50 protein-coding genes, 4 tRNA genes, 3 rRNA genes, 1 pseudogene and 1 other annotated feature (2 of these 59 running past the window's edge) are annotated in these 57,671 nt (G+C 60.2%); of the genes and pseudogenes, 47 read left to right on the top strand and 11 right to left on the bottom strand.

Annotation, left to right across the window (positions count from 1 at the left end; all coding sequences use genetic code 11):
- A protein-coding gene (gene btsR / locus QY76_RS06115; protein WP_034164599.1) for a two-component system response regulator BtsR crosses the window boundary here: on the bottom strand, positions 1-684 show its 5' portion. The gene continues 33 nt to the left of window position 1, outside the view; 684 of the gene's 717 nt are visible here — the first part of the coding sequence; its start codon is at positions 682-684; its stop codon lies off the left edge, out of view.
- Between the two features lie 282 nt (positions 685-966).
- On the opposite strand from btsR, the gene QY76_RS06120 reads away from it, so the two are divergent.
- Together QY76_RS06120 and tyrA are read left to right on the top strand one after the other, a co-directional pair.
- Positions 967-2,037, top strand: coding sequence for a 3-deoxy-7-phosphoheptulonate synthase (locus tag QY76_RS06120; RefSeq protein ID WP_034164615.1), 1,071 nt, complete (start codon positions 967-969; stop codon positions 2,035-2,037).
- 6 nt (positions 2,038-2,043) lie between these two features.
- Entirely contained in the window at positions 2,044-3,165 is a 1,122-nt protein-coding gene (gene tyrA, locus QY76_RS06125; protein ID WP_034164598.1) for a bifunctional chorismate mutase/prephenate dehydrogenase, read from the top strand.
- A gap of 19 nt (positions 3,166-3,184) precedes the next feature.
- On the opposite strand, the gene pheA is transcribed toward tyrA, so the two are convergent.
- The 3 genes from pheA to bamD all read right to left on the bottom strand — a co-directional run bounded on the left by pheA (position 3,185) and on the right by bamD (position 6,054).
- Positions 3,185-4,351, bottom strand: coding sequence for a bifunctional chorismate mutase/prephenate dehydratase (gene pheA / locus QY76_RS06130; protein ID WP_045426826.1), 1,167 nt, complete (start codon positions 4,349-4,351; stop codon positions 3,185-3,187).
- A 38-nt stretch (positions 4,352-4,389) separates the two neighbouring features.
- Positions 4,390-4,513: a sequence feature (Phe leader region), on the bottom strand.
- Between the two features lie 126 nt (positions 4,514-4,639).
- Positions 4,640-4,978, bottom strand: a complete 339-nt coding sequence (raiA, locus tag QY76_RS06135; RefSeq protein ID WP_034164596.1) for a ribosome-associated translation inhibitor RaiA — start codon at positions 4,976-4,978, stop codon at positions 4,640-4,642.
- A gap of 338 nt (positions 4,979-5,316) precedes the next feature.
- Positions 5,317-6,054, bottom strand: a complete 738-nt coding sequence (gene bamD / locus QY76_RS06140) for an outer membrane protein assembly factor BamD (protein ID WP_034164595.1) — start codon at positions 6,052-6,054, stop codon at positions 5,317-5,319.
- Positions 6,055-6,187: 133 nt separating this feature from the next.
- On the opposite strand from bamD, the pseudogene rluD reads away from it, so the two are divergent.
- From rluD to QY76_RS06190, 10 genes and pseudogenes are all read left to right on the top strand, one after another.
- Positions 6,188-7,167, top strand: a pseudogene (gene rluD / locus QY76_RS06145) (23S rRNA pseudouridine(1911/1915/1917) synthase RluD).
- Positions 7,164-7,898 (top strand): peptidoglycan editing factor PgeF, encoded by a 735-nt coding sequence (gene pgeF / locus QY76_RS06150; protein ID WP_034164593.1) that lies wholly within the window; start codon positions 7,164-7,166, stop codon positions 7,896-7,898. The pseudogene rluD and the gene pgeF overlap by 4 nt, the downstream one beginning before the upstream one ends.
- A gap of 168 nt (positions 7,899-8,066) precedes the next feature.
- The gene (gene clpB, locus QY76_RS06155) at positions 8,067-10,640 is read left to right on the top strand and encodes an ATP-dependent chaperone ClpB (RefSeq protein WP_045426829.1); all 2,574 of its coding nucleotides are present in this window, start codon (positions 8,067-8,069) and stop codon (positions 10,638-10,640) included.
- 469 nt (positions 10,641-11,109) lie between these two features.
- Positions 11,110-12,653 (top strand): 16S ribosomal RNA (locus QY76_RS06160).
- Between the two features lie 84 nt (positions 12,654-12,737).
- Positions 12,738-12,813: transfer RNA gene (locus QY76_RS06165), tRNA-Glu, on the top strand.
- Between the two features lie 190 nt (positions 12,814-13,003).
- Positions 13,004-15,911 (top strand): 23S ribosomal RNA (locus QY76_RS06170).
- Positions 15,912-16,001: 90 nt separating this feature from the next.
- Positions 16,002-16,117 (top strand): 5S ribosomal RNA (gene rrf, locus QY76_RS06175).
- Together the 16S, 23S and 5S rRNA genes with 3 tRNA genes alongside form the textbook arrangement of a ribosomal RNA operon.
- Positions 16,118-16,164: 47 nt before the next feature.
- Positions 16,165-16,241 (top strand) — tRNA-Asp (locus QY76_RS06180).
- 99 nt (positions 16,242-16,340) lie between these two features.
- Positions 16,341-16,417, top strand: a tRNA-Asp gene (locus tag QY76_RS06185).
- Between the two features lie 222 nt (positions 16,418-16,639).
- Positions 16,640-17,449 (top strand): endonuclease/exonuclease/phosphatase family protein, encoded by an 810-nt coding sequence (locus QY76_RS06190; RefSeq protein WP_081854080.1) that lies wholly within the window; start codon positions 16,640-16,642, stop codon positions 17,447-17,449.
- Between the two features lie 64 nt (positions 17,450-17,513).
- Here QY76_RS06190 and mltD read toward each other — a convergent pair whose 3' ends face one another.
- Together mltD and gloB are read right to left on the bottom strand one after the other, a co-directional pair.
- Positions 17,514-18,896, bottom strand: a complete 1,383-nt coding sequence (gene mltD, locus QY76_RS06195) for a murein transglycosylase D (protein WP_034165997.1) — start codon at positions 18,894-18,896, stop codon at positions 17,514-17,516.
- 69 nt (positions 18,897-18,965) lie between these two features.
- Positions 18,966-19,721, bottom strand: coding sequence for a hydroxyacylglutathione hydrolase (gene gloB, locus QY76_RS06200; RefSeq protein ID WP_034166002.1), 756 nt, complete (start codon positions 19,719-19,721; stop codon positions 18,966-18,968).
- Between the two features lie 31 nt (positions 19,722-19,752).
- Between gloB and QY76_RS06205 the strand changes: the two genes are divergently transcribed.
- Entirely contained in the window at positions 19,753-20,475 is a 723-nt protein-coding gene (locus QY76_RS06205) for a class I SAM-dependent methyltransferase (protein WP_045425573.1), read from the top strand.
- Between the two features lie 20 nt (positions 20,476-20,495).
- Here the strand turns inward: QY76_RS06205 and rnhA are convergent, their stop codons facing one another.
- A complete protein-coding gene (rnhA, locus tag QY76_RS06210; RefSeq protein ID WP_034165999.1) occupies positions 20,496-20,960 on the bottom strand; it encodes a ribonuclease HI in 465 nt (154 codons plus the stop codon).
- A 67-nt stretch (positions 20,961-21,027) separates the two neighbouring features.
- On the opposite strand from rnhA, the gene dnaQ reads away from it, so the two are divergent.
- Together dnaQ and QY76_RS06220 are read left to right on the top strand one after the other, a co-directional pair.
- Positions 21,028-21,759, top strand: coding sequence for a DNA polymerase III subunit epsilon (dnaQ, locus tag QY76_RS06215; protein ID WP_034166000.1), 732 nt, complete (start codon positions 21,028-21,030; stop codon positions 21,757-21,759).
- A 131-nt stretch (positions 21,760-21,890) separates the two neighbouring features.
- Positions 21,891-21,967: transfer RNA gene (locus QY76_RS06220), tRNA-Asp, on the top strand.
- Positions 21,968-22,084: 117 nt separating this feature from the next.
- Here QY76_RS06220 and hmpA read toward each other — a convergent pair.
- Positions 22,085-23,272 (bottom strand): NO-inducible flavohemoprotein, encoded by a 1,188-nt coding sequence (gene hmpA / locus QY76_RS06225; protein WP_045425576.1) that lies wholly within the window; start codon positions 23,270-23,272, stop codon positions 22,085-22,087.
- Between the two features lie 340 nt (positions 23,273-23,612).
- Between hmpA and glyA the strand changes: the two genes are divergently transcribed.
- Positions 23,613-24,866, top strand: a complete 1,254-nt coding sequence (glyA, locus tag QY76_RS06230) for a serine hydroxymethyltransferase (protein WP_045425579.1) — start codon at positions 23,613-23,615, stop codon at positions 24,864-24,866.
- 41 nt (positions 24,867-24,907) lie between these two features.
- On the opposite strand, the gene QY76_RS06235 is transcribed toward glyA, so the two are convergent.
- Positions 24,908-25,933: a PRD domain-containing protein gene (locus tag QY76_RS06235; RefSeq protein ID WP_045425582.1), complete on the bottom strand. Its 1,026-nt coding sequence runs from the start codon at positions 25,931-25,933 to the stop codon at positions 24,908-24,910.
- A gap of 221 nt (positions 25,934-26,154) precedes the next feature.
- Positions 26,155-26,958 carry an inositol-1-monophosphatase gene (gene suhB / locus QY76_RS06240; protein WP_034165403.1) on the bottom strand — a complete coding sequence of 268 codons (804 nt, stop codon included), beginning with the start codon at positions 26,956-26,958 and terminating at the stop codon, positions 26,155-26,157.
- A 227-nt stretch (positions 26,959-27,185) separates the two neighbouring features.
- Between suhB and trmJ the strand changes: the two genes are divergently transcribed.
- The 29 genes from trmJ to QY76_RS06385 all read left to right on the top strand — a co-directional run bounded on the left by trmJ (position 27,186) and on the right by QY76_RS06385 (position 54,404).
- Positions 27,186-27,923 (top strand): tRNA (cytosine(32)/uridine(32)-2'-O)-methyltransferase TrmJ, encoded by a 738-nt coding sequence (gene trmJ / locus QY76_RS06245; protein ID WP_012849642.1) that lies wholly within the window; start codon positions 27,186-27,188, stop codon positions 27,921-27,923.
- A 220-nt stretch (positions 27,924-28,143) separates the two neighbouring features.
- A complete protein-coding gene (gene iscR, locus QY76_RS06250) occupies positions 28,144-28,641 on the top strand; it encodes a Fe-S cluster assembly transcriptional regulator IscR (RefSeq protein ID WP_012849640.1) in 498 nt (165 codons plus the stop codon).
- 69 nt (positions 28,642-28,710) lie between these two features.
- Positions 28,711-29,925, top strand: a complete 1,215-nt coding sequence (locus QY76_RS06255) for an IscS subfamily cysteine desulfurase (RefSeq protein WP_045425587.1) — start codon at positions 28,711-28,713, stop codon at positions 29,923-29,925.
- 32 nt (positions 29,926-29,957) lie between these two features.
- Positions 29,958-30,344, top strand: coding sequence for a Fe-S cluster assembly scaffold IscU (iscU, locus tag QY76_RS06260; protein WP_034165401.1), 387 nt, complete (start codon positions 29,958-29,960; stop codon positions 30,342-30,344).
- Between the two features lie 66 nt (positions 30,345-30,410).
- A complete protein-coding gene (iscA, locus tag QY76_RS06265) occupies positions 30,411-30,734 on the top strand; it encodes an iron-sulfur cluster assembly protein IscA (protein WP_005289574.1) in 324 nt (107 codons plus the stop codon).
- Between the two features lie 90 nt (positions 30,735-30,824).
- Positions 30,825-31,343: a co-chaperone HscB gene (hscB, locus tag QY76_RS06270; RefSeq protein WP_034165400.1), complete on the top strand. Its 519-nt coding sequence runs from the start codon at positions 30,825-30,827 to the stop codon at positions 31,341-31,343.
- 29 nt (positions 31,344-31,372) lie between these two features.
- The gene (hscA, locus tag QY76_RS06275; RefSeq protein ID WP_034165399.1) at positions 31,373-33,223 is read left to right on the top strand and encodes a Fe-S protein assembly chaperone HscA; all 1,851 of its coding nucleotides are present in this window, start codon (positions 31,373-31,375) and stop codon (positions 33,221-33,223) included.
- 2 nt (positions 33,224-33,225) lie between these two features.
- Positions 33,226-33,561, top strand: coding sequence for an ISC system 2Fe-2S type ferredoxin (fdx, locus tag QY76_RS06280; protein WP_034165398.1), 336 nt, complete (start codon positions 33,226-33,228; stop codon positions 33,559-33,561).
- Position 33,562: 1 nt separating this feature from the next.
- Positions 33,563-33,763, top strand: coding sequence for a Fe-S cluster assembly protein IscX (gene iscX, locus QY76_RS06285; protein ID WP_034165412.1), 201 nt, complete (start codon positions 33,563-33,565; stop codon positions 33,761-33,763).
- Between the two features lie 132 nt (positions 33,764-33,895).
- A complete protein-coding gene (pepB, locus tag QY76_RS06290; protein ID WP_045425601.1) occupies positions 33,896-35,197 on the top strand; it encodes an aminopeptidase PepB in 1,302 nt (433 codons plus the stop codon).
- Between the two features lie 165 nt (positions 35,198-35,362).
- The gene (locus tag QY76_RS06295; protein WP_371201611.1) at positions 35,363-36,124 is read left to right on the top strand and encodes an enhanced serine sensitivity protein SseB C-terminal domain-containing protein; all 762 of its coding nucleotides are present in this window, start codon (positions 35,363-35,365) and stop codon (positions 36,122-36,124) included.
- 311 nt (positions 36,125-36,435) lie between these two features.
- Positions 36,436-36,867, top strand: coding sequence for a nucleoside-diphosphate kinase (ndk, locus tag QY76_RS06300; protein WP_034165394.1), 432 nt, complete (start codon positions 36,436-36,438; stop codon positions 36,865-36,867).
- 250 nt (positions 36,868-37,117) lie between these two features.
- A complete protein-coding gene (locus tag QY76_RS06305) occupies positions 37,118-38,290 on the top strand; it encodes a bifunctional tRNA (adenosine(37)-C2)-methyltransferase TrmG/ribosomal RNA large subunit methyltransferase RlmN (RefSeq protein ID WP_174434929.1) in 1,173 nt (390 codons plus the stop codon).
- A gap of 81 nt (positions 38,291-38,371) precedes the next feature.
- The gene (gene pilW, locus QY76_RS06310; RefSeq protein WP_045425607.1) at positions 38,372-39,127 is read left to right on the top strand and encodes a type IV pilus biogenesis/stability protein PilW; all 756 of its coding nucleotides are present in this window, start codon (positions 38,372-38,374) and stop codon (positions 39,125-39,127) included.
- Positions 39,117-40,163: a cytoskeleton protein RodZ gene (rodZ, locus tag QY76_RS06315; RefSeq protein ID WP_071844121.1), complete on the top strand. Its 1,047-nt coding sequence runs from the start codon at positions 39,117-39,119 to the stop codon at positions 40,161-40,163. Before pilW ends, rodZ begins: the two co-directional genes overlap by 11 nt.
- 25 nt (positions 40,164-40,188) lie before the next feature.
- Positions 40,189-41,313 (top strand): flavodoxin-dependent (E)-4-hydroxy-3-methylbut-2-enyl-diphosphate synthase, encoded by a 1,125-nt coding sequence (gene ispG, locus QY76_RS06320; RefSeq protein ID WP_045425618.1) that lies wholly within the window; start codon positions 40,189-40,191, stop codon positions 41,311-41,313.
- A 106-nt stretch (positions 41,314-41,419) separates the two neighbouring features.
- Positions 41,420-42,694, top strand: coding sequence for a histidine--tRNA ligase (gene hisS / locus QY76_RS06325; RefSeq protein ID WP_034165387.1), 1,275 nt, complete (start codon positions 41,420-41,422; stop codon positions 42,692-42,694).
- A gap of 13 nt (positions 42,695-42,707) precedes the next feature.
- Entirely contained in the window at positions 42,708-43,328 is a 621-nt protein-coding gene (locus tag QY76_RS06330) for a YfgM family protein (protein WP_045425620.1), read from the top strand.
- Between the two features lie 11 nt (positions 43,329-43,339).
- Positions 43,340-44,518 (top strand): outer membrane protein assembly factor BamB, encoded by a 1,179-nt coding sequence (gene bamB, locus QY76_RS06335; protein WP_034165385.1) that lies wholly within the window; start codon positions 43,340-43,342, stop codon positions 44,516-44,518.
- 134 nt (positions 44,519-44,652) lie between these two features.
- The gene (gene der, locus QY76_RS06340) at positions 44,653-46,137 is read left to right on the top strand and encodes a ribosome biogenesis GTPase Der (protein ID WP_045425623.1); all 1,485 of its coding nucleotides are present in this window, start codon (positions 44,653-44,655) and stop codon (positions 46,135-46,137) included.
- Between the two features lie 254 nt (positions 46,138-46,391).
- Positions 46,392-47,348 carry an AEC family transporter gene (locus tag QY76_RS06345; RefSeq protein ID WP_034165383.1) on the top strand — a complete coding sequence of 319 codons (957 nt, stop codon included), beginning with the start codon at positions 46,392-46,394 and terminating at the stop codon, positions 47,346-47,348.
- Positions 47,349-47,357: 9 nt separating this feature from the next.
- Positions 47,358-47,582, top strand: coding sequence for a zinc ribbon domain-containing protein (locus tag QY76_RS06350; protein WP_034165381.1), 225 nt, complete (start codon positions 47,358-47,360; stop codon positions 47,580-47,582).
- A gap of 450 nt (positions 47,583-48,032) precedes the next feature.
- Positions 48,033-49,481 carry an ammonia-forming nitrite reductase cytochrome c552 subunit gene (nrfA, locus tag QY76_RS06355; RefSeq protein ID WP_034165380.1) on the top strand — a complete coding sequence of 483 codons (1,449 nt, stop codon included), beginning with the start codon at positions 48,033-48,035 and terminating at the stop codon, positions 49,479-49,481.
- 42 nt (positions 49,482-49,523) lie between these two features.
- Positions 49,524-50,111: a cytochrome c nitrite reductase pentaheme subunit gene (nrfB, locus tag QY76_RS06360; RefSeq protein ID WP_034165379.1), complete on the top strand. Its 588-nt coding sequence runs from the start codon at positions 49,524-49,526 to the stop codon at positions 50,109-50,111.
- Entirely contained in the window at positions 50,108-50,779 is a 672-nt protein-coding gene (locus tag QY76_RS06365; RefSeq protein ID WP_045425631.1) for a 4Fe-4S dicluster domain-containing protein, read from the top strand. Before nrfB ends, QY76_RS06365 begins: the two co-directional genes overlap by 4 nt.
- On the top strand, positions 50,776-51,717 hold the full coding sequence (gene nrfD / locus QY76_RS06370; RefSeq protein ID WP_034165377.1) for an NrfD/PsrC family molybdoenzyme membrane anchor subunit: 942 nt from the start codon (positions 50,776-50,778) through the stop codon (positions 51,715-51,717). The genes QY76_RS06365 and nrfD overlap by 4 nt, the downstream gene beginning before the upstream one ends.
- Positions 51,718-51,755: 38 nt before the next feature.
- The gene (gene nrfE / locus QY76_RS06375; protein ID WP_034165375.1) at positions 51,756-53,450 is read left to right on the top strand and encodes a heme lyase NrfEFG subunit NrfE; all 1,695 of its coding nucleotides are present in this window, start codon (positions 51,756-51,758) and stop codon (positions 53,448-53,450) included.
- 61 nt (positions 53,451-53,511) lie between these two features.
- Positions 53,512-53,829 carry a cytochrome c-type biogenesis protein CcmH gene (locus tag QY76_RS06380; protein WP_371201438.1) on the top strand — a complete coding sequence of 106 codons (318 nt, stop codon included), beginning with the start codon at positions 53,512-53,514 and terminating at the stop codon, positions 53,827-53,829.
- Positions 53,826-54,404, top strand: a complete 579-nt coding sequence (locus QY76_RS06385) for a hypothetical protein (RefSeq protein ID WP_045425634.1) — start codon at positions 53,826-53,828, stop codon at positions 54,402-54,404. Before QY76_RS06380 ends, QY76_RS06385 begins: the two co-directional genes overlap by 4 nt.
- A gap of 12 nt (positions 54,405-54,416) precedes the next feature.
- Here QY76_RS06385 and xseA read toward each other — a convergent pair whose 3' ends face one another.
- On the bottom strand, positions 54,417-55,799 hold the full coding sequence (xseA, locus tag QY76_RS06390; protein WP_045425636.1) for an exodeoxyribonuclease VII large subunit: 1,383 nt from the start codon (positions 55,797-55,799) through the stop codon (positions 54,417-54,419).
- A gap of 171 nt (positions 55,800-55,970) precedes the next feature.
- Between xseA and guaB the strand changes: the two genes are divergently transcribed.
- Together guaB and guaA are read left to right on the top strand one after the other, a co-directional pair.
- A complete protein-coding gene (gene guaB / locus QY76_RS06395) occupies positions 55,971-57,437 on the top strand; it encodes an IMP dehydrogenase (protein ID WP_034165369.1) in 1,467 nt (488 codons plus the stop codon).
- Positions 57,438-57,521: 84 nt separating this feature from the next.
- Positions 57,522-57,671 carry the beginning of a glutamine-hydrolyzing GMP synthase gene (guaA, locus tag QY76_RS06400; RefSeq protein ID WP_034165367.1) on the top strand. It continues 1,428 nt past the right edge of the window, so 150 of the gene's 1,578 nt are visible here — the first part of the coding sequence; its start codon is at positions 57,522-57,524; the stop codon falls past the right edge of the window.

Consider the following 57,671-nt stretch of genomic DNA (forward strand, 5'->3'; position numbering starts at 1 on the left):
CAGGTAGCGGCGGCTGACCGGAATGCGTCTTCCGCTGTGGGTCAATACCTCGGCGGCGCCGTTATCCAGCAGCTGGATTTCGCTCAGGCGATCGACGTTCACCATGTACTGACGATGACAGCGGACGAAGGGCGTTTTCTCCTCCAGCGTTTTGAGGGTCAGCTGGGTATAGCCGCTTTGCTGAGCGCCGACGACGTGAATTCCGCTTAATTCTGACGACAGATATTCAATCTCATCCAGCTTGAGCAAAAAGATGCGGTTGAGTCCGTGACAGGGTATATGCCGCAGCTGTGGCTCCTGCAGAGGCTGTAGATTTTGTCGCACCGCACACCCGCGCAGCAGGCGATCCAGGGTTTTTTGCAGCCTGGCGCAGTCGATTGGTTTTAGCAGATAGTCAAAGGCGTGCTGTTCAAACGCCTGGATGGCGTATTCGTCGAAGGCGGTAATGAAGACGATGTAGGGCTGGCTGTCCGGATCCAGCATGTTAACCAGCTCTAACCCGCTGATGCGTGGCATCTGGATATCGAGAAACAGTACGTCGGGGCGCAGGCGATGAATGACGGGAATCGCCTCCAGGGCGTTGGCGCAGCTGGCAACCTGCGTTATTTCAGGATAGCGCTGCAGCAGCGTAGTCAGCTCGTCACGGGCCGGCTGTTCATCGTCGACAATGATAGCGGTTAACATCTTTTCTCCCCAGAGCGAACAGGATCGGGCGGCAAGCCGCCGGCGCGTCGCGGATGGTCAGCGGGCACAGCCTAGCATGTGTCTTTAACTTCGCGGTGTAATCGACAATGAAACTGCGTGATACTTCAAATTTTGCTGCTCGGTGACGTGTAAAGATGATTGTACGATATTGTTTACATATATGGATTGAAAAGTTTACTGCGCATGTTAATGTAGCCTGAATAGAAGCACGGCGGCCGCGCCGAGATAACCACTCCCAGATAGGCAGGTACTGTAATGATGATGCAAAAAGACGCCGTGAATAACGTCCATATCAGCGATGAGCAGATTTTGATTACGCCGGAGGAGCTAAAGGCCCGCTTCCCGCTGACCGAGGTCCAGCAGGCGCACATCGCCGCCTCCCGCCGCGAGATCGCCGATATTCTGGCTGGGCGCGACTCGCGTCTGCTGGTGATCTGCGGCCCCTGCTCGATCCATGATGTCGATGCCGCCCTTGAGTATGGGCGCCGTCTGCGGGCGCTGGCGCAGAGCGTTGGCGATCGGCTCTACGTCGTCATGCGGGTCTATTTTGAGAAGCCGCGTACCACGGTGGGCTGGAAAGGGCTGATTAACGATCCCTATATGGACGGCTCTTTTGACGTTGAGGCCGGGTTGAACATCGCCCGTCGCCTGCTGCTGCAGCTGGTCGATATGGGGTTGCCGCTGGCGACCGAGGCGCTGGATCCCAACTCGCCGCAGTATCTGGGCGATCTGTTCAGCTGGTCGGCCATCGGCGCGCGAACCACCGAGTCGCAGACCCATCGCGAGATGGCCTCTGGCCTGTCGATGCCCGTCGGCTTTAAAAACGGCACCGACGGTAGCCTAGAGACCGCGATTAATGCGATGAAGGCAGCGGCGATGCCGCATCGCTTCGTCGGCATCAATCAGGCGGGGCAGGTCTGCCTGCTGCAGACGCAGGGAAACCCCGATGGTCATGTTATTCTGCGCGGAGGGCGGACGCCAAACTACAGCGCGCAGGATGTTGCGCAGTGCGAGGCTCAGATGGTACAGGCCGGTCTGCGCCCGCTGCTGATGGTTGACTGCAGCCACGGCAACTCCAACAAGGACTACCGGCGTCAGCCGCAGGTCGCGCAGTCGGTCATTGCGCAGATCGCGGGGGGGAACCGCACCATTATCGGTGTGATGCTGGAGAGCAACCTGGACGCCGGTAGTCAGAGCTCGGAGCAGCCGCGCAGCGCTATGCGCTATGGCGTGTCCGTGACGGATGGCTGCATTGACTGGACGACAACGGAAACGTTGCTGCGCGATATGCAGCGTCAACTGGCGCCGCGGCGGCGCGATCGGGAGGCATGATAGACGATGGTGGCGGAACTGAGCGCACTGCGCGATAGCATTGATGAGGTCGATAAGGCGCTGCTGGGGCTGTTAGCGCGCCGTTTACAGTTGGTCGCCCAGGTGGGGGAGGTCAAGAGCCGCTATGGCCTGCCGGTCTATGTGCCGGAACGAGAGGCGGCGATGCTGGCGTCGCGCCGGGCGGAGGCGCAGCTGCTTGGCGTCTCGCCGGATCTGATTGAGGACGTACTGCGTCGGGTGATGCGGGAGTCCTACCTCAGTGAAAATGACAAGGGATTTAAGGCGCTGAATCCGGCGCTACGCCCGGTGGTGATCGTCGGTGGCGCGGGGCAGATGGGGCGGCTGTTTGCCCGGATGCTGCGCCTATCGGGCTACTCGGTGCGCATACTGGAGACGCAGGATTGGCCGCGGGCCGAGGCGCTTTGCGCCGATGCCGGTATGGTGATGATCAGCGTACCGATCCATTTGACCGAGGCCGCGATAGCCCGCCTGCCGCCGCTGCCGGCGGATTGCCTGCTGGTCGATCTGGCGTCGGTGAAGGGGGGACCTATGCGGGCGATGCTGGCAGCGCACAGCGGGCCCGTCGTCGGGCTGCATCCCATGTTTGGCCCGGACGTCGGCAGCTTTGCTAAGCAGGTGATCGTCTACTGCGACGGTCGACAGCCGCAGGCTTATCAGTGGCTACTGGAGCAGCTGCAGGTTTGGGGCGCCCGCCTGCATCGCATCAGCGCGGTACAGCACGATCAGAATATGGCGTTTATTCAGGCGCTGCGTCACTTTGCCACCTTTGCCTATGGGCTGCATCTGGCCGAAGAGAATGTCAGCATGGAGCAGTTGCTGGCGCTCTCCTCGCCGATTTATCGTCTGGAGCTGATGATGGTAGGGCGTCTGTTTGCGCAAGATGCGCAGCTGTATGCTGACATCATTATGGCATCGCCGGATAATCTGGCGCTGATCAAGCGCTATTATCAGCGCTTTGGTGAAGCGATCAGACTGCTCGACGGGCAGAATAAAGAGGCGTTTATCGAGACGTTTCAGCGTATCGCCCGCTGGTTCGGCGACGACGCGCAGCGTTTTCAGGATGAGAGCCGGGCGCTGCTGAGCCAGGCGCACGATCGCCGCGGCTGATGCCGCGGCGGTATCAGGCCTATGCTTGCTCGCTTGGGGCGATCGGCACCACGTTTTCACTCGGGTAGCAGCCCAGGACTTTCTGCGATCGGGTGAGCGCCCGTAGGTCATGCAGCGCCCGCTGCATTGCAGGGTCATTCAGATTAGCCTGTACATCCAGATAGAACATCTCCTCCCACGGATTGCCGTTGATTGGCCGTGACTCCAGCTTGGTGATGACAATATACTGCTCGCGGAAGGCCAGCAGCGCATCGACCAGCGCCCCGGGCTGTTGGCCCGTCGCCATGATCAGCGTGGTTTTGGCAGCGATGCGGGGATTAACCTCGATCGCTTTGCGTGCCAGGACGATGAACCGGGTCATGTTCTGGGCCTGATTGGCCAGATCGTGCGCCAGCGGCTGCAGGCCATACAGATTGCCGCCGTCGGCGCTGCCCAGGGCGGCCGCTTGGGGAGAGCGCAGCGCGGCGACCTTCTCCATCGCAGCGGCGGTGCTTTCACAGTATTCAATATGCCACTGTGGGTAGCGGCTGAGGAACTGGCTGCACTGCTGAAACGGCTGGGGGTGACTGTAGACGGTGGTCAGCGCGCTGATATCGCCTTCCCCGGCGATCAGCAGGCAGTGCTTGATAGGCAGCGTCAGCTCTCCGACGATAGCGAGGCTGGTGTGCTGCAGCAGATCGTAGACGTCGTTAATGGCACCGGATGAGGTGTTTTCAATCGGCAGTACGCCATAGTCGGCTTGGCCGCTTTCGACCTGGGCGACGACGTCTTGAAAACGTGGGCAGCCGCACTCCAGCACCTGGTCAAAATGGCGCGCGGCATAGCGGCGGGCGGCCAGATGGGAATAGGAGCCTTTGGGGCCGAGAAAGGCGATGCGTGCGGTGGCGTCGGCGGCCAGGTGTGACTGCTGTAACAGCGCCTGTTGGGTCAGCACCGAGTCTTCGATAATCAGTTGAAACAGGCGAGTAATAAAATACGCGTCAAGCTGCAGCGGTTTGCCCTGCTCAATCAGGCTGTGCAGCAGGTCGCGCTCTCTGGCCCGGTCGCGAACCGGGTGATGCAGCGCCTGTTTGGTGCGGGCGACCTGTTCGGCCAGGCAGCGGCGTTCGCCCAGCAGCGCCAGCAGCTGGCTGTCGACGGCGCTAATCTGCTCGCGCAGCGTCAATAATGGATTAGGTGTGCTCATCAGGGGCCCTTAATCAGCTTGATGCAGTGGTGGCGCGCATAAAAAAAGCCTCCCGGGGGGAGGCTTTACGTCGTTCTTGCGCTGCTTTCTTAGCGCGGAGCGACGCCTCCCGGCCGCAGAGTCGGAAAAAAGCAGCGCAAGAACAGCGGGCGAGGTGACATAACGCAGCTCCACGGTGAGTCATACCCTACGTTAACCGTGATACTTTTTTCCTGTCAATGTTTTTTATTGATACAAAAAACGCGCCCATGGGGCGCGTTATCTCTAAATAAAAGGGCTCGTTTTAGGTTATTCGCTGGCAGCAGCCTGCAGATTAGCGTCTTTTACGCTGGTATGGGCGCGGCGAGCTTCGCCCTTATGCTGGACTTTGTTTAGCTGGCGCTCCAGCTTGTTCAGCAGCTCGTTGATCGCGGCATACATGTCTTCATGCTTGGCACTGGCGACCAGTTGACCATTGGGCGTGTTAATCGTGGCGTCAACCACAAACCCCTGCGGCTCCTTAGACAGAATGATATGCGGGTTAATCAGGTGCGTTTGCCATTTGTCCAGTTTGCTGAGACGGTCTTCGACATGTTCACGGATGGCAGCAGTGATTTCCATTTGTTTGCTGGTAATGCTGATAGTCATACAGATACCTCTCTGTCTTTTCCGTCTTGGTGATTTCAGCATAACGCGCCGCGGAGCAAAGTGTGAGAGGAAAATCACGGATTTTTGTCACTTTTTGCAAAGTTAAGTGGTTTTGTGATTCTGGTGAAAAGTGCTGAAAATAGCGCTTGAGTCAGCGGAAATTTATGCGCATGATGGCGAAGTTAAGGCGGAAAAATTGGCGCAGCCTAGGATGGGCCGTGGCCGAAATATCCCCCAGGCGGGGCGCGCCTCTCAGCTTCTATTCTGCGTGTCTGCGCGGATCAAACGAAAGGCAGCCGATGGGCTGCCTTTGCTATTTATCTGTCTCAGCGCTGGCGCTATGCTTTGTCGCCGTTGAACGCGATGATTTTTTGTACCTTGTCGGCTTCGCCGTTCAGGCCCATCTGACGGTAGGCGTTCTCCATCAGCGGCAGCGCGTCGCGGGTGGCCTGGGTATCCGGATAGTTGCGCAGCATCTGCTCTACGCGGTTCACCACGGCGACATAGGCCCCGCGCTTGGTGTAGAAGCGGGCGACGGCTAGTTCGTGTTTGGCAAGCCGGTTTTTCAGGAAGAGCAGACGCTTGGTGGCATCGGCCGTGTAGGGGCTGTTCGGGTAACGCTGTACCAACTGGCTGAAGTCACGGAAAGCCTGGCGGGCATGTTCGGGGTCACGGTCAGAGCGGTCGATGCCGAAGAAGCCCTGCAGCGCGCTGTCGTCCATGGCCATATCCGTCAGACCACGCATGTACAGTACGTAGGGCATGTTTTGACTGGTCGGATTGAGACGGATGAAGCGATCGATGGTAGCCTGTGCCATCGGCAGGTCAGCCGATTTATAGTAGGCGTAGATCAGATCCAGCTGCACCTGCTGAGAGTAAGGGCCAAATGGATAGCGGTTATCTAGCGCTTCCAGTTGCGTAATCGCCGCTTTAAAGTTACCGTCCTGCAGTTTTTGCTGTGCAGTGGCGTAGATTTCTGCAGGAGGATTGTCGGGCACCGCCTCTTTGGAGCTGGAGCAACCAACCAGCGCCAGGCTCAACGTGGTGGCAGCCACCAGATATTTGATACGCGTCATGACGTTTTGCTTACCCTTTTTTGTGTTGTTCCGGGTGACTCTCCGTTAAGCTCCCGGCAAAGACCAGCTACAATAGCACATTATTTTAAACGGCAACGCCGAGAAAACCCAACGTTAACGAAAGAAACTCACTATGGCACAACAAGTACAGCTCACCGCGACGGTGACGGAATCCCAGCTCGGTCAACGCTTAGATCAGACGTTGGCGGAATTGTTCCCTGATTATTCACGTTCACGCATAAAAGAGTGGATCCTGGAGGGACGCGTCAGCGTGAACGGGCTCATCATCAATAAGCCTAAAGAGAAGGTTCTGGGTGGTGAGCATATTGCCATTGATGCCCTGATTGAGGAAGAGAACCGTTGGGAGGCGCAGGATATCGCGCTGGATATCGTCTACGAGGACGAGGACATCCTGGTGATCAATAAGCCGCGCGATTTGGTGGTGCACCCCGGCGCCGGTAACCCGGACGGTACGGTACTCAACGCGCTGCTGCATTACTATCCGCCGATCGCCGACGTTCCGCGCGCCGGGATCGTGCACCGGCTGGATAAAGACACTACCGGCCTGATGGTGGTCGCTAAAACGGTACCGGCCCAGACGCGTCTGGTCGAATCGCTGCAGCTGCGTGAAATCACTCGTGAATATGAGGCTGTCGCGATTGGCACCATGACCGCGGGGGCACGGTGCGTGAGCCGATCGCGCGCCATCCGACCAAGCGAACCCACATGTCGGTGCATCCGATGGGCAAACCGGCGGTGACGCACTATCGCATTATGGAGCACTTCCGCGCCCATACGCGCCTGCGCCTGCGTCTGGAGACCGGGCGTACTCACCAGATCCGTGTGCATATGGCACACATTAACCATCCGTTGGTGGGCGATCCGCTGTACGGCGGCCGCCCGCGCCCGCCGCGCGATGCGTCGCCGGAGTTTATCTGCATCCTACGCGAGTTCGATCGCCAGGCGCTGCACGCGACCATGCTGCGCCTGTATCACCCGATCAGCGGTATTGAGATGGAGTGGCATGCGCCGATTCCAGAAGATATGCAGCGCCTGATTGCGGTAATGCAGGAGGACGCCGAAACCTTTAAGGATGAGATGGACTGGCTATGAAACCGATCGTGCCACGCTGGCCGGCGCCGCCGCGGGTCTTTGCCTATGGGACCACCCGCGACGGCGGCGTTAGTCTGCCGCCCTATGACGCGTTAAATCTGGGCGCGCACGTCGGTGACGATCCTGCGCGGGTCGCGGCCAACCGCGCGCGGCTGTGTCAGGCGCTGGATCTGCCGACGCCGCCGGTGTGGCTGGATCAGGTGCACGGTACGCGGGTGCTGACGCTGGCGGTCGGGCATACCGATGACGACGTGCGTGCCGATGCGGTCTATACCCGCACGCCGGGGCTGGTGTGCGCAGTGATGACGGCTGACTGTTTGCCCGTGCTGTTTACCTGTGATGAGGGTAACGAAGTGGCGGCGGCCCATGCCGGCTGGCGTGGGTTATGCAATGGGGTTTTAGAGCAGACCCTGAGCCGTTTTCATGCGGTGCCCGGTGCGGTGATGGCCTGGCTCGGGCCGGCCATTGGCCCCGAGGTCTTTGAGGTGGGCGCCGAGGTGCGGGCGCAGTTTATCCAGCACGATCGGGCCTGCATCAGCGCGTTCCGGCCCACTGCGGACGGTAAATACCTGGCCGATATCTACGCCCTGGCACGCCAGCGCCTGCAGACCGCGGGCGTTACCCGCATCAGCGGCGGCGAGTTTTGTACGTTGAGCGATGCATCGCGCTTTTTCTCCTATCGTCGCGCGGCGCAGACCGGTCGCATGGCCTCGCTGATCTGGTTCTCCTAACGTATTTCTCCCAAGGCCCGCGTCCGGCGGCCTTGGGACGCTGTACGCCTCACGTGCCACTCTAAATTGAACAAAAAATAATTAAATAATTGTCACAGTTTGGTTGAAAAGTGCAGTCTAGACCACACTTATTCTCCAGAAGCAATTTGCATACGTCTCGGAGGAAACATGCGTCTGGATCGCTTAACCAACAAGTTCCAGTTAGCCCTCGCTGACGCCCAGTCTTTGGCACTCGGGCGTGACAACCAATTTATTGAACCGATACATCTGATGAGCGCGATGCTCAGTCAGGATGGGGGCACGGTTCGTCCTTTGCTGGTATCTGCAGGCGTCGATATCAGCGCGTTTCAGCAGTCCCTTGAACAAGCGATTGCCCGTCTGCCGCAGGTGGAGGGGACCGGTGGCGACGTTCAGCCATCCAATGAGCTGATTCGGGTTCTCAACCTGTGTGACAAATTAGCGCAAAAGCACAGCGACACCTACATATCGTCAGAGCTGTTTATTCTGGCCGCGATGGAAGAGCGCGGCAAACTGGCCGATATGTTGAAGGCCGCCGGTGCGTCTGCGCAAAAACTCAGCGCTGCAGTTGAGCAGCTGCGCGGAGGAGAGAAAGTGGACGATCAGAATGCGGAAGATCAGCGCCAGGCGCTGAAGAAGTACACCATCGATCTGACCGAGCGTGCCGAGCAGGGCAAGCTGGATCCGGTGATCGGGCGCGACGAAGAGATCCGGCGCACCATTCAAGTACTGCAGCGCCGCACCAAAAATAACCCGGTGCTGATCGGGGAGCCCGGGGTTGGTAAAACGGCCATCGTCGAAGGGCTGGCCCAGCGCATCATCAACGGTGAGGTCCCTGAGGGACTGAAGCACAAGCGCGTGCTCTCTCTGGATATGGGGGCATTAATCGCCGGCGCGAAATTCCGCGGTGAGTTTGAAGAGCGTTTGAAAGCGGTGCTGAACGATCTGGCCAAACAGGAGGGCAGCGTCATCCTGTTTATCGATGAGCTGCACACCATGGTCGGGGCCGGTAAGGCCGACGGTGCCATGGACGCGGGGAATATGCTGAAGCCGGCGCTGGCGCGCGGCGAGCTGCACTGCGTCGGTGCGACGACCCTGGATGAGTATCGTCAGTATATTGAGAAGGATGCCGCGCTGGAGCGCCGTTTCCAGAAGGTCTATGTGGCGCAGCCGTCCGTCGAGGATACCATTGCCATTCTGCGCGGGCTGAAGGAGCGTTATGAGCTGCACCATCACGTGCAGATCACCGATCCAGCCATCGTAGCGGCCGCCACGCTGTCGCACCGCTATATCGCCGATCGCCAGCTGCCCGATAAGGCCATCGACCTGATCGACGAGGCCGCCTCCAGCATCCGTATGCAGATCGACTCCAAGCCGGAGACGCTGGATCGTTTGGAGCGGCGCATCATTCAGCTGAAGCTGGAGCAGCAGGCGCTGAAGAAAGAGTCCGACGAGGCCAGCAAGAAGCGTCTTGAGATCCTGAACACCGAGCTGGAGGAGAAAGAGCGCGACTATGCCTCGCTGGAAGAGGAGTGGAAGGCAGAAAAGGCCGCGCTGACCGGTACCCAGAATATCAAGGCCGAGATCGAACAGGCCAAGATTGCGCTGGAGCAGGCACGCCGTAGCGGTGACCTTGCGCAGATGTCTGAGATCCAGTACGGCAAATTGCCGGATCTGGAGAAGCAGCTGCAGGCTGCAACGCAGGCCGAAGGCAAGAGCATGAAGCTGCTGCGCAATAAGGTCACCGACGCCGAAATCGCCGAGGTGCTGGCGCGCTGGACCGGGATTCCGGTATCGCGGATGCTGGAAGGCGAGCGTGAAAAACTGCTGCGTATGGAAGATGAGCTGCATAAACGCGTCGTCGGCCAGAATGAGGCGGTTGAGGCCGTCTCCAACGCCATTCGCCGTAGCCGCGCCGGGCTGTCCGACCCGAACCGTCCCATCGGCTCATTTCTGTTCCTCGGCCCGACCGGGGTGGGTAAAACCGAGCTGTGTAAGGCGCTGGCGAACTTCCTGTTTGACAGTGATGACGCCATGGTGCGTATTGATATGTCCGAGTTTATGGAGAAGCACTCCGTCTCCCGCTTGGTCGGGGCCCCTCCGGGATACGTCGGCTATGAAGAGGGTGGCTATTTGACGGAGGCGGTACGCCGTCGTCCGTACTCGGTGATCCTGCTCGACGAGGTCGAGAAGGCACATCCAGATGTCTTTAACATCCTGCTACAGGTGTTGGACGATGGACGCCTGACCGATGGCCAGGGGCGCACCGTCGATTTTCGTAATACGGTGGTCATCATGACCTCTAACCTGGGCTCCGATCTGATCCAGGATCGCTTCGGTGACCTGAGCTATGGCGAAATGAAAGAGCTGGTGATGAGCGTAGTCACTCACCATTTCAGACCGGAGTTCATTAACCGTATTGATGAAACGGTAGTATTCCATCCGTTGGGTCAGGAGAATATCAAGGCGATCGCCCGTATCCAGCTGCAGCGTCTGTACCAGCGTCTGGAAGAGAAGGGCTACAGCGTCACGATGAGCGAGGCGGCGTTGGATCAGCTCTCTCAGGCTGGCTTCGACCCGGTATACGGTGCACGTCCGTTGAAGCGTGCCATCCAACAGGAGATCGAAAACCCGTTGGCACAACAGATCCTGTCCGGGAAACTGTTGCCGGGCAAACCGATTACCCTGGCGTTGGACGGCGAGCAGATCGTGGCACAGCAGTAATTCACGATAGCGCAATACGAGGGCAGCCTGATGGCTGCCCTTTCTTTTACCTTTTCTGGTGGAGAGAAGGCTGGAAAAGGTATGAAAATAACGCACTCTGTATGGAAAATGGTCGAATGATAAAAAAGTTGTAATTAGGGCTTGTCAGGCGGCGTAATCTCCCTATAATGCGCCTCCATCGACACGGCACATGTGAACAACATCACAGGATGAGCCGGGGAGAGTGAGAGTGAAACGGTAAATTAAACGTTGACTCTCACCGAGGAAAGCGTAATATACGCCACCTCGACTTGGTAAGGAGAACTTGCTAAGTCACTGCTCTTTAACAAATTATCAGACAATCTGTGTGGGCACTCGCAAGATTCGTATTAAGCATTCCTCGGAATGCCAAAATATTTAAAGTCTTGAAGAGTGACAGCAGTTAATTCATTACGAATAAACAGTTTAATTTCTTTGAGCATCAAGCTTTTAATTGAAGAGTTTGATCATGGCTCAGATTGAACGCTGGCGGCAGGCTTAACACATGCAAGTCGAGCGGTAGCAGGGAGAAAGCTTGCTTTCTCCGCTGACGAGCGGCGGACGGGTGAGTAATGTCTGGGGATCTGCCTGATGGAGGGGGATAACTACTGGAAACGGTAGCTAATACCGCATAACGTCGCAAGACCAAAGTGGGGGACCTTCGGGCCTCATGCCATCAGATGAACCCAGATGGGATTAGCTAGTAGGTGGGGTAATGGCTCACCTAGGCGACGATCCCTAGCTGGTCTGAGAGGATGACCAGCCACACTGGAACTGAGACACGGTCCAGACTCCTACGGGAGGCAGCAGTGGGGAATATTGCACAATGGGCGCAAGCCTGATGCAGCCATGCCGCGTGTATGAAGAAGGCCTTCGGGTTGTAAAGTACTTTCAGTAGGGAGGAAGGTGTGAACGTTAATAGCGCTCACAATTGACGTTACCTACAGAAGAAGCACCGGCTAACTCCGTGCCAGCAGCCGCGGTAATACGGAGGGTGCAAGCGTTAATCGGAATTACTGGGCGTAAAGCGCACGCAGGCGGTTTGTTAAGTTGGATGTGAAATCCCCGGGCTTAACCTGGGAACTGCATCCAAGACTGGCAAGCTAGAGTCTCGTAGAGGGAGGTAGAATTCCAGGTGTAGCGGTGAAATGCGTAGAGATCTGGAGGAATACCGGTGGCGAAGGCGGCCTCCTGGACGAAGACTGACGCTCAGGTGCGAAAGCGTGGGGAGCAAACAGGATTAGATACCCTGGTAGTCCACGCTGTAAACGATGTCGATTTGGAGGTTGTGCCCTTGAGGCGTGGCTTCCGAAGCTAACGCGTTAAATCGACCGCCTGGGGAGTACGGCCGCAAGGTTAAAACTCAAATGAATTGACGGGGGCCCGCACAAGCGGTGGAGCATGTGGTTTAATTCGATGCAACGCGAAGAACCTTACCTACTCTTGACATCCAGCGAATCCTGTAGAGATACAGGAGTGCCTTCGGGAACGCTGAGACAGGTGCTGCATGGCTGTCGTCAGCTCGTGTTGTGAAATGTTGGGTTAAGTCCCGCAACGAGCGCAACCCTTATCCTTTGTTGCCAGCGGTTCGGCCGGGAACTCAAAGGAGACTGCCAGTGATAAACTGGAGGAAGGTGGGGATGACGTCAAGTCATCATGGCCCTTACGAGTAGGGCTACACACGTGCTACAATGGCGTATACAAAGAGAAGCGACCTCGCGAGAGAAAGCGGACCTCATAAAGTACGTCGTAGTCCGGATTGGAGTCTGCAACTCGACTCCATGAAGTCGGAATCGCTAGTAATCGTGGATCAGAATGCCACGGTGAATACGTTCCCGGGCCTTGTACACACCGCCCGTCACACCATGGGAGTGGGTTGCAAAAGAAGTAGGTAGCTTAACCTTCGGGAGGGCGCTTACCACTTTGTGATTCATGACTGGGGTGAAGTCGTAACAAGGTAACCGTAGGGGAACCTGCGGTTGGATCACCTCCTTAACCTGAAGATACGAAATTGTGTAGTGCTCACACAGATTGTCTGATAGATGTTCGAGCAAACGCGTCTGCGAAGCCGACCCTTGTGTCCCCTTCGTCTAGAGGCCTAGGACACCGCCCTTTCACGGCGGTAACAGGGGTTCGAATCCCCTAGGGGACGCCATTTGCGGTATCGGGTGAAAGACGGTGCCAACAGTATTGCAAAACGGACTTACGAGTCATGTTTGCAATATTTTGCTCTTTAACAATCTGGAACAAGCTGAAAATTCGAAAACAATCGAATTGCTTTTAATAAGTGATTCGAGAGTCTCTCAAATGCTTACAGCACGAAGTGAAACATCTTCGGGTTGTGAGGTTAAGTGACTAAGCGTACACGGTGGATGCCTAGGCAGTCAGAGGCGATGAAGGACGTGCTAATCTGCGATAAGCGTCGGTGAGCTGATATGAAGCATTATTAGCCGGCGATGTCCGAATGGGGAAACCCAGTGCAATCCGTTGCACTATCGTTAAGTGAATACATAGCTTAACGAGGCGAACCAGGGGAACTGAAACATCTAAGTACCCTGAGGAAAAGAAATCAACCGAGATTCCCCCAGTAGCGGCGAGCGAACGGGGAAGAGCCCAGAACCTGAATCAGTTTGTGCATTAGTGGAAGCGTCTGGAAAGTCGCGCGATACAGGGTGATAGCCCCGTACACGAAGGTGCACAGCTGTGAGTTCGATGAGTAGGGCGGGACACGTGTTATCCTGTCTGAATATGGGGGGACCATCCTCCAAGGCTAAATACTCCTGACTGACCGATAGTGAACCAGTACCGTGAGGGAAAGGCGAAAAGAACCCCGGCGAGGGGAGTGAAATAGAACCTGAAACCGTGTACGTACAAGCAGTGGGAGCATCCTTCGGGGTGTGACTGCGTACCTTTTGTATAATGGGTCAGCGACTTATATTTTGTAGCAAGGTTAACCGAATAGGGGAGCCGTAGGGAAACCGAGTCTTAACTGGGCGTCTAGTTGCAAGGTATAGACCCGAAACCCGGTGATCTAGCCATGGGCAGGTTGAAGGTTGGGTAACACTAACTGGAGGACCGAACCGACTAATGTTGAAAAATTAGCGGATGACTTGTGGCTGGGGGTGAAAGGCCAATCAAACCGGGAGATAGCTGGTTCTCCCCGAAAGCTATTTAGGTAGCGCCTCGTGAACTCATCTTCGGGGGTAGAGCACTGTTTCGGCTAGGGGGTCATCCCGACTTACCAACCCGATGCAAACTACGAATACCGAAGAATGTTATCACGGGAGACACACGGCGGGTGCTAACGTCCGTCGTGAAGAGGGAAACAACCCAGACCGCCAGCTAAGGTCCCAAAGTCATGGTTAAGTGGGAAACGATGTGGGAAGGCATAGACAGCCAGGATGTTGGCTTAGAAGCAGCCATCATTTAAAGAAAGCGTAATAGCTCACTGGTCGAGTCGGCCTGCGCGGAAGATGTAACGGGGCTAAACCATGCACCGAAGCTGCGGCAGCGACGCTTAGGCGTTGTTGGGTAGGGGAGCGTTCTGTAAGCCGTTGAAGGTGGCCTGTGAGGGCTGCTGGAGGTATCAGAAGTGCGAATGCTGACATAAGTAACGATAAAGCGGGTGAAAAGCCCGCTCGCCGGAAGACCAAGGGTTCCTGTCCAACGTTAATCGGGGCAGGGTAAGTCGACCCCTAAGGCGAGGCCGAAAGGCGTAGTCGATGGGAAACAGGTTAATATTCCTGTACTTGGTGTTATTGCGAAGGGGGGACGGAGAAGGCTAGACCGGCCGGGCGACGGTTGTCCCGGTTTAAGCGTGTAGGTGTGATGACCTGGCAAATCCGGTCATCTTTAACACTGAGGCGTGATGACGAGGCACTACGGTGCTGAAGTGGTTAATGCCCTGCTTCCAGGAAAAGCCTCTAAGCTTCAGATAACACTGAATCGTACCCCAAACCGACACAGGTGGTCAGGTAGAGAATACCAAGGCGCTTGAGAGAACTCGGGTGAAGGAACTAGGCAAAATGGTGCCGTAACTTCGGGAGAAGGCACGCTGGCATGTAGGTGAAGTCCTTTGCGGATGGAGCCGAAGCCAGTCGAAGATACCAGCTGGCTGCAACTGTTTAATAAAAACACAGCACTCTGCAAACACGAAAGTGGACGTATAGGGTGTGACGCCTGCCCGGTGCTGGAAGGTTAATTGATGGGGTCAGCCGCAAGGCGAAGCTCTTGATCGAAGCCCCAGTAAACGGCGGCCGTAACTATAACGGTCCTAAGGTAGCGAAATTCCTTGTCGGGTAAGTTCCGACCTGCACGAATGGCGTAATGATGGCCAGGCTGTCTCCACCCGAGACTCAGTGAAATTGAACTCGCTGTGAAGATGCAGTGTACCCGCGGCAAGACGGAAAGACCCCGTGAACCTTTACTATAGCTTGACACTGAACATTGAACCTTGATGTGTAGGATAGGTGGGAGGCTTTGAAGTGTGGACGCCAGTCTGCATGGAGCCGACCTTGAAATACCACCCTTTAATGTTTGATGTTCTAACCTGGCCCCGTGATCCGGGGTAGGGACAGTGTCTGGTGGGTAGTTTGACTGGGGCGGTCTCCTCCCAAAGAGTAACGGAGGAGCACGAAGGTTAGCTAATCCTGGTCGGACATCAGGAGGTTAGTGCAAAGGCATAAGCTAGCTTGACTGCGAGAGTGACGGCTCGAGCAGGTGCGAAAGCAGGTCTTAGTGATCCGGTGGTTCTGAATGGAAGGGCCATCGCTCAACGGATAAAAGGTACTCCGGGGATAACAGGCTGATACCGCCCAAGAGTTCATATCGACGGCGGTGTTTGGCACCTCGATGTCGGCTCATCACATCCTGGGGCTGAAGTAGGTCCCAAGGGTATGGCTGTTCGCCATTTAAAGTGGTACGCGAGCTGGGTTTAGAACGTCGTGAGACAGTTCGGTCCCTATCTGCCGTGGGCGTTGGAAGATTGAGAGGGGCTGCTCCTAGTACGAGAGGACCGGAGTGGACGCACCGCTGGTGTTCGGGTTGTGATGCCAATTGCATTGCCCGGTAGCTACGTGCGGAAAAGATAAGCGCTGAAAGCATCTAAGCGCGAAACTTGCCTCGAGATGAATCTTCCCTTGGACCTTGAGTCCACTGAAGGAACGTTTAAGACTAAGACGTTGATAGGCTGGGTGTGTAAGCGTAGCGATACGTTGAGCTAACCAGTACTAATGATCCGTGAGACTTAACCTTACAACACCGAAGGTGTTTTAGAGAGACGAATTTAGCTTGTTCAAGATTGGAACCGATGGCCAGTGATGGCGGTTGGTAAAACAGAATTTGCCTGGCGGCGATAGCGCGGTGGTCCCACCTGACCCCATGCCGAACTCAGAAGTGAAACGCCGTAGCGCCGATGGTAGTGTGGGGTCTCCCCATGCGAGAGTAGGGAACTGCCAGGCATCAAATTTAGCAGTACCCCGGAAACGGGGGTGATACAAAATTCGGTGGAGCGGTAGTTCAGTTGGTTAGAATACCTGCCTGTCACGCAGGGGGTCGCGGGTTCGAGTCCCGTCCGTTCCGCCACTTATTCAAAAGGCCTGCTGGTTCAGTAGGCCTTTTTAGTACCCGCCGACGGAGGCCGAACTCTGTAGGTGGAGAGTGTGCCAAGAGACAAAATTCGGTGGAGCGGTAGTTCAGTTGGTTAGAATACCTGCCTGTCACGCAGGGGGTCGCGGGTTCGAGTCCCGTCCGTTCCGCCACTTATTTTAAAGGCCTGCTGGTTCAGCAGGCCTTTTTGTTTTCCCATTCCCATTTTTCGCTGGACTCTTCTACCCCGCCTGGCGTGTCCTTTCAGGCTTACACTTTGCCGATATCACCGGAGCTGGGCGCCCGGCGGTTGTAATTCACGCTGTGCATCCCTATAACAGAGGAGTAGACTCGAGGACATAGCGTGGAATGCGCACTCCCGCGTCTTTTCTACGATGTATTCTGAGCAACAGGCGGTAAACGTGCGCAAAAAGAACTTTGCCATGCGCTATACGGCGGGCATGCCGGCGACGCGTATTTTTCCCGGAGCCACCGACGCGCTGAGCCAGCCGGCGATGACCCAGGCGCTACCGACGGATGATGCCCTGCGGATCATGGTCTGGAATATTTTCAAGCAGCAGCGCGCTGATTGGCTGTCGGTGCTGAAAGAGTATGGGCGTCGTTCACAGCTGGTGCTACTGCAGGAGGCGCAAACCACCCCTGAGCTGGTGCGCTTTGCCACCAGTCACTATCTGACGGCCGATCAGGTGCCGGCCTTCTCGCTGCCCCAACATCCCTCCGGCGTGATGACCCTGGCCGCGGCACACCCGATCTACTGCTGTCCGCTGCGGGAGAAGGAGCCGCTGATCCGTCTGGCGAAATCAGCGCTGGTGACGGTATATCCGCTGTTTGACGGGCGCCTGCTGATGGTGGTGAATATTCATGCGGTCAACTTTAGCCTAGGCGTTGAGGTCTACAGCAAGCAGCTGGATCCGATAGGGGAGCAGATTGCCCTGCATAAGGGGCCGGTGATCATGGCGGGGGATTTCAATGCCTGGAGTAATCGCCGTCTGAATGCCCTGAGGCGCTTTGCCAGCGGTATGGAGCTACGTGAGGTCCACTTCACGAACGATCATCGCCGTACGGCCTTTGGGCGTCCTTTAGACTTTGTTTTTTATCGTGGTTTAGGCGTTGTGGAGGCATCGGTACTGGTGACTCAGGCCTCAGATCATAATCCGCTGCTGGTTGAGTTTCGTCCCGAGTGATGGACCTCCATACCGTGCAATAAAAAAGCGCCGAAAAGGCGCTTTTTTATTGCCGTTAGTGGCGTCAGCTGTTGCCGTCCTGCTTATCCCTCACGTACAGGGTGAGCAGATCGCCCGGCTGGATCTGACCCGGGTTGTTCACTTTGCTGTTCCAGCGCATGACATCATCGATGTCGACGCCGTGGCGGCGTGCAATACTGGAGAGTGAGTCCCCTTTCCGCACCTTATAGGTGATGGTATTGTCCGCCAGCGCAGTGCCTTTCGCGTCCGTGGCGACCTTCAGCGTCTGCCCGGCCTTCAGGGTACTGCGGCTGCCCATATTATTCATGCTCAGCAGCGTTTTCTGCGTCATGTTTAGGCGACGGGCGATGCCAGACACCGTATCGCCGCTGCGCACCCGGTAGGTTGACGCGCTGCGATTGTTCGCCAGCTCGGTATCCGGCTGGATCGCGGCAATTTCACGTTCTGCCAACGAATCCTTCAGCCGATCAACGTGAGCCTGAGGCACCATGATATAGCGCGGACCGTGACCGCTCGGCGCGGTAACGTTGCGCTTATAGCCTGGGTTGAACGACTTCAGCTTAGTCAGCGACATCCCGGCCATCTCGGCAGCCTGACTGAGCTGCATCTGCTGACCGACGTCAACGCGCGCTAGCGCCCGCTCCTGGCTCGACTTAGGCAGCTTGATACCGTAGCGCTGGTTATGCTTAATGATATCGCTCAGCGCCAGCACCTTCGGCACGTACAGCGCCGTCTCACGCGGTAGGGAGAGAGACCAATAGTCGGTCGGACGCCCTTTGCGCTTGTTGGCCTTGATCGCCTGCATGACACGCCCTTCGCCGCTGTTGAATGCAGCCAGAGTCAGCAGCCAGTCACCGTCGAACATCTTGTTCATGCGCTGCATCATATCCAGCGCAGCCGTTGTCGAGGCGGCGATATCCCGGCGTCCGTCATACCACTGGTTCTGTTTCAATCCGTAGTTACGACCCGTTTGAGGCACGATCTGCCATAGCCCTGCGGCGTTGGCCGATGATGTTGCATGCGGATTAAAAGCGCTCTCCACTATGGGTAGCAGTACCAGTTCCATCGGCATATTACGTTTCTTAATCTGCTCGACAATCCAGTACATGTACGGCTCTGCCCGTAATGTTACATCGTGGAGATAGCTCTTATTGCGTAAATACTTGTTTCGTTGCTCGCGGATCCGGGCATTGTCCGGAACCTTTATCTTCATGTCGTCACTAATGAAGCCCCATAAGTCATCCTGCGCGAGGGTATTGCTGTCGCTTAACCATCGCGCGGAGGTCGCTCGTGCGTCCGAGGGCTGTCCTGCTTCACTTCGACTGACAGAAGACAAACTCTGTGCATATTGCTCCGGCTGTGATTGGGAGGCCCCATGACAGCCAGCCAACAACACGGAGGCGAAGATAATCGCTTTAGCCTTCATGTGTGTGTCACTGGTGATTAAAAGACGAGCAATAATACGTTGCTTGGCCGCACAACACAAGAAAAAGCTTTAAAAGCTGTCTTTCATGTCGCGTAGACAGGCAAAAACTCGCCAAATCTCATTAGGTTGCGTAGGAAAACCTACATTCCTTTGCAAATCATCATCATAACAGCGTAAGAATGGATTTATTTCCCTCTCAATCCGTAGCGTTGAAGGCACCGTAGGTTGCTGTTTTGCCCGCAACGTCGCTACGTGTTGCTGATATGTTTCTATTGCCCTGTTTTGGGGTAAGACATGCCGTGCAAATTGCAGATTTGACTCGGTATATTCGTGAGCGCAGCACACCAGCGTGTTATCAGGAAGTTGCATAATGCGCTGTAGCGAGTCAAACATTTGCTGCGCACTGCCCTCAAACAGGCGGCCGCAGCCGGCGGAAAATAGCGTATCGCCGCAAAACAGGTAAGGGGCGCTGTAGTAGGCCACATGGCCCAGCGTATGTCCCGGCAGGGCCATGACCGAAATCTGGCACTCTAGCAGGGAGAACGTATCGCCGTCGGCCACGATCTGGGTACACCCCAGCCCCTGCGTTTCTGCCGGGCCGTAAACCGGCATTTCAGGGTAGGCTTGGACGAGCTCTGCAACGCCGCCAACGTGGTCATTATGATGATGCGTCAGCAGGATGGCTTTAGGGGTTATCCTATTCTCTGTCAAATAGTGTAAAACCGGCGCGGCGACGCCGGGATCGACGATCAGACATTGATGCTGCGGATTGATTAGCAGCCAGATGTAGTTATCCTGTAGGACAGGAAGACCGATAAGATCCATGATGTTATCTACTCCAAAGTCAGAGGTGACGATGAAACCGGCACTGAGCAAGCGTACGCTGAACGCGCCTTTTACCTGGCGGCAAATCCCGTGGGGAATGCACTACCGGGCCGCGCTGGAGCTGCGTTTAACGCCGTGGTGGCCCAAGCTGTTTGGCTACCATTTGCTGAAGCTGGGGGCGCTGAGCACCGATCTGGCAACGGACCGCTGTACCATATCACATCAGGTGAGTGTGGCGCCGGAGGGAGAGCATTTACAGGTGATTGCCGATCTCACGCATCTGCCGTTCGCCGCGAAGTCGGTGGATGCTTGCCTGCTGGCCCACACCTTGGGCTACTCCCGCGATCCGCACCGGGTGCTGCGCGAGGTCGATCGGGTACTGGTAGATGACGGTTGGCTTATCATCAGCGCCTTTAGTCCGCTGAGCCTGCTGGGGATGGGGAAGCTGGTGCCCGGATTGTGCCGCCGGGTGCCCTATAACAGCCGTATGTTCAGTATGGGACGCCTCATCGACTGGCTGAATCTGCTGAACTACGAGGTGCTGGCGGCGTCACGTTTTCAGGTGCTGCCCTGGCATCAGCCCTGTGTTTCTCTGCTGAGTCGCCACTTTCCGGCGATGGGGTGTCTGATGCTGATTGTGGCGCGGAAGCGCACCGTTCCGTTGACCTTGACGCCGCAGCGCGTCCTACGGGCGCATCACGAGATCCGCCGCGCGCTTGGCGGCGCGGCGAAGATCCTGCGGCGACCGGCTTAGTGGCACCGCCGGTGACGCGGCTACTCGGGATTGTAGCCGCTGTCCTCCCGGGTCGGTGCCCCGGCGGCGCTGCGTGCCAGCTCATCGCAGCGTTCGTTCTCCGGGTGGCCGGCGTGGCCTTTGACCCATATCCACTCCACCTGATGCGGGCCGATGGCCTGATCCAGCCGCTGCCACAGATCGACGTTTTTCACCGGTTTTTTATCCGCCGTTTTCCAGCCGCGTCGTTTCCAGCCGTGGATCCACTGGGTGATGCCCTGACGGACATACTGGCTATCGCTGAACAGTGTGACCTGACAGGCGCTGGTCAGCGTCTCCAGGGCGACGATGGCCGCCATCAGCTCCATGCGGTTGTTGGTGGTTAGCCGATAGCCGGCGCTGAGCGCCTTTTCATGCTGACGGTAGCGTAGAATGGCGCCATAGCCACCCGGACCCGGGTTACCCAGGCAGGAGCCATCGGTGAAAATCTCAACCTGCTTTAACATCTCTGGTAGACTACTCCCTGATCAAAACCGTGAGTCTGACATAAAGTGACACGATGAGCACAGTAAAATGACTACCCCTATCGCCCGCCAAATCGTCCTCGATACGGAAACCACCGGTATGAACCAGGTGGGTGCCCACTATGAGGGGCATCGCATCATTGAAATCGGCGCCGTTGAAGTGGTTAATCGTCGCCTGACCGGCCGTAATTTTCACGTTTACCTGAAGCCGGATCGCCTGGTGGATCCCGAGGCGTTTACGGTGCACGGCATCAGCGATGACTTTTTGCTGGATAAGCCCAGCTTTGCCGAGGTTGCCGACGAGTTTCTGGCGTTTATCCGCGGCGCGGAGCTGGTGATCCATAACGCGCCGTTCGATATCGGCTTTATGGACTATGAGTTTGCCAAGCTGGGGCGCGATCTGCCGAAGACGGAGACATTCTGCACTATCACCGATAGCCTGGTGATGGCGCGTCGCCTGTTTCCGGGCAAAAGGAACAGCCTGGATGCGCTGTGCAACCGCTATGAGATAGACAACAGCAAACGTACGCTGCACGGGGCGCTGCTGGATGCCCAGATCCTGGCCGACGTTTACCTTATCATGACCGGTGGCCAGACATCGCTGGCGTTTTCCAGCGACGGCGACGGCGCCTCTCAGTCGCAGGCGTCGGAAATTCGCCGGGTGGTACGCGGCGCTAAAGGGCTACGGATCGTGTACGCCAGCGAGGCGGAGCTGGCGGCCCATGAACAGCGCCTGGATCTGGTCCAGAAAAAGGGCGGCAGCTGTCTGTGGCGTAGCTAAACGAGAAAATTTGCTGGAAAATCATCGCAAAGTATAAAATATGTGCGAATGATGGTTTTGCGGTGAAAAAGGGTTGACGCCGCCGGGCGCTGACCGTAATATGCGCCTCGTTCCCCCAGCGGGAACAACGCGGAGCGGTAGTTCAGTTGGTTAGAATACCTGCCTGTCACGCAGGGGGTCGCGGGTTCGAGTCCCGTCCGTTCCGCCAACATTCCAAGCCCCGGTTCAGAAATGAACCGGGGTTTTTCGTTTTATCCCTCATCGCTCAGTCGCCGCGGGCGGCAGCGCCGGCGTTTCCGGCGCGAGGATGGCCGGGCCGGCGGGATCACAGAATTTTGTGTGGGCCGAAGCACTCATAGTGCAGCCGTTCCGCATCGACGCCCTGCGCCAGCAGCTGCCGCGCCACGTGCTGCATAAAGCCAATCGGTCCACAGAAATAGAACTGCATGCGCGGATCGCGCAGCCCATCGCCCACGGCGCCGAGATCCATCGTACCGCGATGCCAGCGGGCGTGGACCGGCTGCGCGGGTTCGCCGCGGCGTAGCCACAGATGCGCGTGATGCAGGGGAACCGTGGCCAGCAGGCGCTCGCTCTCCTCGCCAAAGGCGCGTACGGGGTCGCTGTCGGCGGCGTGCAGCCAGTACAGCGGGGCGCGCTGTCCACGGCGGCTCAGGGTATCCAGCATGCTGAGCAGCGGGGTCACACCGACGCCTGCCGAGATTAGCGCCAGCGGCGTCTCTGGTGTCGTTTCTAAGGTAAACCCGCCGCAGGGAGCTGAGAGGTGCAGCGTATCGCCCGCGCCGGCGACGTCGTGCAGGTAGCGGGAGACGGCGCCCTGAGGCTCCCGTTTGACGGCGATACGGTAATGCTGACCGTTGGGGGCATGGGTCAGTGAATACTGACGGATCGCCTGGCGCGGGAGGCTGGGATGGCGCACATATACGCCCAGATACTGCCCCGGGAGGAAGCTGGCGATCGGCGCGCCATCCTGTGGCACCAGCGTAAAGCTGGTGATCAGGTCGCTCTCCGCCCGTTTTTCGGCGATCGTAAACGCTCGCTGATGCGCCCAGCCGCCGGGCTGTCCGACGTGTCCCTGATACAGCCGGGCCTCCCGCGCAATAAACAGCTGCGCCAGCGCGTCGTAGGCCTTTCCCCAGGCGTTTAGCACATCGCTGCCGGGGTTGAACAGCTCCTCCAGCGTTTTGAGCAGATGATGGCCAACGATGGCGTACTGCTGCGGCTGAATACCGACGCTGACGTGCCGGTGAGCGATACGCTCCACCGCGCCGGCCAGCGCGGCGGGGGTATCAATGTGGGCGGTATAGGCGCAGATGGCGTTAAACAGCGCCTCGCGCTGATCGCCGCTGCGCTGGTGGCTCATATTGAAGAGAGACTTCAGCTCTGGATGATGGTGAAACATGCGTTGGTAGAAATGGGCGGTCAGTCCCGGGCCATACTGCTGCAGCAGCGGCAGGGTGGATTTGATGATAGCGATGGTTTGTGTGTCCAGCATGGGCGCTCCTGGGCGTTGCCAATTAAGTTGCATTTTAAATGCAACTTAATGCTTTTAGGCGACGCTGTAAATCAATAATTGCCGATGGGCCTCATTGGCGTTACGGTAATGGTGTTTTTTTATGCACGCCTATCGCTGCGCGCACAAAAATGCAACAAGGTGTCTATCTGGCCGAGGCCTTGCGCCACGGAGTGCCAAACGATTGCGCAAAAGATGGGGCAAGGTGTTTGTAACAAGCTAAAAACATATTACACTGTGACGATTGCCCGTTGGGGTGGAGATGTATTGGCTGTGAGGGCCAGATTTACTCAAAACCGGTTAGCTGAGTCAGGAGAAGCGGATGTTAAAGCGTGAGATGAACATTGCCGATTACGATGCCGAGCTGTGGCAGGCAATGCAGCAGGAAGTGACGCGTCAGGAGCAGCATATTGAGCTGATTGCCTCGGAAAACTACACCAGCCCGCGGGTTATGCAGGCGCAGGGCTCCCAGCTGACCAATAAATATGCCGAAGGCTATCCGGGCAAGCGCTACTACGGCGGCTGCCAGTATGTGGATCAGGTCGAGCAGCTGGCGATCGATCGCGCCAAGGCGCTGTTTGGCGCCGACTACGCTAACGTGCAGCCCCACTCTGGCTCTCAGGCCAATTTCGCCGTTTATACCGCGCTGCTGCAGCCGGGCGATACGGTACTGGGCATGAACCTGGCGCACGGCGGCCATCTGACGCATGGCTCTCCGGTTAACTTTTCCGGTAAGCTGTATAACGTGGTGCCTTACGGCATCGACGCGCATGGCCGTATCGACTATGACGATCTGGCGGCGCAGGCGCAGCAGCACCGTCCGAAGATGATCATCGGCGGTTTCTCGGCCTATTCCGGCGTCGTGGACTGGGCGCGTATGCGCGAGATCGCCGATAGCATCGGCGCCTACCTGTTTGTGGATATGGCGCACGTGGCGGGTCTGGTCACCGCCGGGGTTTACCCCAATCCGGTTCCCCATGCTCACGTCGTGACCACCACCACCCATAAGACCCTAGCCGGTCCGCGCGGCGGCCTGATCCTGGCCAAGGGGTTGGATGAGGCGCTGTATAAAAAGCTGAACTCTGCCGTGTTCCCGGGGGCGCAGGGCGGGCCGCTGATGCACGTGATCGCCGCCAAGGCGGTCGCGCTGAAAGAGGCGATGGAGCCCGAGTTTACCCGTTACCAGCAGCAGGTGGCTAAGAATGCCAAGGCGATGGTCGACGTCTTCCTGCAGCGCGGCTATAAGGTGGTGTCCGGCGGCACGGAAAACCATCTGTTCCTGCTGGATCTGGTCGACAAGCAGATCACCGGCAAAGAGGCCGACGCCGCGCTGGGGCGCGCCAATATTACGGTGAATAAAAACAGCGTGCCCAACGATCCGCAGAGCCCGTTCGTGACCTCCGGCATCCGCGTCGGCACCCCGGCCATCACGCGCCGTGGCTTTAACGAGGCGGAGTCCCGCGAGCTGGCGGGATGGATGTGCGACGTACTGGACAACATCCATGATGAGGCCACGATCGCCTGCACTAAACAGAAGGTGCTGGCTCTCTGTGAACGCCTGCCGGTCTATGCCTGACCGACTACCAGCCCTGCCGAGCCCGCCGCGTGCGGGCTTTTTTACGCCGGTGGCTCCTGTAGTCGGCCGGCCTGCATCAGCCAGGCGCCGATACTGACGGCGATCAGGCTCAGTTCCTCGGGGGAGAAGCGGATACGGTAGTGTCGCTCCAGCCCGGCGATGGCTCGGCGGGTGAGCGCCAGTAATGCGGGATGGTGAGACGCCAGCTCCGCCGCCAGCGGTGTGCCGATACGGATGTCGAACAGCGCGCGCTCAACGGCGGCGCCGAGGTGGGCGAACAGGCGGGCGCACAGCCTTTCGCGCTGGGAGAGTCGCACATCGCTGTCGCGCTCGACGCAGTCGACGCAGCGCTCAATCTCGTGCATGAGGGCTCGGTCCTGCGCATTGTCCCGCGGGCTGTGGCTATGATTCTTGAGCAGGGTTAACAGCAGCGTCGCGAATAGCCGTTCCTGTTCCAGAACGTCCGCCGGCGCGTCGCCGATGTAGATGCGGCATAGCGCCTCGGCAACGGCATACTCCTCTTTCTGCTCCAGCCAGCGGCGGCGGTAGGGCAGCAGCCAGCAGGGCATCAGTGAATCCGATCGACCGCCGTGGCCCTGTGCGGCGGCGTATAGCATCATGCAGCCGATCAGCTGGCGCGGCGTAAAGGCCGCGGATGCCGGGATAGTTGGGGATTCCAGGATCGGGGCGCGTTGCTGCAGGCGTTCGTAGAGCGTCTGTCGAGAAAAGGCTGGGTGCAGGGCAGGAGATAGCAGGAGCTCCACGTTGGCCGGGAAGTAGCGCAGCGTACGCTGTAGCCAGTGCAGCAGGCACAGCCGCCACTCATAGGCCGGGCCGTGCAGGCGATAGCCATGGCGCGGGTGGAAGCTGATATACAGGGCGTGATAGCGCATGATGTCGCTGACCAGGTGACTCAGATCTCGCTCGGCCTCATAGGGTGTTTGCTGCTGCAGCTTACACAGGCGCGCCATCGTCAGCGGCGTCGTCGGCAGCAGCAGCCGCAGCGCCAGATTACAGTGTCGCTCAGCGCGGGAGTGCGGCGGCGGCAGCGGGACATCGTTCTGCATGTGTGTTTCCCCCCGGGCGAAGAGCGACGAAACCGGCATAGGGTACGCCCCGCGAGGCGGACGCTGGGGCATCGTCTAAGCATAGCAAAGCCCGATGACCTCGGTGGGGCGTCCACGCGGGGTTTCCGTGCGGCGGCGAGCGCAAAAAAGCAAAACGCCCTGCGCGGGGGCTCCGGCAGGGCGTTGAAAAAGACGAATTTGGTGCCCATTCGGGCGGGCGATTAGCGCTTCAGCGCATCGCTCAGCTCGTCGCGTAGGGCGCCCAGCAGCGACTTGACGACGCGGGGGTTACCGGCGACGACGTTACCGCTGGCCAGGTAGCCATGGCCACCGATAAAGTCGGTAACCAGACCGCCCGCTTCGCGCACCAGCAGCTCACCGGCGGCGAAGTCCCACGGCTTCAGGCCGATTTCAAAGAAACCGTCCACGCGGCCGGCGGCGACGTAGGCCAGATCCAGCGCGGCAGAGCCGGTGCGGCGGAAGTCGGCGCACTGGGTAAACAGCTTATCGACCATCTTGATGTAGGTGGCGGCGTGATGTTTCATCTTGAACGGGAAGCCGGTGGCCAGGATGGTGCCATCCAGATCTTTGGCGACGCCGGTGCGCAGGCGGTAGCCGTTGAGCTGCGCGCCCTGACCACGGGTGGCGGTATACAGCTCGTTGCGCATCGGATCATAGACGACGGCGACTTCGGTGCGGCCCTTGATGCGTACGGCGATGGACACCGCAAAGTGCGGCAGACGCTTGACGAAGTTGGTGGTGCCATCCAGCGGATCGATTACCCATTGGATCTCGTGATCTTCACCCAGCAGCTCACCGCACTCTTCGCTGATAATAGTGTGCTTGGGGTAAGACTTGCGGATGGTCTCGATGATCAGGTGTTCAGCATCGCGATCGACGTTGGTCACAAAATCATTGCTGCCTTTCTGGCTGGCTTCTACTGAGTCGGGCGTTTCGTAACTTTTGGCAATCAGGTTACCGGCCTTGCGCGCGGCGCGCACGGCGATGTTCAGCATCGGATGCATGGGAATCTTCCACTAGATGTTAAAGAACGGGAAATTTAGACGGCGAAGAGTATAGCAAAGTGCGCGGCAAACAACCATGCCGTTTTGATATCCGTGGACCATAACAATAAATAGTGTTTTATATCAATTGGCTGTGAAATTGCTCGGCGGTAAATAAATCAATAGAAACCATTAATAGCGCCTTATGGTAAAATCGCAGAATCAATTCAACCGTGTAATGAGTAAGCATGCTGGACAATATTCGCATCGTGCTGGTGGAAACCTCCCACACCGGCAACATGGGGTCAACCGCCCGCGCCATGAAGACCATGGGACTGACCAACCTGTATCTGGTGAACCCGCTGGTACGCCCCGACTCACAGGCCATTGCCCTGTCGGCCGGCGCCAGCGATGTGATCGGCAACGCGACCATCGTGGACAGCTTCGATGACGCGATCGCCGGCTGCAGCCTGGTGGTGGGCACCAGCGCCCGTTCGCGCTCGCTGCCGTGGCCGATGCTGGAGCCGCGCGAATGCGGCCAGCGCAGCGCCATGGAGTCGGAGCATGCGCCCGTCGCCATCGTATTTGGCCGTGAGCGGGTCGGGTTGACCAACGATGAGCTGCAGAAGTGCCATTACCATGTGCAGATCCCGGCTAATCCGGAGTACACCTCGCTGAATCTGGCGATGGCGGTGCAGATCCTCAGCTATGAAATCCGCGTCGCGCATCTGGATCGCCAGGCGGCCAAGGCGCCGGCGGTGGAGGAGGCGGCCTATCCGCTGGCGGACGATCTGGAGCGCTTTTATGCCCATCTGGAGCAGACGCTGCACCACACCGGTTTTATCCGTGAGAAGAATCCGGGTCAGGTCATGAACCGTCTGCGCCGCCTGTTCACTCGCGCCCGCCCGGAGGCTCAGGAGCTGAATATCCTGCGCGGTATACTGGCCTCAATTGATAAGTGCGACGCAGAACGGCACGAAAGTTAACTGCGACAGCGGCTATATCATAGTAGAATACACGGGTATTTTTGCGTGGACGCTGGCTGGTATTGCCGCGCGTTTCTCGCGGAGGGGCGGCGTCGACAACGGCATAATACTTGACTAAAATAGTAGGATAAATAGTTGACTGAAATAGTCAGGAATGAGAGGATGAAACCGTTGAGCAACACCGCGTGTTTCACTCTTTTTCCCAAAGGGACTATTAGCCATGAGACTGACATCCAAAGGGCGCTATGCCGTAACAGCCATGCTCGATGTGGCGCTTCACTCCCAGGAAGGACCGGTACCGCTGGCGGATATTTCAGAACGCCAGGGGATCTCGCTCTCTTATCTGGAGCAACTGTTCTCTCGCCTGCGCAAGAATGGTCTGGTGGCCAGCGTACGCGGTCCCGGCGGCGGTTACCTGCTAGGAAAAGAGGCCAGCGAGATTGCCATCGGCGCGGTGATCACCGCCGTGGATGAGTCGGTGGACGCAACCCGCTGCCAGGGAAAAGAGGGCTGCCAGGGGGGAACCCGCTGCCTGACCCACGCGCTGTGGCGCGATCTCAGCGAGCGTATCAGCGGCTTTCTAAACAATATTTCGCTGGCGGAGCTGGTCAATAACCAGGAAGTCATGGATGTGGCTGACCGACAGGATATCGATGCACGGCGCAGCGTTGTCGCGGCCGGGCGTCAGGATACGATTAACGTGAACCTGCGCGCCTAAGCGCGGGCACGGCGTTGAATTATCACCCGTAGGCAAATCATTTTTGGAAGTGATGTACGGAGCAAAAGAATGAAATTACCGATTTATATGGACTACTCCGCAACGACGCCGGCCGATCCGCGCGTGGCTGAGAAGATGATGCAGTATCTGACGCTGGACGGTACATTCGGTAACCCAGCTTCCCGCTCCCACCGCTTCGGCTGGCAAGCCGAAGAGGCGGTAGACGTTGCGCGCAATAACATCGCCGAGCTGGTGGGTGCCGATCCGCGCGAGATCGTGTTTACCTCCGGTGCGACCGAGGCCGATAACCTGGCCATCAAAGGCGCCGCCAACTTCTATCAGAAGAAGGGCAAGCACATCATTACCTGTAAGACCGAGCACAAAGCGGTGCTGGATACCTGCCGTCAGCTGGAGCGTGAAGGCTTTGAGGTGACCTATATGGCGCCGCAGCCCAACGGGCTGATCGACCTGAATGCCCTGGAAGCGGCGATGCGTGACGACACGATCCTGGTCTCCATCATGCATGTGAATAACGAAATCGGTATCATTCAGGATATTGAGACCATCGGCGAGATGTGCCGCGCGCGTGGCATTATTTTCCACGTGGATGCCACCCAGAGCGTGGGCAAACTGCCGATTGATCTGAGTAAACTGAAGGTCGATCTGATGTCATTCTCCGGCCATAAAATCTATGGCCCGAAGGGCATTGGTGCCCTGTACGTTCGCCGCAAGCCGCGCGTGCGTATCGAAGCGCAGATGCACGGCGGCGGCCATGAGCGCGGTATGCGTTCCGGGACCCTGCCGGTACACCAGATCGTCGGGATGGGCGAGGCCTACCGTATCGCCAAAGAGGTGATGCCGACCGAAGTTCCGCGTCTGCGCGCCCTGCGCGATCGCCTGTGGAACGGGCTGAAGGATATCGAAGAGGTGTATCTGAACGGCTCCCTGGAGCAGGGGGCGCCGAACATCCTGAACGTCAGCTTTAACTTTGTTGAAGGGGAATCCCTGATCATGGCGCTGAAGGATCTGGCCGTCTCTTCCGGGTCTGCCTGTACCTCTGCCAGTCTGGAGCCCTCCTATGTGCTGCGCGCACTGGGCCTGAACGATGAGCTGGCGCACAGCTCCATCCGCTTCTCTCTGGGGCGCTTTACCACGGAAGAAGAGGTCGATTACGCCATCGATCTGGTGCGTAAATCCATCGGCCGTCTGCGCGAGCTCTCACCGCTGTGGGAAATGCATAAGCAGGGCGTGGATATCAGCACCATCGAATGGTCAGCCCATTAATTCCCTGGACACCCTTTTAGGAGCATCGATAAATGGCTTATAGCGATAAAGTGATCGATCACTACGAGAATCCGCGCAACGTCGGATCCTTTGACAATAGCGATCCCAGTGTCGGCAGCGGTATGGTTGGCGCACCGGCCTGCGGCGACGTGATGAAGTTGCAGATTAAAGTCAACAATGAGGGTATCATTGAGGACGCCCGTTTCAAGACCTACGGCTGTGGCTCTGCCATCGCCTCCAGCTCGCTGGTCACTGAGTGGGTCAAGGGCAAGTCCCTGGAGCAGGCGGCGGAGATCAAGAATACCGATATCGCCGAGGAGCTGGCGCTGCCGCCGGTGAAGATCCACTGCTCGATCCTGGCAGAAGACGCCATCAAGGCGGCGATCGCCGATTATAAAAACAAGCATAGCGCGGAATAAGCGCCGCGCTCCGGCGGCCGGTTCTCTGGTCGCCGTCACCCTGAATTTTTTGACTGAGGTTGTTGTATGTCGATTACCATGAGCGACTCCGCTGCAAAGCGCGTACAGACATTTTTAACCAATCGCGGTAAGGGATTGGGCCTGCGTCTGGGGGTAAAAACCTCAGGCTGTTCGGGCATGGCGTATGTGCTGGAGTTTGTCGATGTCCTGAACGAGGACGATGTGGTTTTCGAGGATAAAGGGGTGAAGGTCATCGTTGACGGAAAGAGCCTGGTGTACCTCGACGGCACCGAGCTGGACTTCGTTAAAGAGGGCCTGAACGAAGGCTTTAAGTTCAACAACCCGAACGTTAAGAATGAGTGCGGCTGCGGCGAGAGCTTTAACGTTTAACCCGCGCCCGCGTCACCGGCGGCCGTCGCCTTTCCTTAACCAGCCGACGTCGGCGACGCCGCTTTCACGGTATCAGCATCAGAGTACGGCATGGACTACTTCACGCTTTTCGGGTTGCCGGCACGCTATGACGTGGACGGCAGCCTGCTCGCTGTGCGTTTTCAGGACCTGCAGCGTCAGTTTCACCCCGATCGTTTCGCCACCGCGCCCGAGCGCGATCGTCTGCTGGCGATGCAGCAGGCGACGACCATCAACGACGCCTATCAGACGCTCAAACATCCTCTCAAGCGGGCCGAGTACCTGCTCTCGCTGCACGGTTTTGACATCAATAATGAACAGCAGACCCTGCGCGATACGGCTTTCCTGATGGAGCAGATGACCCTGCGCGAGGAGCTGGAGGCGCTGGAGCAGCGCGCCGACGCCGATGAGGCGTTAATGAACTTTGCCGACGGGATCGCTAAAATGGTGCAGGCCCGCAGCGCGCAGATGGTGAGTGAGCTGGATCGTCAGGCCTGGACCCAGGCGGCGGACAGCGTGCGCAAGCTACGATTTCTAGACAGGCTCCAGCAGCAGACCGAACAGCTGGAAGAGCGGCTGCTGGGGATGTAACCCTTTTTGATGGAGTAACGGAAGCGAACATGGCGTTATTACAAATCAGTGAGCCGGGACTGAGTGCCGCGCCGCATCAGCGTCGTCTGGCGGCGGGTATCGATCTGGGCACCACCAACTCTCTGGTGGCGACCGTGCGCAGCGGCCAGGCCGAAACGCTGGCCGATGAGCTGGGTCGCCATCTGCTGCCGTCGGTAGTGCGCTACCAGGCTGGCGGGCATATCGTCGGCGCTGAGGCCCGTGAGCAGGCCGCCGACGATCCGCTCAATACCGTGGGCTCGATTAAACGCATGATGGGGCGTTCGCTGGCCGACGTTCAGGCGCGTTACCCGCATTTACCCTATCAGATGCACGCCAGCGAGAGCGGTATGCCGCAGCTGGCGACGGCGGCGGGCAGCGTCAACCCGATCCAGGTGTCCGCCGACATCCTCGCCGCACTCTCTGCGCGCGCGCAGGCGGCCCTGGGCGGCGAGCTGGACGGGGTGGTGATCACCGTGCCAGCCTACTTCGATGATGCGCAGCGCCAGGGGACGAAAGACGCCGCGCGTCTGGCCGGTCTGCACGTGCTGCGCCTGCTCAATGAGCCGACCGCGGCCGCCATCGCCTACGGTCTGGACTCCGCCCAGGAGGGGGTGATCGCGGTTTACGATCTCGGCGGCGGCACCTTTGATATCTCGATTCTGCGCCTTAGCCGCGGGGTGTTTGAGGTCTTGGCCACCGGCGGCGACTCCGCGCTGGGCGGCGATGACTTTGACCACCTGCTGGCCGACTGGCTGCGTGAGCAGGCCGGTCTGCACGACCGTAGCGATGCCGGGCTGGCGCGCCGCTTCCTGGATGCGGCCGTCGCGGCAAAAATCGCCCTGAGCGCCCAGCAAGAGACGACGGTGTGCGTCGGCGACTGGCAGGGTGAGGTGAGCCGGGATCAGCTGGATGCGCTGATCGCGCCGCTGGTTAAGCGCACACTGCTGGCCTGTCGCCGGACGCTAAAAGATGCCGGTGTTACCCGCGACGAGGTGCTGGAGGTGGTGATGGTTGGTGGCTCAACCCGGGTACCGCTGGTGCGGACGCTGGTGGGCGACTTCTTTGGCCGTCCGCCGCTGACCGCGATCGATCCCGACCGCGTGGTGGCGATCGGTGCGGCTATCCAGGCCGATATTCTGGTCGGCAATAAACCGGATGCCGATATGTTGCTGCTGGATGTGATCCCGCTCTCACTGGGGCTGGAGACCATGGGTGGGCTGGTCGAGAAGGTGATCCCGCGCAATACCACCATCCCGGTGGCTCGGGCGCAGGAGTTTACCACCTTTAAAGATGGCCAGACGGCGATGATGATCCATGTGCTGCAGGGCGAGCGTGAGCTGGCCCAGGATAATCGTTCACTGGCGCGTTTTACCCTGCGCGGCATTCCGCCGCTGCCGGCGGGCGGCGCCCATATTCGCGTCACCTTCCAGGTGGATGCCGACGGGCTGCTCAGCGTGACCGCGATGGAGAAGTCTACCGGGGCGCAGGCGGCGATCCAGGTGAAGCCCTCCTACGGGCTGAGCGAAGACGAAATCGTCGGCATGCTGAAGGACTCCATGGCGAACGCCGAGGGCGATCTCAGCGCGCGTATGCTGGCGGAACAAAAAGTAGAGGCCGCGCGGGTGCTGGAAAGCCTGCACGGCGCGCTGCAGCAGGACAGTGCTCTGCTGGGCGAGCAGGAGCTGGCGGCAATCCGCCAGGCGCAGACGGCGCTGCAGGCCGCCGCCGCCGGTAATGATACGGCGGCGATCGAGGCGGCGATCAAGGCGCTGGATGCACAAACTCAAGAATTTGCCGCGCGGCGCATGGATAGCTCCATTCGTCGTGCTCTGGCCGGTCACTCTGTGGATGAGGTTTAAACATGCCAAAAATCGTATTTCTGCCCAATCAGGAACATTGCCCGGACGGGGCGGTGATCGAGGCCCAGGAAGGCGAAACGATCCTGGACGCCGCGCTGCGTAACGGGATTGAAATCGAACATGCCTGCGAGAAGTCCTGCGCCTGCACCACCTGTCACTGCATCGTCCGCGAAGGCTTTGACTCCCTTGCGGAGAGCAGCGAGCTGGAGGATGACATGCTGGACAAGGCCTGGGGTCTGGAGCCGGAAAGTCGCCTGAGCTGCCAGGCGCGGGTCGCGGATGAGGATCTGGTGGTCGAGATCCCGCGCTATACCGTTAACCATGCGCGGGAGCACTGAGGTGGGACTGAAGTGGCACGATAGCCGCGCCATCGGCGAGGCGCTATATGACGCGTATCCGGACGTCTCCCCACAGAGCGTGCGCTTTACCGATCTGCACCGCTGGATCTGCAGTCTGGATGATTTTGATGACGATCCGGGCGCCTCCAGTGAAAAAATTCTGGAAGCCATCCTGCTGGTCTGGTTAGATGAGGCAGAGTGAGAGGGGCCTCCCCCGTCGTTGAGTTCGGCGCGGGAGTCGGCCCGGGCAAGCCACCCGTAGGGGTGGCTTTTTACTATAGACCGCCCGCGACGTCCGTTCGCGGGGGGCCGCGAAGCAAGCGGGAGAACACGTATGACCAATGAATTGATGCCGGTCCATTTATCAAGTCAGTGCGCGGATATGCGCTGGGGCAGCGATGCGCTGCTGAGCGCGGACGCTCAGGGGATGACCATTCATGCCGGAGAGCCGCTGGACCTCGGGGCGGTTCAGCGCGCCGCGCGCCGCCTGGATACCCAGGGGATGAAGCAGGTCTCTCTGCAGGGGACGTCGTGGAGCCTGAGCGTCTGCTGGGCGTTTTGGCAGGGCTTTCGCAATCCGAAGGGCGGGCAGCACGTGCAGTGGCCTGCGCTGAGCGCCGCCGATCGCGCCGAGCTGGATCGCCGCCTGCTGAATATCGACTGGGTGCGCGACACCATCAATCTCCCGGCGGAAAACCTGGGGCCGACTCAGCTGGCGCAGCGCGCGGTCGATCTGCTGTGCGCACAGGCCTGCGACAGCATTCACTACCGCATCATTAAGGGTGACGATCTGCGCGAGCAGGGCTATATGGGGCTGCACAGCGTTGGCCGCGGCTCTGCGCGCGCGCCGGCGCTGCTGGAGCTGGATTATAATCCCGGCGGTAAGTCTGATACACCGGTGCTGGCCTGCCTGGTTGGGAAGGGGATCACCTTTGACTCCGGCGGCTATAGCCTGAAGCAGACGGCCTTCATGGATGCCATGAAGTCGGACATGGGCGGTGCGGCGCTGGTGACCGGCGCTCTGGCGCTGGCGATCGCGCAGGGGCTGCAGGCGCGGGTCAAACTCTACCTGTGCTGCGCGGATAACCTGGTCAGCGGCAACGCGTTCAAACTGGGCGATATCATTTCGTATCGCAACGGCAAACGGGTTGAGATTATGAATACCGATGCCGAAGGGCGCCTGGTGCTGGCCGATGGCCTGATCGATGCCTCGCGTCAGGCGCCGCGCATGATCATCGACTGCGCGACTCTGACCGGCGCGGCCAAGACCGCGGTCGGCGGCGACTACCATGCGCTGTTTTCCTTTGACGATGCGCTGGCGGCGGCGCTGCAGGAGAGTGCGACTCAGGAAGATGAGCTGTTCTGGCGTCTGCCGCTGGCGGAGTTTCACCGTAGTCAGCTGCCCTCCGCCTTTGCCGATCTCAGCAACGTGGCCGGCGCGGCGCACTCGGCCGGCGCCAGTACGGCGGCGGCCTTCCTGTCGCACTTCGTCACTGACTACCGGCAGGGCTGGCTGCACATTGACTGCAGCGCCACCTACCGTAAGGCGGCGGTGGAGCAGTGGTCCACCGGGGCGACCGGCATCGGCGTACGGACGCTGGCGCGCCTGCTGTTGACGCAGGCCGGGCGCTGCTGACGTTGACATTATGGCTCCGCCGCACGGCGGAGCCTGCATCGGCCAAGGAAATACGGAAACAGGAGAGATGACGGTGAGTACCTGCGATACCCCCCCGATCACGATGATCGTCAGCATGAGCACGATCACCATCACGATACCCCCGAACAGCGGCTCGAATCCAGCCTGACCCAGGCGGCGGCCGATCCGGCCTATCTGGCGCTGTTTTACCGTGCGCTGCTGTCGTCGACGGTCTATCTTCCGGCTCGGGGTGACGCGATGGCGGAGGCGGACGACGATACGCTGGCGATCGAACACTGGGAAATGGAGGACGGCACGCGGGTGATCCCCTTTTTCTCTACGCCGGCGCGTCTACAACAGGCGCTGACGGACGGCGGTCCCGCGTCTTGGCACGCGCTGCCGGTCCGCGAACTGTTCGCTCTGACTCGCGGCGAGACGCTGTTTTTAAATCCCCGCGCGGAGGCGGGCAAGGCCTTCTACCCGCAGGAGGTGGCGATGCTGCTGGAGAGCGGCGGCATGGCACAGCCGCAGACGTTATCGATCGACGGCGGCGCTGCGATCCGCGTCGGGCCGCTGGAGCGGACGCCGGAGGCCCTGCAGAGCGGGCTGACCGTCCTGTGCGGCCAGCGCAATCTGGTGCGGAGTGCCTGGCTGGCGCATTTTCAGGATCCGCTCTGCGACGCGCAGCCGGTGCTGCTGCTGGCGCTGGAGCTGGAGGGAAACGATGTGGCCGCGCATCAGGCGCTGATCCGCGAGGCGGGCACCCTAGCCAGCGCCCTGCTGGATCAGGATGACGCGATCGACGTCTGCTGCCTTCGCCGTGATGCGCAGGATCCGCTGGCCGACTACCTGCGCACCCACGTGACGCCGCTGTATCAGCGGCGCTGGGGCGGCTGGCTGCGCAACGCCATTGCGACGAGACGCTAGTCCGTCAGACCCATCCTCCGCCTACCGCCGGGAGAGCGCCCTGCGGTAGGCATCAAAATATTCATATCTTTTTAACAAATTAACGTCATTACCATAGGCAACCCCGCGGCGCCCTCTTATAATCGAATTCGCCAGTCTGCGCGCCCCGCCGGGCGGGCAACGGGCCGACTGGGCATCATCGGTAGCGATAAGCGTAAGTAAAATCTTCCGCCAGCTCATGGTGTTGGCATGACCGGGTGGCTTTCTTCCGTCGCTGTTGCGCCGTAGAATCCCGCGCGGATGTTGATTAAAGCTGTCTGACAGGGGTAGACATGACCTTAGAACGTACCTTTTCCATCGTAAAACCGAACGCAGTGGCCAAAAATGCCATCGGCGTCATCTACGCACGCTTTGAGTCTGCTGGCCTGAAGATCGTCGCCGCCAAAATGGTGCACCTGACGCGCGAGCAGGCGGAAGGCTTTTACGCCGAGCACCGCGGGCGCCCCTTCTTTGACGGCCTGGTGACCTTCATGACCTCCGGCCCGATCATGGTGCAGGTGCTGGAGGGTAACGATGCGGTGCGCCGTAACCGTGAGATCATGGGAGCCACGAATCCAGAAAACGCGCTGGCCGGTACGCTGCGCGCAGACTATGCCGATAGCCTGACGGAGAACGCGGTGCACGGCTCTGACTCTCCGGCCTCTGCCGAACGCGAAATCGCCTATTTCTTCAGCGCCGGCGACCTCTGCCCGCGCACCCGCTGAGCGCCCCGTCCGCGCGCCAAAATCCCGCCTGGGTGCATTATCGCCATGGCATCGGCGGGCGAGAGTAGGTACAATATGCCGCCCCGCGTTTTCTCCGGGGCGTTATTGTATGCCAGTTTCTGTCCTCTCCGCCCGTCGGGCGGGGGGCAACGAGCCGCAAAGTGTAACAACGAGGCCTGTCCATTTTATGTCCAAGAATCCTTTATCGCATCCGGGCGCTGCGCCCGATGCCACTGCCATCGAGTCTCCCTTGTCTGATATTCATGTAACGCCCGTTTCTGCTGACGCCGCGCCGTGCGCTTCTCAGGCGCCGGAAAAAATTAACCTGCTCGATCTGGATCGCAGGCAAATGCGCGAGTTTTTCATCCAGATGGGCGAAAAGCCGTTCCGCGCCGATCAGATCATGAAATGGATCTACCACTACTGCTGCGATGACTTTGACGCGATGACCGACATCAACAAGGTATTGCGTGCTAAGCTCAAGCAGGTGGCGGAAATCCGTGCGCCGGAGGTGGCGGTTGAGCAGCGCTCCTCTGACGGCACCATCAAGTGGGCGCTGCAGGTGGGCGATCAGCGGGTAGAGACGGTCTATATTCCGGAAGACGATCGGGCCACCCTGTGCGTCTCGTCCCAGGTGGGCTGCGCGTTGGAGTGCAAATTCTGTTCGACGGCCCAGCAGGGCTTTAACCGTAACCTGCGGGTTTCGGAGATCATCGGCCAGGTCTGGCGCGCGGCAAAAATCATCGGCGCGCAGAAGGTGACCGGCAACCGTCCGATCACCAACGTGGTGATGATGGGGATGGGGGAGCCGCTGCTCAACCTGACCAACGTGATCCCGGCGATGGAGATTATGCTGGATGATTTTGGCTTCGGTCTTTCCAAGCGTCGCGTCACCCTGTCCACCTCCGGCGTGGTGCCGGCGCTGGATAAGCTGGGCGATATGATCGACGTGGCGCTGGCGATCTCGCTGCATGCGCCGAACGATGCGATCCGCGATGAGATCGTACCGATCAACCGCAAGTACAATATCGATATGTTCCTGGGATCGGTTCGCCGCTACCTGGAGAAGTCCAACGCCAATCAGGGGCGGGTGACGGTAGAGTATGTGATGCTGGATCATATCAACGACGGTACGGAGCATGCGCACCAGCTGGCGGAGTGCCTGAAGGATACGCCGTGCAAGATCAACCTGATCCCGTGGAACCCTTTCCCGGGAGCGCCTTTTGGTCGCAGCTCCAACAGCCGTATCGATCGTTTCTCCAAGGTGCTGATGGAGTATGGCTTTACCGTTATCGTGCGTAAGACGCGCGGCGACGATATCGATGCCGCCTGCGGTCAGCTGGCGGGTGAGGTGATCGACCGAACCAAACGGACCCTGAAGAAGCAAGCGGCAGGGGAACCTATCAACGTGCGTGAAGTCTGATGTAGAGACGAACGGCCGCCGGCGACGGCGGCGCAGCGCCAGACATCGGCTGACCCGCACACGGACGTAGCGGAGCAAGGGATGAAAACGACGACGGCGACGATGTGCGCAAGCGTAACGCTGCTGCTCTTCGGGTGTGCCGATACCCCGGAGGCACCGAGAGCGGCAGCGGCCGATGCGCTCGCCCTGTCGCCGGAGGCGCGGGCGCAGGCGGCGCTCGATCGCGGCGATGCCGCCCTGGCGCAGCAGGCGTTAGCGCAGCTGCCCGCCGCGGCACCCGGCGACTATCGGCGCCCGCTGCTGACGGCGCGCTATCAGCAGCTGAGCGGTCAGCCGCAGGCGGCCGCGCAAAGTTATCGCCAGGCGCTGGCGCTGGCGCCGGACAACGGCAGCGTCGTGAATAATTACGGTGCGTTTCTCTGCAGTTTAGGGCAGTATGTAGCGGCGCAACAACAGTTTAACGCTGCAGCGCGCCTGCCGGACGATGGCTGGGTCGCCGAGGCTTTTTTTAGCGCGGGGACCTGCTTTTTGCGGGCCGATCGGCCTGATGAAGCCCGCAGGCTATTTGCCCGCGCGTTAAAGGCCGATCCGCAGCAGGGGACGCGTCTGCTGGGCGACGCCGCACGGGCGTTACAACAGGGTGACCGCACGGATGCACGATTGATGTTGGATGTTTACAATCATATTTTACCGGCCAGCGCCGATAGTTTATGGTTACAAATCCGTTTCGCTGCGTTAGATGGGCGCCAGACGAATCTCGAACGTTATGGCAAGCAACTGGCGCGAAATTTTCCACAATCCCAACAGTACCAGCAGTTCCTAGCGAATGAATACTGAAGCCTCCCAAGATCAAGCAGCACCGATGAGCACCGGCGAGCGTCTGCGCCAGGGCCGCGAGCGTTTAGGACTCACCCAGCAGCAGGTGGCCGAACGCCTGTGCCTGAAGCTCTCAACCGTACGCGATATTGAAGAAGACAAGGCCCCGGATGGTCTGGTATCGACCTTTGTCCGCGGCTATATCCGCTCCTACGCCAAGCTGGTGCAGATCCCCGAGCAGGAGATCGCCCCGCTGTTAGCCAAACAAGCCCCTGTTCGGGCGGTAAAAATGGCACCAATGCAGAGCTTTTCGCTGGGCAAAAAGCGTAAGAAGCGCGAAGGCTGGCTGATGACCTTTACCTGGCTGGTGATCTTTGTGGTGATCGGCATTACCGGATCCTGGTGGTGGCAAAACCATAAAGCCCAGCAGCAGGATATCGTGGAAATGGCCGATGAGTCGTCGGCTCAGCTGGCGAAGCAGCAGGATGCTCAGCCGGTCGATCTGTCCGCGGCATCGCCATCCTCTGCGTCGACGACCGCCGGCGATAGCGCCGCGGCGCCGTCCGCTGCGGACGCTAACCATACTGCGCCGGCGACGACGCCTGCCGCATCTGTGGCGGTTCACGCTGCAGCGCCTGAGGCTGCCGCTCCGGCGGCGGTGCAGAATAACGGGCCGACCGCGGCGCAGAGCAATGCCGTGGTCGCACCGAGCCAGGCTGACGTAGCGCCGCTTTCCGGCGCGGCCCTGCCGACTGCCGCCGCGAGCGTGGCCCCGGGCAGCTCGGGCGAAGCCTCTGCGAGCCCGCTGGCGATGCATTTCAGCGCCGACTGCTGGCTGGAAGTGCGCGATGCCAGCGGCAAGGTCCTGTTCAGCGGGCTGCAGCGCGCCGGCGGTAAACTCGATTTGGCCGGTAAGGCTCCCTATCGCCTGAAGATCGGGGCGCCGGCGGCGGTGCAGATCCAGTATCTGGGTAAGCCCGTTGATCTGAGTCGTTTTATCAAGTCAAGCCAGGTTGCCCGTTTGACGTTAGACGCGCAGCCTGCGGCGGCTAACTGAGCTACGGCAAGGGCGGAGAGAAGTCATGCATAGTGTATCCCCCATTAAGCGCCGTAAATCGACGCGTATTCATGTCGGCAGCGTGCCGATCGGCGACGGCGCCCCTATCGCCGTCCAGTCCATGACCAACACCCGCACCACCGACGTCGATGCGACGGTGGCGCAGATCCGCGCACTGGAGCGGGTCGGGGTGGATATCGTGCGTGTATCGGTGCCCACCATGGAGGCGGCCGAGGCGTTCCGGCTGATCAAACAGCAGGCGCAGGTGCCGCTGGTGGCCGATATCCACTTTGACTACCGTATTGCGCTGAAGGTTGCGGAGTACGGCGTAGACTGTCTGCGCATCAATCCGGGCAATATCGGCAATGAGAGCCGGATCCGTTCGGTGGTCGACTGCGCGCGCGATCGCGGCATTCCTATCCGCATCGGCGTTAACGCCGGATCGCTGGAGAAGGACATCCAGGAGAAGTACGGTGAGCCGACCCCGCAGGCGCTGCTGGAGTCGGCCATGCGCCATGTCGATATTCTGGATCGCCTCAACTTTGACCAGTTTAAGGTGAGCGTGAAGGCCTCCGATGTATTTCTGGCGGTTGACGCCTACCGCCTGCTGGCGGCGCGTATCGATCAGCCGCTGCATCTGGGGATTACCGAGGCCGGCGGCGCACGCAGTGGCTCGGTGAAGTCCGCCATCGGCCTGGGGATGCTGTTGGCAGAGGGGATCGGCGATACCCTGCGCGTATCGTTGGCCGCCGATCCGGTGGAAGAGGTCAAGGTCGGGTTCGACATCCTTAAGTCGCTGCGCATCCGCTCGCGCGGGATCAACTTTATCGCCTGCCCGACCTGCTCCCGCCAGGAGTTTGATGTGATCGGAACGGTGAATGCGCTGGAGCAGCGCCTGGAAGATATCATCACGCCGATGGATGTATCGATCATCGGCTGCGTGGTCAACGGGCCGGGTGAGGCGCTGGTCTCAACCCTGGGCGTGACCGGCGGACACAATAAGAGCGGCTTCTATGAGGACGGCGTCCGTCAGAAGGAGCGCTTTGATAACGATGCGATCATCGATCTGCTGGAGGCGAAGATCCGCGCCAAGGCCGCCATGCTGGATGAAAAGATGCGCATTGGCGTCACGACGCTGGACGAGCGGTGATGACGGGCGGCGCGTTCTGGCGCCGCCGCTGTTTGCCCGCGTTGAAGAGGGGCCGTGAATCCCTCTATAATCGGGCCAGTTTTTGCAAATTACATAGAGAGTTGACGTGGCTAAGAATATCCAGGCCATTCGTGGCATGAACGACTATTTGCCGGCAGATACGGCGCTGTGGCAGCCGATTGAAGCGGCGCTTAAGCAGGTGCTGGCCAGCTACGGCTACAGCGAAATCCGTTTGCCGATTGTAGAGCAGACCCCGTTATTCAAACGCGCCATCGGTGAAGTGACCGATGTCGTTGAAAAAGAAATGTATACCTTCGAGGATCGCAACGGCGACAGCCTGACCCTGCGTCCGGAAGGCACCGCTGGCTGCGTGCGCGCCGGCATCGAGCATGGTCTGCTGTACAATCAGGAGCAGCGTTTGTGGTACATCGGGCCGATGTTCCGCCACGAACGCCCGCAGAAGGGGCGCTACCGCCAGTTTCATCAGCTGGGGGCGGAGGTGTTCGGCCTGGCCGGTCCCGATATCGACGCGGAAATCATCATGATGACCGCCCGTTGGTGGAAGACGTTGGGGATTGCCGATCACGTCGCGCTGGAGCTGAACTCCATCGGTTCGCTGGAGGCGCGCGCCGCCTACCGCGACGCCCTGGTCACCTACCTGGAACAGTATAAGGATCTGCTGGATGAGGACTGCCAGCGTCGCATGTACAGCAATCCGCTGCGCGTGCTGGACTCGAAGAATCCGCAGGTACAGACGCTGCTGAACGCGGCGCCGCGCCTGTCCGAGTATCTGGACGCCGACTCCCGCGCACACTTCGACGGCCTGTGCCGTCTGCTGGATGACGCCGGGATCGCTTATACGGTCAACGAGCGTCTGGTGCGCGGGCTGGATTACTATAACCGCACCGTGTTTGAGTGGGTGACTACCAGCCTTGGCGCACAGGGCACCGTCTGCGCTGGGGGCCGTTACGATGGTCTGGTGGCGCAGCTGGGCGGTCATGCGACGCCGGCGGTGGGCTTTGCCATGGGGTTGGAGCGTCTGGTACTGCTGGTTCAGGCGGTCAACCCAGGCTTCCTGCCGCAGCGCACGGTCGATGTCTACCTGATCGCCGCCGGCGAGGGCACCCAAAGCGCAGCGATGCGTCTGGCGGAGCAGCTGCGCGACGCCCTGCCGACGCTGCGTCTGATGACCAACTACGGCGGTGGTAACTTTAAGAAGCAGTTTGCCCGTGCCGATAAATGGGGCGCCCGCATTGCGCTGGTGCTGGGCGAGAGCGAAGTACAGAGTGGTCAGGTGAACGTGAAGTGCCTGGCAAGCGGTGAACAGCAGACCGTGGCGCAGGATCAGGCCGCGATGCTGCTGGCGACCCTGTTGGGCTAAGGAGCAGGAAACAGTGGAAGTCTATAGCACAGAGAACGAACAGGTTGATGCCATCCGCCATTTCTTCCAGGAGTATGGCAAGACGCTGGTGGTGGGCGTGGTGATTGGCGTCGGTGCGCTGCTCGGCTGGCGTTACTGGGTTGGTCATCAGCAGGCTAACATGGCGCAGGCTTCCCAGTCCTATCAGCTGGCCAGCGAGGCGCTGAGCGGTGGTAAGCAGGACGGCGTGGCGCTCAGCGCAGCCTTTATCAAAGAGAATGGCAACAATTACGGCGTACTGGTGGCGCTGCAGCTGGCGCAGTATGAGGTAGAGAAGTCTGACTTCGCCAAGGCGCAGGCCCAGCTAGTTTGGGCGGCGGGGCAGGCCAAAGACGAAAATCTGAAGTCCCTGAGCGATCTGCGCCTGGCGCGGGTACAGCTGCAGGAAAATCAGCTGGATGCGGCGCTGAAAACCCTGGATGGCGTCACGGCCAAAGGGTGGCAGCCGCTGGCCCAGGATGTACGCGGCGACGTGCTGCTGAAGAAAGGCGACGCCAAGGGCGCGCGTGAGGCCTATAGCAAAGGGCTGGCGGAGAGCGCCTCCCAGTCGCTGCAGGCGCTGCTGCGGATGAAACTGAATAATTTATCCAGCTAAGGGGATAATCGATGCAATTGCGTAAAACGCTCCTGGTCGGCTTACTGTCAGCAACTATGCTGAGCGGATGCTCCTGGTTCGGCGGCGAGACGGATACGGTCGTCATGGCCCCGTTGCCGCAGGTAGAGAACCAGTTTACGCCGCAGACGGTATGGAGCCGCTCGGTCGGTAACGGTGTCGGTGACTTCTATTCCCACCTGCGTCCGGCGTTTCAGGATAACCATATCTACGCCGCTGATCGTCAGGGGCTGGTGATGGCGATGAACGCCGAAAACGGCGATAAGCTGTGGTCGGTGAACCTTGGCGAGAAAGAGGGCTGGTTCTCCCGTCGCGATGCGCTGCTGTCTGGCGGCCTGACCGTCTCCGGCAACAAGATCTATGTCGGCTCTGAGCACGCGGTCGTCTATGCGCTGAACAGCGATGACGGCAGCGTCGCCTGGAAAACGACGGTAGCCGGCGAGGCGATCTCCCGTCCGGTGGTCAGCGACGGTCTGGTGCTGATCCACACCTCTAACGGGATGCTGCAGGCGCTGGATGAGAGCGATGGTACGATCAAGTGGACCATCAGCCTGGATATTCCGTCGCTGACCCTGCGCGGTGAATCTGCTCCGGCGGTGGCCTATGGCGCCGCTATCGTCGGCGGTGACAATGGCCGCGTCAGCGCGGTGCTGCTGCAGCAGGGGCAGATGATTTGGCAGCAGCGGGTGGCTCAGCCGACCGGTGCGACTGAGATCGATCGCCTGAATGATATCGATATGACGCCGGTGGTGGTGGACGGGGTGGTGTATACCCTGGGCTACAACGGCAGCCTGTCCGCGCTGGATCTGCGTTCTGGCCAGATCGTCTGGAAACGCGATATGGGCGGGGTGAATAATATCATCGTCGACGGCGGGCGTATTTATCTGGTGGATCAGGATGGCCGCGTCGCCGCCATGAGCACCAGCGGCGGCGTCGCGCTGTGGAAAAACAGCGAGCTGCTACACCGCGGCGTAACGGCGCCGGTGCTGTACCGTGGCTATCTGGTGGTCGGTGACGCCGAAGGTTACCTGTACTGGATCAATCCGGACGACGGTCGTCTGGTGGTTGAGCAGAAGCTGAACGGCTCCGGCTTGCTCAGCGCTGGACAGGTGGCGGGCGATAACCTGATTATTCAGGCGCGCGATGGTGAAGTTTACGCCATATCTCGTTGATTTATAACATGATATAGGGCGGCTTTCGCCGCCCGGAACGGCTCCTGATGACCTCAGGGGCCGTTTCGTCTTCTGCATATTTCCCCGTCGCCGACGGCGGCGGGGAATGACATTACGTAATAGAGGCTTCAACAATGATACCTGTCGTCGCGCTAGTCGGGCGCCCGAATGTGGGGAAATCCACCTTATTCAACCGGTTGACGCGCACCCGCGATGCGTTAGTCGCCGACTTCCCCGGATTAACCCGAGATCGCAAGTATGGTCGTGCTGAAGTAAACGGTCACGAGTTTATCATTATCGATACCGGCGGTATCGACGGCACCGAAAACGGGGTCGAGACCCACATGGCGGAGCAGTCGTTGATGGCGATTGAAGAGGCCGATATCGTGCTGTTTCTGGTCGATGCCCGCGATGGCCTGCTGCCGGCGGACGAGGCCATTGCCCGCCACCTGCGCAGCCGCGATAAGGCGACGTTCCTGGTCGCCAACAAAACCGACGGCATTGACGCCGAGGTCGCCGTCGGGGACTTTTATTCCCTGGGGATGGGGGAGGTTCACCCTATCGCGGCCTCCCATGGGCGCGGTGTGACCCAGCTTATCGAAGATGCGCTGGTCCCGTTTATTCCACAGGAAGCGCCGGCGCCGGTGCTGAGCGAGGAAGAGGAGAACGCGGCCTACTGGGCGGAGCTGGAGGCGGAAGCCGACGGCGAGGCGCAGGAGGAGGAAGAGGCGTTTGATCCCATCAATCAGCCCATTAAAATTGCGATTGTCGGGCGTCCCAACGTCGGTAAGTCCACGCTGACCAACCGCATCCTGGGCGAAGACCGGGTGGTGGTGTATGACATGCCGGGCACCACGCGCGACAGCATCTATATTCCGATGGAGCGTGACGAGCGCGAATACGTGCTGATCGACACCGCCGGGGTGCGCAAGCGCGGCAAGGTTACGGATACCGTTGAGAAGTTTTCGGTCATCAAGACGCTGCAGGCGATTGAGGATGCCAACGTGGTGCTGCTGGTGATCGATGCCCGCCAGGGGATCTCCGATCAGGATCTCTCTCTGCTCGGCTTTATCCTCAATAGTGGGCGCTCACTGGTGGTGGTGGTCAATAAGTGGGACGGCCTGAGCCTGGAGGTCAAAGAGCAGGTGAAGGATATGCTGGATCTGCGTCTGGGATTCGTTGACTTCGCCCGCATCCACTTCATCTCTGCCCTGCACGGTAGCGGCGTGGGCAACCTGTTCGAATCGATTCAGGAAGCCTACGAAAGCGCTACCCGCCGCGTCAGCACCGCGATGCTGACCCGCATTATGACCATGGCGCAGGATGACCATCAGCCGCCGATGGTGCGCGGGCGCCGGGTGAAGCTGAAGTATGCGCACGCCGGGGGCTATAACCCGCCGATCGTGGTGATCCACGGTAACCAGGTGAAGGATCTGCCGGACTCCTACAAGCGCTACCTGATGAACTACTTCCGCCGCTCTTTGAACGTGATGGGGACGCCGATCCGCATTCAGTTTAAAGAGGGGGATAACCCGTTCGCCAATAAGCGCAACACCTTGACGCCAAACCAGATGCGTAAGCGTAAGCGTTTGTTGAGCCACCTGAAAAAGGCGAAGTAATCGTTAATAGCGGGACACATTGGTGTCCCGTTTTTTTTGCCTCGGCCCTATGTTAGGCTATTTATCGTACCTGTTCTGGGCGTCGTTGGCGGTCATGTTGACCGCGCGTGATACGTTCGGCGGGAGTGGGCCCCAGGCAGTTTCCGCCGGTGAGTAAGTCCTTACGGCGGCCCGGCGCCGCGCGCCGATGCGGTGCCTTCCCGTCAGTGCCTTGCGCCGCCCGCTATTCTTCCCGCCTGTAACAAGGATGCGCTATGTCCTGGGAGACCTGGAGTTTTGCCTTTGGCGTTACCGTTCCTAACCTGCTGATGCTGCTGATCGGCATACTGCTGCGCCGCTGCCAGCTGCTCGACGATCGCTTTTGCGACAGTGCGACCCGGCTGGTGTTTAACCTGTCGCTGCCCTGCCTGCTGTTTTTCAGCATCGCCACCGCACAGGCCTCTCTGCGGCAGAATCTGCCCTTTGTGCTGTATGGTGCCGGGGCGACGTTGCTGAGCTTTCTCCTGCTGGAGTGGGTATCGCGCTGGCTGGTATGCGATCCGCGTGAGCGGGGGATCTTTGTTCAGGGCGGCTTTCGCGCCAATACGGCGATTGTCGGCCTGGCCTACTGCGCCAGCGCCTACGGCAGCGAGGGGGTTGCCATCGGTTCGCTCTACATGGCGGTGACGGTGATCCTGTTCAATGTCCTGTCGGTGATCACCCTGACGCGTTCGCTGTACGGCGACGGCCAGCGTGGGATCGGCTGGCGCACCATGCTGCGTGGGATCGTCAGCAATCCGCTGATCATTGCTATCGTGCTGGGGCTGCTGTGGAGCGCGGCCGGTCTGCCGATGCCGCAGGTGATACACGCGACCGGCAACTTTCTGTCCGCTATGGCCCTGCCCCTGGCGCTGCTGTGCGCCGGCGCCAGCATCGACTGGCGTGCCATGTTCGGCGCCTCGAACGTGGCGGGGTATGCCTCGCTGGCCAAGCTGCTGCTGGTGCCGCTGCTGCTGACCGGCGGCGCCTGGCTCTGCGGTTTCCGCCATGTTACGCTGGGAGTGATCTTTCTGCTGAGCGCCACGCCGACGGCGGCGGCGAGCTACGTGATGACCCGGGCTATGGGCGGCAATGCGACGCTGGCGGCGAATATTATCGCCATTACCACCCTGGGATCGTTTTTTACCACGGCGCTGGGGCTTTACTTCCTGCGCCAGTGGGGCGTTATTTAGGAGAGTGTGATGCAAGCTAGCTGTCCGCAGTGCCAGCATGAGCTACAGTGGCAGCAGGATGGGCGCTTTTTCTGCCCATCCTGCCGTCAGGCCTATCGCCGTGAGGCGCGCTGTCCCCAGTGCCAGCAGCCACTACAGGAGCTGAAGGCGTGCGGCGCCGTTGATTATTTCTGCCCGCATGGGCATGGGCTGATCTCTAAAAAGCAGCTGCACATATGCTATATTCCCTGCTGAATACAGATTTATTTTTAATTATATTTAAATACCCCGATTGGGGTATTTTTTATTTATTGTGATTTTGTTTTATAGATTTTATTCTTTATGTCGTAATTTCCACATAATTCCTCTGTACAAATTCTCGGTTACATTTTCTCCGTGTTTTAAATTACAGAATACACCTTTGCCCTGTGTGGTATTTATCGGTGTTGATCAAAAACAATATTTTTTATCTGGTTTTTGCATTCATGCTAGGCGTGACAAATAAAAATTAAGCTGCGCACGGAGTGGGGTGTTTTTTATTTTCCGGTGGTCGGGTGATATTTCCCGATAGGCGGTGGTAGGGATTACTTTATCGACTTGGTGAATCTATTTTCACCCTTACGCCCACGGATGTGCGATGTATAACTCATAACCTGCGTGCCATGACTCGTGTGCGACAGGGATATAACTCTGGATGGAATGCTTATGATTAAGGTAAGCAATGCGCTGCAGCGTATTTTGATTGGCGCCGCGTTGGCGCTGTTTGGCGGGGGGGCCCAGGCGGCTGCCGCGGATTCCGCCGCCGCGGCGGAGAAGGCGCCGCCGAAGATCGAGGCGCGCAATGATCGCTTCGCCGCGCCGCACCCTGACCAGTATGCCTCCTGGAAGGCCACCGCCGAGCAGAGTGAACTTAGCGATGCGCTGGCGGAGGATCCGCGTCTGGTGATCCTGTGGGCCGGCTACGCCTTTGCTAAGGACTATAACAAGCCGCGCGGCCACGCCTATGCGTTGACCGACGTGCGCGAGACCCTGCGCACTGGTGCGCCGATGAAGCCGGAGGATGGGCCTCAGCCGATGGCCTGCTGGAGCTGTAAGAGTCCGGACGTGGCGCGGGTGATCGCGGAGCAGGGAGAAGCGGCCTATTTCCACGGCATGTGGGCGCGCGGCGGGCCGGAGATCGTCAACGCCCTGGGCTGTGCCGACTGCCATAATACTGCCTCCGATGACTTTGCCGCCGGCAAACCGGCCCTGCAGCTGTCGCGCCCCTACGCCGCGCGGGCGCTGGAGGCGATTGGCAAACCGTTCGATAAAGCCAACCGCATCGATCAGCAGTCGATGGTATGCGGTCAGTGCCACGTGGAGTACTACTTCTCCGGCAAGGATAAAACCGTCAAATTCCCCTGGGATCAGGGCACCAGCGTCGATGAGATCGAGGCCTATTACGACGGTATTGCCTTTACCGACTGGGTTAACCCGCTCTCCAAGGCGCCGATGCTGAAGGCGCAGCACCCGGATTATGAGACTTGGCGCGCCGGGATCCACGGACAGAACAACATCTCCTGCGTCGATTGCCATATGCCGAAGGTGCAGAACGCCGAAGGCAAGCTGTACACCAGCCATAAGATAGGCAATCCATTCGATAGCTTTGAGCAGACCTGCCGGACCTGTCATACCCAGGATAAAGCGACGCTGCAGCAGACCGTGGCCAAGCGCAAGCAGGATGTCAATGAGATTAAGCTGAAGGTTGAGGATCAGCTGGTACGGGCGCACTTTGAGGCCAAGGCCGCTTGGGCCGCCGGTGCCAGCGAGGCCGAAATGCAGCCGATCCTGACCGACATTCGCCACGCCCAGTGGCGCTGGGACTTCTCTATTGCCTCCCACGGCGTGCATATGCATGCGCCGGACGTCGCGCTACGGATGTTGGGCACCGCGCTGGACAAGGCGGCCAATGCGCGTACGCAGCTGGTGCGGGTGCTGGCTAACCACGGCGTCAACGACGCGGTACCGCTGCCGGATATTTCCACCAAGGCGCTAGCGCAGCAGGCGCTGGGGATGAATATGCAGCAGTTTACGCAGGAAAAGCAGACTTTCCTGAATACGGTTGTTCCTGAGTGGGAAGCCCAGGCGCGCAGCGCCGGGCGCCTGGACCATTAACCCCTGCGCCCCGCGCTGCGGGGCACTGCAGATGGAGTCATCATGAACCTACTGCGTTTGTTATTTACCGCCGGGGCGCTGGTCAGTGGGCTGCTGCTTTCCACTCCGTCACTCTCCACCCCGCCGGCGGCGGGAGAGGGGGCGACGCCAGCGCAGGCAGAGGTCGTCTTACAGCGCGATCCCAACCAGGGGTGCCTGGACTGCCATAAAACACCGCAGGATCGCCTGCACGGGCGTCATAGCCAGGAGAAAAATCCCAATACCGGCTCGGCGATCGCCTGCAGCAACTGTCACGGCAATGTCTCCCTTGAGCGTCACCGCGACGGTGCGCCGGACGTGATGCGCTTCAACCGTGACGGGCACAGCGCCGCACAGCAAAACAGCGTGTGTATGTCCTGCCATCTACCAGAGAAGCTGCAAAAGGCGTTCTGGCCGCACGATGTACATCTGACCACGGTGAACTGCGCCGCCTGTCACAGCCTGCATCCGCAGTCGGATCCGGTCATCCGGCTGAACGAGCGCGAGCGCGTCGCGCTGTGCGTAGACTGTCACCGCCAGCAGCAGGATAACCCGGCGTTCGATCCGGCAGCGGTGACGCTGAAAATGCCGGGTAAGGAGCTGCGGCCATGAGTTGCTCCCGTCGACGTTTCATCGCCGGGCTGGGCGTCATGGCGCTCTCCGGCGGCGCCTTGCCGCGGGTGGTGGCCTCTGCCGTGACGCCGCAGGGCGTCCGGCTGGGCATGGTGTATGATGAAAATCGCTGCATCGGCTGTACCGCTTGCATGGAGGCCTGCCGTGAGGTTAACCGGGTGCCCGCCGGCGTATCACGTCTGGAGATCATCCGCAGCGAACCCATCGGCCAGTTTCCGTCGGTGAAATATCGCTTTTTCCGCCACTCCTGCCAGCACTGTGACGATGCGCCCTGCGTCAATGCCTGCCCGACCGGCGCATCGTTCCGCGACGTCGCCAGCGGCATTGTCGACGTCAATCCCGATCTGTGCGTCGGCTGTCAGTACTGCATCGCCGCCTGCCCCTATCGGGTGCGCTTCATTCACCTGCAGACCCGTACCGCCGATAAGTGCGACTTTTGTCGTAAAACCAACCTGAAGGCGGGTAAGGAGCCCGCTTGTGTGCTGGCCTGTCCGACCCGGGCGCTCACCTTTGGCGATCTTGACGATCCCACCAGCGCGGTGAGCCGCCTGCTGCGCGAACAGCCGAGCTACCGCTACAAGCTGGCGCTGGGCACCCGCCCGAAACTGTATCGCATTCCGTTCCGCTACGGGGAGGTGACCCCATGACATCGCCGTTTCATTTTCCGTCGCTGGTTTGGGATTGGCCCATCGCCATCGATCTGTTTCTGGTCAGCGTCTCTGCAGGTCTGGTCGCGCTGGCGGTCATGGCGCGCGGCTGGCGCGGAGAGCGCGCGGAGGCCAGCGCGGTGATGCGCGCCACGCTGTGGCTGGCGCCGCTGACGGTCATGCTGGGGCTGCTGATGCTGGCGCTGCATTTGGCGCGGCCGTGGATGTTCTGGAAGGTCAGCCTGCACTATAACCTGAGTTCGGTGCTCTCCGTGCGAGTGCTGCTGTTCCAGCTCTACCTGCCGCTGCTGCTGCTGTGGTTGGCGCTGTGGTTTACGCCATCGCTGATCGGGCTGCTGCAGCGGAGGCAGCCGAGCGCCCTGCGCCTGGCGGCGCCGCTGATGCGCCTACAGGGGCTGCGGCGTCCGCTGTCCATCATCCTGCTGATCCTGGCGCTGTTGCTAGGCATCTATAACGGCCTGCTGCTCTCGGCGCTGAAGTCCTACCCGATGCTGAACTCGCCCCTGCTGCCCGCGCTGTTCCTGTGCGCCGCGCTGAGCTGTGGCGTGGCGGTCGCCCTATTGGCCTCGCTGTGGCTGCACGGCGACGATGTGGCGCAGGAGCAGGCGCGTCTGCGCCGCATCGAGGCTCCCCTCGGGGGCGTGCTGCTGGCGCTGCTGCTGCTGTTTGTGCTGGGGCTGGCGCAGGGCGACGCGGCGAAGCAGCGGGCGCTGGCCACGCTGCTGGACGGCGGCTTCTGGAGCTGGTGGCTGTGGTTGGGCGTGGTCGGCATCGGCATTATCCTGCCCCTGCTGCTGCGCCTGGTGACGCGGGGCAGTCTGCGCCTGCGCATCCTTCTGGGGAGTGGGATAACGCTGTGCGGCCTGCTGCTGCTGCATCTGTTTATCCTGTACGCCGGGCAGCTGACGGTGGTCTGAGCCGGAGATGAGGCGAACCTACCCCCTAAGGAGCCGGTGTGCTGTGGTGGCCTGAACTGGGATTTATTGCCCTGCTGCTGGCGCTGTGCGTCAGCCTGCTGACGGCGCTGCTGAGCCTGGCGGGCGGCGCGCCGTGGGCGCAACGCCTACCCGCGCTGTGTCCACGGCGCTGGTCGCTGGCTCAGCTGGCGCTGACGGCGGCGGGATTTGCGCTGCTGCTGCTGGCGCTGCTGGCGGATGATTTCTCCCTGCGCTATGTCGCCCAGCACAGCCATTCCGCGCTGGCGCGCGGGCTAAAGCTGGCCGCCGCCTGGGGCGGCCACGAGGGGTCGCTGCTGCTGTGGCTGCTGTGCCTGGCGGGGTGGAGCGCCCTGTATGCCCAGTGCGCCCGCCGTCAGGCGGCGCAGGCGAACGCCTATACCCTAGGGCTGATGGCGTTGATCGTCGGCGCCTTTCTGCTGTTTATCGTCACCCTCGGCGATCCCTTCGCACGTCAGTTTCCCGCGCCGCCGGAGGGGCGCGATCTAAATCCGATGCTGCAGCACCCTGGGCTGATCTTCCATCCGCCGCTGCTCTATCTCGGCTATGGTGGGCTGGCCCTGTGCGCCGCCCGCCTGTTGGCCGGACTGCTGGCGCGCCAGACGGCGCAGGCGATGGCCGACGGCTGCTGGCGCTGGCTGCTGCCGGCCTGGGGGTGCCTGAGTGCCGGGATCATCTTGGGGTCATGGTGGGCCTACAGCGAACTGGGCTGGGGCGGGTTCTGGTTTTGGGATCCGGTGGAAAACGCCTCGCTGTTGCCCTGGCTGAGCGCGACGGCGCTGCTGCACAGCCTGAGTGTCACTCGGCGCAGCGGCGCGCTGGCGCACTGGTCGCTGCTGCTGGCGCTGACGTCGCTGATCTTTACCCTGATGGGTACGCTGATCGTGCGCTCCGGCGTTTTGCTGTCGGTGCATGCCTTCGCTCTGGACGAGGCGCGGGCGCTGGCGTTGTTGCTGCTGTTCGGTGGCCTTTCCGTCGGTGCCCTGATGCTGTACGCCCTGTATGCGGGGCGGCTGACGCCGGTGACAGCGTCGGTCTCCCTACCGCTGCTGGGGATCCTGTGGCTGTTCAGCGCCGCGGCGCTGATCGTGCTGATCGGAACGCTGTATCCCATGCTGTACGGCCTGCTGGGCTGGGGGCGGATTTCGGTGGGGGCGCCTTACTTTAACGGCGTACTGCTGCCGTTTGCGCTGCTGGCGCTGGCGCTGATGCTGTATGGCGGGCTGCGACGCAGGGTGGGGGCGGGGGGACGCCTGGCTCACCTGGGGGCGTTGCTGTGCGCGCTGGGGATCGGGCTGCACGCCGCCGGACAGCAGGAGCGCAGCGTGGCGCTGGCGCCCGGGCAGTCGGCGCAGCTGGGTGAGTACCGTTTTATCCTGCGGGAGGTGACGCAGTTTGCGCGCGGCAACTATACCGCCGAGCGTGGGGAGATTTGGGTGCAGCGGGCGGGAGAGACGGTGGCGCGCCTGTATCCGGAGCGGCGCCACTATCTGGCCCGCAACCAGCAGATGTTTGAGCCGGGCATCAGCTGGAGCTGGCGCGATGAATGGTACGCCCTGATGGCGGAAAAGCAGGGCGATCGCTATGCCCTGCGCCTGTACCTGCGCCAGGGGATACGCTGGATTTGGTGCGGCGGCGGTCTGATGATCGCCGGGGCGCTGCTGTGCCTGCGGGCGCGACGGAGGGAGCCATGAGGATCATCAGAGGGGGCTATGGGCGCTGCTGCTGCTGTGCGGGGCCGCGCGGGCGCAGGTGGTGGATGCGTGGGCGTTTCCTTCGCCCCAGGCGCGCGCCCAAGGGCTGGCCATCGCCGCCCAGCTGCGCTGTCCCCAGTGCCAGAATCAGAACCTGCTCGAGTCCAACTCGCCGGTGGCCGTGGCGATGCGCCATGAGGTGTTTCGCCGGGTGGCGCAGGGGCAGGATGAGGCGCAGATCGTCGATTTTATGGCGGCGCGCTACGGCGAGTTTGTGCGCTATCGACCCGCCGTCAATCGCCATACGGCACTGCTGTGGGGACTGCCGCCGCTGCTGCTGTTGATGATCGTCGTCGGGCTGTGGCGGAGGCGGCGATGAGCCTCTGGCGCGCGCTGCTGCTGCCGACGCTGGCGCTGAGCCTGGCACTGGCGGGCTATGGTCTGAGCGGACGGGCGGCATTGGTGCTGCAGGCGCAGCGTCTGCGCGACGATCCGCAGCGACTGTTTACCCCCCAGCAGCAGGCGGATCGTATGCTGGCGCAGCGCTGGGAGGCGGTGCGGGCGACACCCGAAAGCGGTGAGGCCTGGGCGGCGCTGGGGCAGCACTATCTGTGGCTGGGACAGAGTCGCGACGCTCTGCGCGCCTACGATCGGGCCATCGCGCTGCGCGCCGATAGCGCTGAGCTGTGGGCGGCGCGGGCCGCGGCGGGCTACTACGATGCCGGGCAGCAGATGACGCCGCAGGTGCAGGAGGATATCAGCATGGCGCTGCGTCTCGATCCCGGGGAGGTTTCCGCGCTGATGCTGCTGGCGGCGGATGCCTTTATGCTGGCGGACTACCCGCGGGCGATCGGGCTATGGCAGCGCCTGCTGGACGACGGATCTGCGCGGATCAACCGGCGTCAACTGATCGAGGCTATCACCACCGCCCGCATGATGCAGCGGCAGGGATAGCTACAGCGGGGGCTACGCGCAGCCCTTTGTCCCGCGGGGGCGGCGGGCGGTCAGTGGCCGGGTGGCTGTGACCTGGCTTTCGACCCAGCCGTCCTCCAGGCGGGTGCGCAGGGTATCGCCCGGAGCGACCTGCTCGCGGCGGCGCAGCAGCTGGCCGTCATCGCGCTGGGTCACGCTGAAGCCGCGCGCCAGCGTTGCCAGGGGGCTCATGCCCTCCAGGCGTGAGCACAGGGCGCCAAAGCGCTCCCGCCGGGCAGCCACGCTACGCTGCAGCTGACTTTCCAATCGGTGGCTGAGCAGCTGCAGGCGGTACTGCTGCTGGCGCAGGGTATGCGCCGGAGAGTGCTGTTGCAGGCGTTCACCGCCCAGGCGCCAGCGTCGCTCCGCCAGGCGTAGCCGGGTATCGATGGCCTCCTCCAGGCGGCGGCGTAGGCTAAGCAGTCGCGCCTGCTGGCGCGCCAGACGCAGCTGGGGGTGCTGTTGCTCCAGGCGGTGACGCAGCTGCTGTAGGCGCTGACGGCGGCGCGCGAGGGTATAATCCAACGCCATATCCAGCCGCTGACGCTGGCTCAGCAGACGGCGCAGCAGTTCGTCCCGGTTACGGCTGACCACTTCGGCCGCCGCCGAGGGGGTCGGCGCGCGCAGATCGGCGACAAAGTCGGCGATGCTGACGTCGGTCTCATGGCCGACGGCGCTGACGATGGGAATACGACTGGCGAAGATCGCCCGCGCGACCCGCTCGTCGTTAAAGCTCCACAGATCCTCCAACGATCCGCCGCCGCGTCCGACGATCAAGACGTCACACTCCGCCCGTTGGTTGGCGCGTTTGATGGCGCCAACCAACTGTGCCGGAGCCTCGGCGCCTTGCACCGCGCTGGGGTAGATCACCACCGGCAGGGCCGGATCGCGCCGGCGCAGCACATGCAGCACGTCGTGCAGCGCCGCACCGCTGGTGGAGGTGATCACCCCGACGCAGCGCGCCGGCGACGGCAGCGGCTGCTTGTGGCCGACGTCAAATAGCCCTTCGGCCTGCAGACGCTGCTTGAGCGCCTCGAACTGCTGCTGCAGCAGGCCGTCGCCCGCCGGCTGCATACTTTCGGCGATCAGCTGATAGTCGCCGCGCGGTTCGTACAGCGTGATACTGGCGCGCACCAGGACCTGCTGGCCATTCTGCGGACGAAAGGTGGCGCGGCGGTTGCTGTTGCGAAACATGGCGCAACGCACCTGTGCCTTGTCATCCTTGAGGGTGAAATACCAGTGGCCGGAGGCGGGCTGGGAAAGATTGGAGATTTCGGCCGACAGCCAAATCTGCCCCATCTCCAGCTCCAACAGCTGGCGCACGGTCTGATTTAACCGGCTGACGGTAAAGATGGTGGGGGTAACAGGCTGCGTCATGTGACCTAGATCAAACTTAAAATCATACTGTTAATTAGTCGATACTACATGCATGAACATGCATCGCAAGATATTTTTGAAAAAAATGCTGGAGGCAACCGATTCCGGCCTGTATAATGCCGCGGCAATATTAAATCTGGTTTGACCTTCCTCTCTGGTGAGATATTGCCCATGCTACGTATTGTTAAAGAAGCCCTGACGTTTGACGACGTTCTTTTAGTTCCTGCCCATTCTACCGTTCTGCCGAACACCGCCGAACTTGGCACTCAGCTGACTACCACTATTCGCCTGAACATTCCTATGCTGTCCGCCGCCATGGACACCGTCACCGAAGCGCGTCTGGCCATTGCGCTGGCGCAGGAAGGGGGGATTGGCTTTATCCATAAGAACATGTCCATCGAGCGCCAGGCCGAAGAAGTACGCCGGGTGAAAAAGCACGAATCCGGCGTGGTGACCGACCCGCAGACCGTGACGCCGAGCACCACCCTGCGCGAAGTGAAGGCCCTGACCGAGCGTAACGGCTTTGCCGGTTACCCGGTGGTGACGGAAGATAACCAGCTGGTGGGGATCATCACCGGCCGCGACGTGCGCTTCGTGACGGACCTGGAGCAGCCGGTCACCGCCGTGATGACGCCGAAAGAGCGTCTGGTGACGGTGAAAGAGGGCGAAGCCCGCGACGTGGTGCTGCAGCGCATGCACGAAAAGCGCGTAGAGAAGGCCTTGGTGGTAGACGATAGCTTCCACCTGCGCGGCATGATCACCGTGAAAGATTTCCAGAAGGCTGAGCGCAAGCCGAACGCCTGTAAGGATGAGCATGGCCGCCTGCGCGTCGGCGCCGCCGTCGGCGCCGGTGCCGGTAACGAAGAGCGCATCGCCGCGCTGGTCGAGGCCGGCGTCGATGTGCTGCTGATCGACTCCTCTCACGGTCACTCCGAAGGCGTGCTGCAGCGCATTCGCGAAACCCGCGCTAAATTCCCGCAGCTGCAGATCATCGGCGGTAACGTCGCCACCGCCGCCGGCGCCAAGGCACTGGCCGACGCCGGGGTGAACGCCGTCAAAGTGGGTATCGGACCGGGCTCAATCTGTACCACCCGTATCGTGACCGGCGTCGGTGTACCGCAGATCACCGCCGTCTCTGACGCCGTCGCCGCCTTGGAAGGGACCGGCATTCCGGTGATCGCCGATGGTGGTATCCGCTTCTCCGGCGACATCGCCAAGGCGCTGGCCGCCGGCGCCGCCTGCGTCATGGTCGGCTCCATGCTGGCCGGGACCGAAGAGTCTCCGGGGGAAATCGAGCTGTACCAGGGGCGCTCCTTTAAGTCCTACCGTGGCATGGGCTCGCTGGGCGCAATGTCTAAGGGCTCCTCCGACCGTTACTTCCAGAGCGATAACGCCGCCGATAAACTGGTGCCGGAAGGCATCGAAGGGCGCGTGGCCTATAAAGGCCGCCTGAAAGAGATCGTACACCAGCAGATGGGCGGCCTGCGCTCCTGCATGGGGCTGACCGGCTGCGCGACCATCGATGAGCTGCGCACCAAGGCGCAGTTCGTGCGTATCACCGGCTCCGGTATTCAGGAGAGCCACGTACACGACGTGACCATTACCAAAGAGTCACCGAATTACCGTCTGGGTTCCTAACCCGGCGAGCTGGGCCCGGCGCTGCGCCGGGCCCGCTGAGTTTGTACCGTTTTGCCCGATCAATTTGCCAATACAGAGCCCCTAATGACGCAAAATATTCATCAAGATCGTATCCTGATCCTGGATTTCGGTTCACAGTACACCCAGTTATTGGCCCGTCGCGTGCGTGAAATTGGCGTTTACTGCGAACTGTGGGCGTGGGATGTCAGCGAAGCGCAGATCCGCGAGTTCAAC

It is taken from the genome of Edwardsiella sp. EA181011 (genome assembly GCF_000800725.1).
GTDB lineage: Bacteria > Pseudomonadota > Gammaproteobacteria > Enterobacterales > Enterobacteriaceae > Edwardsiella > Edwardsiella anguillarum.

Excerpts from the sequence above, each read along its gene's own strand:
- QY76_RS06120 (WP_034164615.1), top strand. The coding sequence starts at position 967 with ATGCAAAAAGACGCCGTGAATAACGTCCATATCAGCGATGAGCAGATT.
- tyrA (WP_034164598.1), top strand. The coding sequence starts at position 2,044 with ATGGTGGCGGAACTGAGCGCACTGCGCGATAGCATTGATGAGGTCGAT.
- pheA (WP_045426826.1), bottom strand. The coding sequence starts at position 4,351 with ATGAGCACACCTAATCCATTATTGACGCTGCGCGAGCAGATTAGCGCC.
- raiA (WP_034164596.1), bottom strand. The coding sequence starts at position 4,978 with ATGACTATCAGCATTACCAGCAAACAAATGGAAATCACTGCTGCCATC.
- bamD (WP_034164595.1), bottom strand. The coding sequence starts at position 6,054 with ATGACGCGTATCAAATATCTGGTGGCTGCCACCACGTTGAGCCTGGCG.
- pgeF (WP_034164593.1), top strand. The coding sequence starts at position 7,164 with ATGAAACCGATCGTGCCACGCTGGCCGGCGCCGCCGCGGGTCTTTGCC.
- clpB (WP_045426829.1), top strand. The coding sequence starts at position 8,067 with ATGCGTCTGGATCGCTTAACCAACAAGTTCCAGTTAGCCCTCGCTGAC.
- QY76_RS06190 (WP_081854080.1), top strand. The coding sequence starts at position 16,640 with ATGTATTCTGAGCAACAGGCGGTAAACGTGCGCAAAAAGAACTTTGCC.
- mltD (WP_034165997.1), bottom strand. The coding sequence starts at position 18,896 with ATGAAGGCTAAAGCGATTATCTTCGCCTCCGTGTTGTTGGCTGGCTGT.
- gloB (WP_034166002.1), bottom strand. The coding sequence starts at position 19,721 with ATGGATCTTATCGGTCTTCCTGTCCTACAGGATAACTACATCTGGCTG.
- QY76_RS06205 (WP_045425573.1), top strand. The coding sequence starts at position 19,753 with ATGAAACCGGCACTGAGCAAGCGTACGCTGAACGCGCCTTTTACCTGG.
- rnhA (WP_034165999.1), bottom strand. The coding sequence starts at position 20,960 with ATGTTAAAGCAGGTTGAGATTTTCACCGATGGCTCCTGCCTGGGTAAC.
- dnaQ (WP_034166000.1), top strand. The coding sequence starts at position 21,028 with ATGACTACCCCTATCGCCCGCCAAATCGTCCTCGATACGGAAACCACC.
- hmpA (WP_045425576.1), bottom strand. The coding sequence starts at position 23,272 with ATGCTGGACACACAAACCATCGCTATCATCAAATCCACCCTGCCGCTG.
- glyA (WP_045425579.1), top strand. The coding sequence starts at position 23,613 with ATGTTAAAGCGTGAGATGAACATTGCCGATTACGATGCCGAGCTGTGG.
- QY76_RS06235 (WP_045425582.1), bottom strand. The coding sequence starts at position 25,933 with ATGCAGAACGATGTCCCGCTGCCGCCGCCGCACTCCCGCGCTGAGCGA.
- suhB (WP_034165403.1), bottom strand. The coding sequence starts at position 26,958 with ATGCATCCGATGCTGAACATCGCCGTGCGCGCCGCGCGCAAGGCCGGT.
- trmJ (WP_012849642.1), top strand. The coding sequence starts at position 27,186 with ATGCTGGACAATATTCGCATCGTGCTGGTGGAAACCTCCCACACCGGC.
- iscR (WP_012849640.1), top strand. The coding sequence starts at position 28,144 with ATGAGACTGACATCCAAAGGGCGCTATGCCGTAACAGCCATGCTCGAT.
- QY76_RS06255 (WP_045425587.1), top strand. The coding sequence starts at position 28,711 with ATGAAATTACCGATTTATATGGACTACTCCGCAACGACGCCGGCCGAT.
- iscU (WP_034165401.1), top strand. The coding sequence starts at position 29,958 with ATGGCTTATAGCGATAAAGTGATCGATCACTACGAGAATCCGCGCAAC.
- iscA (WP_005289574.1), top strand. The coding sequence starts at position 30,411 with ATGTCGATTACCATGAGCGACTCCGCTGCAAAGCGCGTACAGACATTT.
- hscB (WP_034165400.1), top strand. The coding sequence starts at position 30,825 with ATGGACTACTTCACGCTTTTCGGGTTGCCGGCACGCTATGACGTGGAC.
- hscA (WP_034165399.1), top strand. The coding sequence starts at position 31,373 with ATGGCGTTATTACAAATCAGTGAGCCGGGACTGAGTGCCGCGCCGCAT.
- fdx (WP_034165398.1), top strand. The coding sequence starts at position 33,226 with ATGCCAAAAATCGTATTTCTGCCCAATCAGGAACATTGCCCGGACGGG.
- pepB (WP_045425601.1), top strand. The coding sequence starts at position 33,896 with ATGACCAATGAATTGATGCCGGTCCATTTATCAAGTCAGTGCGCGGAT.
- ndk (WP_034165394.1), top strand. The coding sequence starts at position 36,436 with ATGACCTTAGAACGTACCTTTTCCATCGTAAAACCGAACGCAGTGGCC.
- pilW (WP_045425607.1), top strand. The coding sequence starts at position 38,372 with ATGAAAACGACGACGGCGACGATGTGCGCAAGCGTAACGCTGCTGCTC.
- rodZ (WP_071844121.1), top strand. The coding sequence starts at position 39,117 with ATGAATACTGAAGCCTCCCAAGATCAAGCAGCACCGATGAGCACCGGC.
- ispG (WP_045425618.1), top strand. The coding sequence starts at position 40,189 with ATGCATAGTGTATCCCCCATTAAGCGCCGTAAATCGACGCGTATTCAT.
- bamB (WP_034165385.1), top strand. The coding sequence starts at position 43,340 with ATGCAATTGCGTAAAACGCTCCTGGTCGGCTTACTGTCAGCAACTATG.
- der (WP_045425623.1), top strand. The coding sequence starts at position 44,653 with ATGATACCTGTCGTCGCGCTAGTCGGGCGCCCGAATGTGGGGAAATCC.
- QY76_RS06345 (WP_034165383.1), top strand. The coding sequence starts at position 46,392 with ATGTCCTGGGAGACCTGGAGTTTTGCCTTTGGCGTTACCGTTCCTAAC.
- QY76_RS06350 (WP_034165381.1), top strand. The coding sequence starts at position 47,358 with ATGCAAGCTAGCTGTCCGCAGTGCCAGCATGAGCTACAGTGGCAGCAG.
- nrfA (WP_034165380.1), top strand. The coding sequence starts at position 48,033 with ATGATTAAGGTAAGCAATGCGCTGCAGCGTATTTTGATTGGCGCCGCG.
- nrfB (WP_034165379.1), top strand. The coding sequence starts at position 49,524 with ATGAACCTACTGCGTTTGTTATTTACCGCCGGGGCGCTGGTCAGTGGG.
- QY76_RS06365 (WP_045425631.1), top strand. The coding sequence starts at position 50,108 with ATGAGTTGCTCCCGTCGACGTTTCATCGCCGGGCTGGGCGTCATGGCG.
- nrfD (WP_034165377.1), top strand. The coding sequence starts at position 50,776 with ATGACATCGCCGTTTCATTTTCCGTCGCTGGTTTGGGATTGGCCCATC.
- QY76_RS06385 (WP_045425634.1), top strand. The coding sequence starts at position 53,826 with ATGAGCCTCTGGCGCGCGCTGCTGCTGCCGACGCTGGCGCTGAGCCTG.
- xseA (WP_045425636.1), bottom strand. The coding sequence starts at position 55,799 with ATGACGCAGCCTGTTACCCCCACCATCTTTACCGTCAGCCGGTTAAAT.
- guaB (WP_034165369.1), top strand. The coding sequence starts at position 55,971 with ATGCTACGTATTGTTAAAGAAGCCCTGACGTTTGACGACGTTCTTTTA.